Annotated in this window: 52 protein-coding genes, 2 tRNA genes and 1 pseudogene (1 of these 55 running past the window's edge); 27 read left to right on the top strand and 28 right to left on the bottom strand. The window is 30.0% G+C overall.

Features of this window, described 5'->3' with window-relative positions; all coding sequences use genetic code 11:
* From FIA58_RS19255 to FIA58_RS19240, 3 genes are all read left to right on the top strand, one after another.
* On the top strand, positions 1-25 hold the end of the coding sequence (locus FIA58_RS19255; protein ID WP_140964329.1) for a Gfo/Idh/MocA family protein. It extends 944 nt beyond the left edge of the window; 25 of the gene's 969 nt are visible here — the last part of the coding sequence; the start codon falls outside the window, past its left edge; it ends in the stop codon at positions 23-25.
* 396 nt (positions 26-421) lie between these two features.
* The gene (locus tag FIA58_RS19245; RefSeq protein WP_140964328.1) at positions 422-1312 is read left to right on the top strand and encodes a 3-hydroxyacyl-CoA dehydrogenase family protein; all 891 of its coding nucleotides are present in this window, start codon (positions 422-424) and stop codon (positions 1310-1312) included.
* 65 nt (positions 1313-1377) lie between these two features.
* Positions 1378-2607, top strand: coding sequence for a DUF1015 domain-containing protein (locus tag FIA58_RS19240; RefSeq protein WP_140964327.1), 1230 nt, complete (start codon positions 1378-1380; stop codon positions 2605-2607).
* On the opposite strand, the gene FIA58_RS19235 is transcribed toward FIA58_RS19240, so the two are convergent.
* Positions 2595-2891: a hypothetical protein gene (locus FIA58_RS19235; protein WP_140964326.1), complete on the bottom strand. Its 297-nt coding sequence runs from the start codon at positions 2889-2891 to the stop codon at positions 2595-2597. The two genes, FIA58_RS19240 and FIA58_RS19235, sit on opposite strands and share 13 nt — an antisense overlap.
* 78 nt (positions 2892-2969) lie before the next feature.
* Between FIA58_RS19235 and FIA58_RS19230 the strand changes: the two genes are divergently transcribed.
* From FIA58_RS19230 to FIA58_RS19200, 7 genes are all read left to right on the top strand, one after another.
* Positions 2970-3635 (top strand): YggS family pyridoxal phosphate-dependent enzyme, encoded by a 666-nt coding sequence (locus FIA58_RS19230; RefSeq protein ID WP_140964325.1) that lies wholly within the window; start codon positions 2970-2972, stop codon positions 3633-3635.
* A 65-nt stretch (positions 3636-3700) separates the two neighbouring features.
* A complete protein-coding gene (locus FIA58_RS19225) occupies positions 3701-5062 on the top strand; it encodes an exonuclease domain-containing protein (protein ID WP_140964324.1) in 1362 nt (453 codons plus the stop codon).
* Positions 5063-5078: 16 nt separating this feature from the next.
* Positions 5079-5921 carry an ion transporter gene (locus FIA58_RS19220; protein ID WP_140964323.1) on the top strand — a complete coding sequence of 281 codons (843 nt, stop codon included), beginning with the start codon at positions 5079-5081 and terminating at the stop codon, positions 5919-5921.
* Between the two features lie 152 nt (positions 5922-6073).
* Positions 6074-6994 (top strand): tRNA (adenosine(37)-N6)-dimethylallyltransferase MiaA, encoded by a 921-nt coding sequence (miaA, locus tag FIA58_RS19215; protein ID WP_140964322.1) that lies wholly within the window; start codon positions 6074-6076, stop codon positions 6992-6994.
* A gap of 1 nt (position 6995) precedes the next feature.
* Positions 6996-7733, top strand: a complete 738-nt coding sequence (locus FIA58_RS19210; RefSeq protein WP_140964321.1) for an acyl-[acyl-carrier-protein] thioesterase — start codon at positions 6996-6998, stop codon at positions 7731-7733.
* Between the two features lie 160 nt (positions 7734-7893).
* Positions 7894-9795 carry a sensor histidine kinase gene (locus FIA58_RS19205; RefSeq protein WP_140964320.1) on the top strand — a complete coding sequence of 634 codons (1902 nt, stop codon included), beginning with the start codon at positions 7894-7896 and terminating at the stop codon, positions 9793-9795.
* Positions 9767-10147, top strand: a complete 381-nt coding sequence (locus FIA58_RS19200; protein ID WP_140964319.1) for a response regulator — start codon at positions 9767-9769, stop codon at positions 10145-10147. The genes FIA58_RS19205 and FIA58_RS19200 overlap by 29 nt, the downstream gene beginning before the upstream one ends.
* 91 nt (positions 10148-10238) lie before the next feature.
* On the opposite strand, the gene FIA58_RS19195 is transcribed toward FIA58_RS19200, so the two are convergent.
* From FIA58_RS19195 to glmM, 5 genes are all read right to left on the bottom strand, one after another.
* Positions 10239-10937: a response regulator transcription factor gene (locus FIA58_RS19195; RefSeq protein WP_140964318.1), complete on the bottom strand. Its 699-nt coding sequence runs from the start codon at positions 10935-10937 to the stop codon at positions 10239-10241.
* A gap of 6 nt (positions 10938-10943) precedes the next feature.
* Positions 10944-12527 (bottom strand): sensor histidine kinase, encoded by a 1584-nt coding sequence (locus FIA58_RS19190; protein ID WP_140964317.1) that lies wholly within the window; start codon positions 12525-12527, stop codon positions 10944-10946.
* Positions 12528-12598: 71 nt separating this feature from the next.
* Positions 12599-13186, bottom strand: a complete 588-nt coding sequence (gene coaE / locus FIA58_RS19185; protein WP_140964316.1) for a dephospho-CoA kinase — start codon at positions 13184-13186, stop codon at positions 12599-12601.
* Between the two features lie 7 nt (positions 13187-13193).
* The gene (locus tag FIA58_RS19180) at positions 13194-14186 is read right to left on the bottom strand and encodes a glycosyltransferase (protein WP_140964315.1); all 993 of its coding nucleotides are present in this window, start codon (positions 14184-14186) and stop codon (positions 13194-13196) included.
* 48 nt (positions 14187-14234) lie between these two features.
* Complete coding sequence (glmM, locus tag FIA58_RS19175; protein WP_140964314.1) at positions 14235-15623, bottom strand: phosphoglucosamine mutase; 1389 nt, start codon at positions 15621-15623, stop codon at positions 14235-14237.
* Between the two features lie 132 nt (positions 15624-15755).
* On the opposite strand from glmM, the gene FIA58_RS19170 reads away from it, so the two are divergent.
* The 3 genes from FIA58_RS19170 to FIA58_RS19160 are packed head-to-tail and all read left to right on the top strand — an operon-like array spanning position 15756 to position 19255.
* Positions 15756-16340 carry an acyl carrier protein phosphodiesterase gene (locus FIA58_RS19170; RefSeq protein WP_140964313.1) on the top strand — a complete coding sequence of 195 codons (585 nt, stop codon included), beginning with the start codon at positions 15756-15758 and terminating at the stop codon, positions 16338-16340.
* A 48-nt stretch (positions 16341-16388) separates the two neighbouring features.
* Positions 16389-18215 carry a chloride channel protein gene (locus FIA58_RS19165; protein WP_140964312.1) on the top strand — a complete coding sequence of 609 codons (1827 nt, stop codon included), beginning with the start codon at positions 16389-16391 and terminating at the stop codon, positions 18213-18215.
* Between the two features lie 53 nt (positions 18216-18268).
* Positions 18269-19255, top strand: coding sequence for a tetratricopeptide repeat protein (locus FIA58_RS19160; protein WP_140964311.1), 987 nt, complete (start codon positions 18269-18271; stop codon positions 19253-19255).
* Between the two features lie 81 nt (positions 19256-19336).
* Here FIA58_RS19160 and FIA58_RS19155 read toward each other — a convergent pair whose 3' ends face one another.
* The 6 genes from FIA58_RS19155 to proS form a co-directional block, all read right to left on the bottom strand.
* On the bottom strand, positions 19337-19768 hold the full coding sequence (locus tag FIA58_RS19155) for a hypothetical protein (protein ID WP_140964310.1): 432 nt from the start codon (positions 19766-19768) through the stop codon (positions 19337-19339).
* A 49-nt stretch (positions 19769-19817) separates the two neighbouring features.
* Positions 19818-21614, bottom strand: coding sequence for a translational GTPase TypA (typA, locus tag FIA58_RS19150; protein WP_140964309.1), 1797 nt, complete (start codon positions 21612-21614; stop codon positions 19818-19820).
* Between the two features lie 128 nt (positions 21615-21742).
* Positions 21743-21994 carry a 30S ribosomal protein S20 gene (gene rpsT / locus FIA58_RS19145; RefSeq protein ID WP_140964308.1) on the bottom strand — a complete coding sequence of 84 codons (252 nt, stop codon included), beginning with the start codon at positions 21992-21994 and terminating at the stop codon, positions 21743-21745.
* Positions 21995-22149: 155 nt separating this feature from the next.
* A tRNA-Glu gene (locus FIA58_RS19140) sits at positions 22150-22221 on the bottom strand.
* Between the two features lie 13 nt (positions 22222-22234).
* Positions 22235-22306 (bottom strand) — tRNA-Glu (locus tag FIA58_RS19135).
* Positions 22307-22385: 79 nt separating this feature from the next.
* On the bottom strand, positions 22386-23864 hold the full coding sequence (gene proS, locus FIA58_RS19130; RefSeq protein ID WP_140964307.1) for a proline--tRNA ligase: 1479 nt from the start codon (positions 23862-23864) through the stop codon (positions 22386-22388).
* A 98-nt stretch (positions 23865-23962) separates the two neighbouring features.
* On the opposite strand from proS, the gene FIA58_RS19125 reads away from it, so the two are divergent.
* From FIA58_RS19125 to rimO, 3 genes are all read left to right on the top strand, one after another.
* Positions 23963-24979, top strand: a complete 1017-nt coding sequence (locus tag FIA58_RS19125; RefSeq protein WP_140964306.1) for a hypothetical protein — start codon at positions 23963-23965, stop codon at positions 24977-24979.
* Positions 24980-25027: 48 nt separating this feature from the next.
* Complete coding sequence (locus FIA58_RS19120; protein WP_140964305.1) at positions 25028-26572, top strand: OmpP1/FadL family transporter; 1545 nt, start codon at positions 25028-25030, stop codon at positions 26570-26572.
* A 243-nt stretch (positions 26573-26815) separates the two neighbouring features.
* Positions 26816-28126, top strand: a complete 1311-nt coding sequence (rimO, locus tag FIA58_RS19115) for a 30S ribosomal protein S12 methylthiotransferase RimO (RefSeq protein WP_140964304.1) — start codon at positions 26816-26818, stop codon at positions 28124-28126.
* Between the two features lie 68 nt (positions 28127-28194).
* Here rimO and FIA58_RS19110 read toward each other — a convergent pair whose 3' ends face one another.
* The 5 genes from FIA58_RS19110 to FIA58_RS19090 all read right to left on the bottom strand — a co-directional run bounded on the left by FIA58_RS19110 (position 28195) and on the right by FIA58_RS19090 (position 32908).
* Complete coding sequence (locus tag FIA58_RS19110) at positions 28195-30435, bottom strand: serine hydrolase (protein ID WP_140964303.1); 2241 nt, start codon at positions 30433-30435, stop codon at positions 28195-28197.
* Between the two features lie 88 nt (positions 30436-30523).
* Positions 30524-30856 carry a hypothetical protein gene (locus tag FIA58_RS19105; protein WP_140964302.1) on the bottom strand — a complete coding sequence of 111 codons (333 nt, stop codon included), beginning with the start codon at positions 30854-30856 and terminating at the stop codon, positions 30524-30526.
* Entirely contained in the window at positions 30853-31425 is a 573-nt protein-coding gene (locus tag FIA58_RS19100; RefSeq protein WP_140964301.1) for an RNA polymerase sigma factor, read from the bottom strand. The genes FIA58_RS19105 and FIA58_RS19100 overlap by 4 nt, the downstream gene beginning before the upstream one ends.
* The gene (locus FIA58_RS19095; RefSeq protein ID WP_140964300.1) at positions 31422-31748 is read right to left on the bottom strand and encodes a hypothetical protein; all 327 of its coding nucleotides are present in this window, start codon (positions 31746-31748) and stop codon (positions 31422-31424) included. Before FIA58_RS19095 ends, FIA58_RS19100 begins: the two co-directional genes overlap by 4 nt.
* Before the next feature lie 53 nt (positions 31749-31801).
* A complete protein-coding gene (locus FIA58_RS19090; RefSeq protein ID WP_208022833.1) occupies positions 31802-32908 on the bottom strand; it encodes a serine hydrolase domain-containing protein in 1107 nt (368 codons plus the stop codon).
* A gap of 150 nt (positions 32909-33058) precedes the next feature.
* Here FIA58_RS19090 and FIA58_RS19085 point away from each other — a divergent pair, with 150 nt between their 5' ends.
* The 5 genes from FIA58_RS19085 to FIA58_RS21530 all read left to right on the top strand — a co-directional run bounded on the left by FIA58_RS19085 (position 33059) and on the right by FIA58_RS21530 (position 36039).
* A complete protein-coding gene (locus tag FIA58_RS19085) occupies positions 33059-34048 on the top strand; it encodes a metal-dependent hydrolase (protein WP_140964299.1) in 990 nt (329 codons plus the stop codon).
* A gap of 113 nt (positions 34049-34161) precedes the next feature.
* Complete coding sequence (locus tag FIA58_RS19080) at positions 34162-34398, top strand: YdcH family protein (protein ID WP_140964298.1); 237 nt, start codon at positions 34162-34164, stop codon at positions 34396-34398.
* A 98-nt stretch (positions 34399-34496) separates the two neighbouring features.
* Positions 34497-35018 carry a TetR/AcrR family transcriptional regulator gene (locus tag FIA58_RS19075; protein ID WP_140964297.1) on the top strand — a complete coding sequence of 174 codons (522 nt, stop codon included), beginning with the start codon at positions 34497-34499 and terminating at the stop codon, positions 35016-35018.
* Between the two features lie 48 nt (positions 35019-35066).
* A complete protein-coding gene (locus FIA58_RS21535; protein ID WP_243754709.1) occupies positions 35067-35435 on the top strand; it encodes an MBL fold metallo-hydrolase in 369 nt (122 codons plus the stop codon).
* On the top strand, positions 35389-36039 hold the full coding sequence (locus tag FIA58_RS21530; RefSeq protein ID WP_317167934.1) for an MBL fold metallo-hydrolase: 651 nt from the start codon (positions 35389-35391) through the stop codon (positions 36037-36039). The genes FIA58_RS21535 and FIA58_RS21530 overlap by 47 nt, the downstream gene beginning before the upstream one ends.
* 247 nt (positions 36040-36286) lie before the next feature.
* On the opposite strand, the gene FIA58_RS19065 is transcribed toward FIA58_RS21530, so the two are convergent.
* From FIA58_RS19065 to FIA58_RS19040, 6 genes are all read right to left on the bottom strand, one after another.
* Positions 36287-37234, bottom strand: a complete 948-nt coding sequence (locus tag FIA58_RS19065; RefSeq protein WP_140964296.1) for a glycoside hydrolase family 5 protein — start codon at positions 37232-37234, stop codon at positions 36287-36289.
* Positions 37235-38440, bottom strand: coding sequence for a glycoside hydrolase family 27 protein (locus FIA58_RS19060; protein ID WP_140964295.1), 1206 nt, complete (start codon positions 38438-38440; stop codon positions 37235-37237).
* Between the two features lie 70 nt (positions 38441-38510).
* Positions 38511-39527 (bottom strand): IPT/TIG domain-containing protein, encoded by a 1017-nt coding sequence (locus FIA58_RS19055; RefSeq protein ID WP_140964294.1) that lies wholly within the window; start codon positions 39525-39527, stop codon positions 38511-38513.
* Positions 39528-39540: 13 nt separating this feature from the next.
* On the bottom strand, positions 39541-41160 hold the full coding sequence (locus FIA58_RS19050) for a RagB/SusD family nutrient uptake outer membrane protein (protein ID WP_140964293.1): 1620 nt from the start codon (positions 41158-41160) through the stop codon (positions 39541-39543).
* Positions 41161-41172: 12 nt separating this feature from the next.
* Positions 41173-44352 (bottom strand): SusC/RagA family TonB-linked outer membrane protein, encoded by a 3180-nt coding sequence (locus FIA58_RS19045; protein WP_140964292.1) that lies wholly within the window; start codon positions 44350-44352, stop codon positions 41173-41175.
* 219 nt (positions 44353-44571) lie between these two features.
* The gene (locus FIA58_RS19040) at positions 44572-45450 is read right to left on the bottom strand and encodes a helix-turn-helix domain-containing protein (RefSeq protein WP_140964291.1); all 879 of its coding nucleotides are present in this window, start codon (positions 45448-45450) and stop codon (positions 44572-44574) included.
* Positions 45451-45658: 208 nt separating this feature from the next.
* On the opposite strand from FIA58_RS19040, the gene FIA58_RS19035 reads away from it, so the two are divergent.
* From FIA58_RS19035 to FIA58_RS19015, 5 genes are read left to right on the top strand one after another with little or no spacing between them, the layout of a single operon-like run.
* Positions 45659-46801: a glycoside hydrolase family 26 protein gene (locus FIA58_RS19035; RefSeq protein WP_140964290.1), complete on the top strand. Its 1143-nt coding sequence runs from the start codon at positions 45659-45661 to the stop codon at positions 46799-46801.
* A gap of 20 nt (positions 46802-46821) precedes the next feature.
* Complete coding sequence (locus FIA58_RS19030) at positions 46822-48645, top strand: sodium:solute symporter family protein (protein ID WP_140964289.1); 1824 nt, start codon at positions 46822-46824, stop codon at positions 48643-48645.
* Positions 48646-48664: 19 nt separating this feature from the next.
* Entirely contained in the window at positions 48665-49855 is a 1191-nt protein-coding gene (locus FIA58_RS19025) for a glycoside hydrolase family 130 protein (RefSeq protein WP_140964288.1), read from the top strand.
* A 1-nt stretch (position 49856) separates the two neighbouring features.
* A complete protein-coding gene (locus tag FIA58_RS19020; RefSeq protein ID WP_140964287.1) occupies positions 49857-51041 on the top strand; it encodes an AGE family epimerase/isomerase in 1185 nt (394 codons plus the stop codon).
* An 11-nt stretch (positions 51042-51052) separates the two neighbouring features.
* Entirely contained in the window at positions 51053-52330 is a 1278-nt protein-coding gene (locus FIA58_RS19015) for a glycoside hydrolase 5 family protein (protein WP_140964286.1), read from the top strand.
* A gap of 36 nt (positions 52331-52366) precedes the next feature.
* Here FIA58_RS19015 and FIA58_RS19010 read toward each other — a convergent pair whose 3' ends face one another.
* The 5 genes from FIA58_RS19010 to FIA58_RS18990 all read right to left on the bottom strand — a co-directional run bounded on the left by FIA58_RS19010 (position 52367) and on the right by FIA58_RS18990 (position 56772).
* On the bottom strand, positions 52367-53089 hold the full coding sequence (locus FIA58_RS19010) for an alpha/beta fold hydrolase (RefSeq protein ID WP_140964285.1): 723 nt from the start codon (positions 53087-53089) through the stop codon (positions 52367-52369).
* Between the two features lie 70 nt (positions 53090-53159).
* The gene (locus FIA58_RS19005) at positions 53160-54008 is read right to left on the bottom strand and encodes a bifunctional helix-turn-helix domain-containing protein/methylated-DNA--[protein]-cysteine S-methyltransferase (RefSeq protein ID WP_140964284.1); all 849 of its coding nucleotides are present in this window, start codon (positions 54006-54008) and stop codon (positions 53160-53162) included.
* A 423-nt stretch (positions 54009-54431) separates the two neighbouring features.
* Positions 54432-54863 carry a hypothetical protein gene (locus FIA58_RS19000; RefSeq protein WP_140964283.1) on the bottom strand — a complete coding sequence of 144 codons (432 nt, stop codon included), beginning with the start codon at positions 54861-54863 and terminating at the stop codon, positions 54432-54434.
* An 89-nt stretch (positions 54864-54952) separates the two neighbouring features.
* Entirely contained in the window at positions 54953-55546 is a 594-nt protein-coding gene (locus FIA58_RS18995) for a hypothetical protein (RefSeq protein ID WP_140964282.1), read from the bottom strand.
* Between the two features lie 296 nt (positions 55547-55842).
* Positions 55843-56772: a hypothetical protein gene (locus FIA58_RS18990; RefSeq protein ID WP_140964281.1), complete on the bottom strand. Its 930-nt coding sequence runs from the start codon at positions 56770-56772 to the stop codon at positions 55843-55845.
* A gap of 719 nt (positions 56773-57491) precedes the next feature.
* Between FIA58_RS18990 and FIA58_RS21345 the strand changes: the two are divergent.
* A pseudogene (locus FIA58_RS21345) lies at positions 57492-57671 on the top strand (IS1182 family transposase); the annotation flags it as partial.

Genomic DNA, 57671 nt, shown 5'->3' with positions numbered 1-57671 from the left:
TATTGATTCAATGGAAATGAAATAGTAATAAATGACAAGAAAAGATTTTATAACTATTGCTTTAACCAAAAAGATAAAACCATTAGTGTATATTATTTTTCTATTATATGCTATTACCTTTTTGATACAAGCCTTGAGTAACAAAAATAGTATTGAAAGATTTCTTTTAATCTTTATAATTATCTCAATAGCCTTGTGTTTATTTCTTGGAATGATTTACCAGTTAATTATTTACTTTAATAGTAAATTATCTGAAAAAGTAAAATCATTTTTTAAGATAGTATCGACTATAACTGAAGTAATTAGTGGAATACTTCTAGTTAGCTTAGTAATAAACTCTTGGAAAGAAAATAATCGAATTTATATTAATGATAGGTATATTACTATTTATATTCTATACCAAAAAATCTAAAAAAATACAATGAAACAAATAGCTGTTATAGGATCTGGAACAATGGGGAACGGAATTGCTCATACCTTTGCTCAATCTGGATTTACTGTTAAACTTATTGACATCTCTGAACAAGCCATTGAAAGAGGCATGACAACCATTGCTAAAAACTTAGACAGAATGGTTACCAAAGGAAGTATCACAGAAGAGGATAAATTAAAAACTATCAGTAATATCATTACTTACACAGATACTAAAGATGGTGTTGTAGGTTGTGATTTAGTTGTAGAAGCTGCCACTGAAAATGTGGACTTGAAACTAAAAATATTCAAGCAATTAAGTGACATTTGCGATCATAATGTCATTTTGGCGACCAATACATCATCAATTTCAATCACTCAAATTGCTGCGCAAGTGGTTCATCCTGAAAGAGTAATTGGAATGCATTTTATGAATCCTGTCCCAATTATGAAGTTGGTTGAAATTATCCGTGGTTATTCAACATCAAATGAAGTAACCAAAATTATTATGGATTTATCTGTAAAATTAGGAAAAACCCCAACAGAAGTGAACGATTATCCTGGTTTTGTTGCCAATCGTATTTTAATGCCAATGATTAATGAAGCTATTGAAACTTTATTCAATGGTGTTGCAGGCGTAGCAGAAATTGACACTGTAATGAAACTTGGAATGGCGCACCCAATGGGACCTTTACAATTAGCGGATTTCATAGGTCTTGATGTATGTCTTTCTATCTTAAACGTAATGTATAATGGTTTTAAAAACCCAAAATATGCACCGTGTCCTTTATTAGTCAATATGGTAATGGCTGGAAAATTAGGAGTAAAATCTGGTGAAGGTTTTTATGATTATGCAGCAAGTAAAAAAGCAGAGAAAGTTTCTAAACAATTTAGCAAATAAAGTAATTAGTGATTAGTAATTAGTGAAAAGCTAGTTACTAATCACTAATTACTAATCACTCAAAAATGTCAAAAATAATCCCTTTTAAAGCAGTTCGTCCTGCTCCTGATAAAATTGGTTTAGTAACCTGTAGAAATTACGACGATTATAGTCAGGCTGAGCTTGCCGCTTGGTTGAACTTTAATCCGTATTCTTTTTTGCATGTTATTAATCCAGCTTATGCACATTCGCAGAAAATCAGTTGGGACAAACGTTTCAAAGGAGTAGCTTTAAAGTACAAAGATTTCAAAACAGATGGAATTTTTATCCAAGAAGAAAAAGCTGTTTTTTATGTTTACGAAATCCAAACAAAAAAACAGACTTTTACTGGTATTATTGCAGGAACTTCAGTAGAAGATTACCAAAATGACGTAATCAAAAAACACGAAGACACTTTACAATATCGCGTAGAATTGTTCAAAGATTATTTGCACCAAACTCAATTTAATACTGAACCTGTTTTAATAACTTATCCTGATAGTGTTGAAATTAATACTTGGTTACTATTAAAAAAACAAAGCGAACCCATTTATTCTTTTTCGACCACAACCAAAGAAAAACATACCCTTTGGAAAATTGATACACAAAGTGATATTGATTGGTTGCAAGAACATTTCGAAAACATTCCTAATTTATACATTGCAGATGGCCATCATCGTTCTGCTTCTGCCGAAGTTTTGTTCGAACAAGACAAACATTTAGGTAACTCCAATTTGAATTATTTCATGAGTTTTTTAATTGCTGAAAGTAATGTGAAAATTTATGAATTTAATAGAATGGTTCGCGATTTAAACCATCATTCCAAAGAAGCCTTTCTAGAAAAATTAGCCGACAATTTCATTATCAAATGTAAAGATCAAGAGTTATGGAAACCTGAAAACAAGTTTGAATTTGGGATGTATTTAGACGGTGTTTTTTATGCTTTATTTTACAAACACACAATTGAAGAAGTTTCAGGTACTTCATCTATTTTGAATAATTTAGATGCTCAAATTTTATATAACAAAGTATTATTTCCTATCTTAGGCATTGAAGATTTACGCAATGACGAACGTATCGATTATATTTCTGGAAAGCAATCTATCACCTCTATCAAACAAATTGTAGATGAAGGTGAATTTGAAGTAGGTTTTATGCTCTACCCTTCTGATATTTCAGAAATAAAAGCATTAGCCGATAACAATTTGATTATGCCTCCAAAAAGTACGTATATTGAACCTAAATTTAGAAGTGGATTGATTGTTTATGAATTGTAATTATAGTCAATTTGATAATAATCACCAAACTTGTCAAATATTGAACAAACATCACCAACAAGTTTATTATTGTAGAAAACAAACCATTTTTTTGTATTAACACTATAATTAATATTACCGTAAGTCATTTTTAAATTGAGTGATTCATGAACAAGTTCAATTTTAATATTATTGCTAAATAAATTTTCATAAAACCCTAAAACTAATTCAAATTTATTACTAAATTCATCAAATAAATTTTCACCATGTTTTTCAAATCCTCCGTATTTTGTAAAATCAGTCATAAATTATATTTTAAAATTCAAATATAGATAAATTTTTTCTATTAAAATATTTTTTAAAATAAACTTTAACTATATAAAATGTCAATAGCAAATAACCTTACCCAAATAAAATCATCACTTCCTGAACAAGTTACATTAGTAGCGGTTTCCAAAACAAAACCGGTGGCCAATTTAATGGAAGCTTATGATGCTGGTCAACGTATTTTTGGAGAAAATAAAATCCAAGAAATGACAGATAAGTATGAAGCCATGCCAAAAGATATTGAATGGCACATGATTGGTCATGTTCAAACCAATAAGGTGAAATACATGGCTCCTTATGTGAATTTAGTTCATGGTGTGGATAGTTTTAAATTGCTAAAAGAGATTAACAAGCAAGCTGCTAAAAACAACAGAGTAATCAATTGCTTGCTTCAAATGCATATTGCTGAAGAAGATACTAAATTCGGTTTAGATGAATCGGAACTAAATGAAATTTTGGATCACCTAAAACTAGACAAAAACGAATTAAAAAATATTAAAATTATTGGTTTGATGGGAATGGCAACCTTTACAGAAGACCAAAATCAAATAAAAAAAGAATTTCTACGTTTAAAATCTATTTTTGATAAACTAAACACTGAACACTCTCAAATGAATACACTATCTATGGGAATGTCTGGTGATTATGAATTAGCAATTTCATGCGGAAGTACAATGGTTCGAATTGGAAGTAGTATATTTGGAAACCGAAATTATCAATAAGTCAATAAGACGATATGTCAATTTTTAAATACTGAATACTAACAACTGAACACTAAATACTTAATTTGTACTGTATACTCGACATAGAAACCACTGGTGGTCAATACAATGAGGAAGGAATTACTGAAATTGCCGTTTATAAATACGATGGTCATGAAGTAATCGACCAATTTATTAGCCTTGTAAATCCAGAAAAACCAATACAACCTTTTGTAGTGAAACTAACAGGTATCAATAATGCGATGTTACGTTCTGCACCAAAGTTTTACGAAGTTGCTAAACGCATCATTGAAATAACTGAAGGTTGCATCATAGTTGCTCATAATGCCTCTTTCGATTATAGAATTTTAAGTACTGAATTTAGACGCTTAGGATATACTTTTAAAAAGCCTACACTCTGTACCGTTGAATTGTCCAAAAAACTAATTCCTGAGCAACCTTCCTATAGTTTAGGCAAACTGGTTCGTTCACTTGGAATCCCAATTGCAGACAGACATAGAGCAAGTGGTGATGCTATGGCTACTGTAAAATTGTTTAAACTATTACTTTCAAAAGATTCTGGAAAAGAAATTGTAAAAAGTTATATCAAAACGGAAATTAAAGCAGGAATGTCTCCAAAACTTTTAGATATCGTAGAATCTGTGCCTTCTAAAACAGGAATTTATTACATTCATAATGAAAAAGGAGACTTAATTTACATTGGCAAAAGTAAAAACATTAAAAAAAGAGTCAACCAACATTTTACTGGAACGAATCAGAAAAGTAAAAAAATACAGCGAGATGTATACACAGTAACTTATGAAGAAACTGGAAGTGAACTCATTGCACTTTTGAAAGAAAGTGAAGAAATTAAAATTAATAAACCTATATACAATAGAGCGCAGCGTAAAACCTTGTTTAATTGGGCTTTGTATGCTGAGAAAAATGAAAAAGGATATCTAAGTCTTAAAGTACAAAAAGCAGATGGTAGAAAAAAAGAAATCACTTCTTTTACTTCAGCTTTAGAAGGGAAAAACACCCTTTTTAAAATTACAGAAAAATACAATCTCTGTCAGAAAATAAACGGTTTATATGATACCAAAAAAAGCTGTTTTCAATATGATATTAAACAATGTTACGGAGCTTGCATAGACAAGGAGAATCCAGAAGAATACAACAAACGTATCAATCAATTTATAGATGAAAATACCTTTGCAAATAACAACATGATTGTTATAGATAGAGGAAGAACTCATGATGAAAGAAGTGCTATTTTAATTGAAAATGGTATTTATAAAGGATACTGTTTCTATGATTTAAATTATCAAATTACTAATTTAGATATTCTAAAAAAAATAATCATTCCAATGCAAAATAACCGAGATACTAAAAACATCATTCAAGGCTATTTGCGCAAACACAAAGTGATGAAAGTGATTCCTTTTTAATTTTTAAATTTGCATCATGAGTAAAGAAAAAAACGCTTTTCAAAAATTCAGAAAGAAAACCTACATTGTTATTTATGGCACAAATACCTTTGCAGGAAAAGCCTTTGATTTGGTCTTATTAGGAGTAATTGTTTTAAGCATTCTCTTAACCATGATGGAAACGGTTAAAAGTTTTGAGGAAAATACTACATTTCATGATATTAGAATAGGTTTAGAGTGGGGAATTACCATCTTCTTTACCATTGAGTATTTACTGCGAATTATTTCCATAAACAAACCTTTAAAATATATTTTTAGTTTTTATGGAATTATTGATTTAATTGCTACTTTACCCATGTATTTAGCACAGGTTTTTGCTGGTTCAGGAGTACTTTCAATTGTTAGATCATTACGTTTATTAAGACTTTTCAAAGTCTTAAATCATCCTAAATTTACAGGGCAATCCACTCAATTAAGAGATGCTATGATTGCTAGTAAAGGAAAAATTTTAGTCTTTATTTATTTTGTTTTAATTAGTACGGTTCTTATAGGCTCAATTATGTATGTTGTGGAAGGTAGAGAAAATGGTTTTACTAGTATTCCAACAAGTATTTATTGGACCATTGTAACTCTTACAACTGTAGGTTATGGAGATATTTCACCAGTAACACCTTTAGGACAGTTTTTAGCTTCTTTAGTTATGATTCTTGGTTATGGAGTAATTGCTGTACCAACAGGAATTGTTTCCGCTGAATTAGCAAAAGCAGATCAAAAATTAGCCATCATTGAAAAAAATCCATGTGCAGATTGTGGAGCAGAAGACCATCAAGAAAATGCTAAATTTTGTCACAATTGTGGAAATAATTTATTAGATGATTAATTTGGAGCTATTTCCTGCTGTCCACTATATCTTTTTTTGCGAAGAAAAAGACCAAAAGATTAAAAATCTATTACTCGCAAAAAAAGGATGTCATTCCCATCAGGGCTAAAAAATAAAATTAACCTTTTTAAACAAGATTAAACTAGAATACTTTGGAAAACTACCTCATCACCATAATAGGACCAACCGCAATTGGAAAAACTGCTTTAAGTATCAAACTAGCGCAACATTTCAATTGTGATATTATTTCATGCGATAGTCGTCAGTTTTTTAAAGAAATGAAAATTGGTACAGCCGTTCCAAATGAAGAGGAATTAGCAGCTGTAAAACATCATTTTATCCAAAATAAATCCATTTTTGAAAAGTATTCTGTTGGTGATTTTGAAGAAGAAGCATTAAAAACATTAGATACACTCTTCAAAGAAAATCCTCTCCAGATACTGGTGGGTGGTTCTGGTTTATATGTTGATGCTGTTTTGAAAGGCTTTGATGAGTTTCCTGATATTGATTCTTCTGTAAGAGAAGAGATAAATTCTGCATATGAAGATAAAGGAATACACTATTTACAAGAACAATTACAGGCTTTAGATTTTGACTATCATCAAAAATTAACTACTGAAAATCCGCAAACGCTTCAAAATCCACAACGCATGAAACGTTTTGTAGAAGTTTGTTTAGGAACAGGAAAACCGTATTCAAGTTTTATTGGCAAACGAAAAAACAAAAGAAACTTCACACCTATTATTATTGGACTAGAAGCCGATAGAGAAATAATGTACAATAGGATCAATCAAAGAGTGGACATCATGATGAATGAAGGTCTACTTGATGAAGTAAAATCCGTATTCAAAAATAAGGATTTAAATGCCCTGCAAACGGTTGGTTATCGCGAATTATTTGATTACCTTGAAGACAAAACAACTTTAGACTTTGCTATTGAAGAAATTAAGAAAAATACCAGACGTTTTTCAAAAAGACAAATTACTTGGTTTAAAAGAACAGAAAACACAAAATGGTTTGATTACCAAGAAAACACACAAGAAATAATTAACTATATAAAATCGAAATTATAAAATGCCAGTTGCTACCAACTTCACTTCCATTTATGAACATGAATATGAAATTAATTTTTTACATTGTTATCCAAATGGCTATTTAAAATACACCGATTTGTGCAATTTATTACAAATTACTGCTGGAAATCATGCCGATTTAGGAGGAATTAGTTTTACCGATATGCAAGAACACCATCAAGCTTGGGTAATGAGTAGAATGCGATTAGAAATTGATAAATTACCAAAATGGAGAGATACGGTTACTGTTAAAACTTGGGTAAAAACCTTAGAAAATTCGCGCTCGATTCGTTGCATGGAAATGCATTTAAAAGGAGAAAAAATAGTAGGATGCGAAACGTATTGGGCCGTTATCAATACAAAAACTAGGAGACCAGATGCATTAGCATTGCCGCACAATCATTTTGAAAAATTTCAAATTGATGCGACAATAAAGCCAACAAATAAAATTGACATTGATGATAATGCATCTATAATTGGTTCACAAAAAGTTGTTTTATCAGATTTAGATGTAGTAAATCATGTAAACAACGTAAAATATATGGAATGGTGCCTTGATTTAGAAGATACTAAAAAACTACTAAATCAAGAAGTTGACACATTAGACATCAACTTCATGAGAGAATTAAATTTAAACGACCAAGCAGACATTCACAAATTAGAAAATAACGAATATTCAATTTATAGTATCACCAAAGAACACAAAAATGCTTACGCTTTACAAATTAAGTGGAAGTAATATTTACTTTAAAATTAATTCAAACAAAAGCCATTACTAAGTGATTTCTTAAAAAATTAGCAATACTATTAAACATTTTTCATACTTTTATATGTAATTCCAATATTTTAGAAACACAATTCTTTAAATTGATTTTTAGAACTAATTTATCATTATAAATTTGAATAGAAAATTACAGATAGCTATCAAAAAAAAAACTAAAAATCTACATCTGGTTTTATGGTTTGCTTTTTTATTTTCGTGCTTTAGTATAAATGCTCAAATTTTTAAAGATAAAAAAGTACTTCTACTAAATTCTTATCATCCTCAATATGCTTGGACTGATAATTTTACTAATGCAGTTTCAGATGAATTAAATAAATTTCTTGAAGAGGAAGGTTTATATATTGAATATCTTGATGGAAGACATATGATTGATAATCAATTGTATTTTGAGTCATTAGTTACTTTTTACAAACAAAAATATGCAAACATAAAATTTGATCTTATTATCTCTTCAGACGATTATGCGTTAGAGTTTTTAATGAGCCAAAAGAACGTTATTTTTCAAAATAGTCCGGTTGTTTTTGGAGGTATAAATGACTTAGCAAAATTAGACCAATTAGACAATGAACAATTTACTGGGATTTTTGAAGGTTTACCAGTTTTAGAAAACCTCGATTTAATTGCTCAAACCTATCCAAAAGCAACAACAATTTATATCTTAAGTGATCAAACTACTCAAGGTAAAGAAATGTCTTTGCAAGCTAAAAAACAAATAAAAGAATGGTCAAATAAAGAGATTAAAATTAGTATTAAAGATAATTTCTCATATGATGAGCTACTGGATGAGTCTGAAAGTATTGAACCTAATTCTGCTTATTTTTTATTAGCAATTCATCAAGATAAAAATGGAAAATACTTTTCCTATCACAAAGATTTACCAAATTGGTCAAAAAAGTCTAAAATTCCTATTTATGGAATGTGGGGAACATTATTAATTGGCTATGGAGCAACAGGTGGTTATATAAATGATCCTTATACACATGGTATAGAAGTTTCAAAAATTGCTTTAGAAGTTCTTAGAGGGAAAAGAATTAATACAATAACTCCAAAACTGCAAACAGAGTATTTGCCTCGCTTTGACTTTAATCAACTTGAAAAATACAACATCAATAAAAAGGATTTACCAAAAGAGTCTATTTTGTATTTTAAACCAAAGTCCTTTTACAGTAAACATAAAGAAGTTATCAATACAGCATTATTTTTAATAACCTCTTTAATCCTTTTAATAATTTTTCTAATTTTTATTATTAGAAAGCAAAAAAAATACAATTTACTATTAAATTCATTATCTAAAGAGCTACAAAGAATTAATGAACATATGAGTAATTTTTCATATATGACTTCACATCAACTAAGAGCATCTTCCATAAATATGTCCATGTTGTTAGATTATTACCAAGACAATTCGTTAGATGAATCCCAAAAAAAATGGACATTTGAAAAACTAAAAAGTACTTCTTATAAAATTGAAAATACAGTAAACGATATTACTAAAATTTTAAACCATCAAGAAATAAAATATATTAGTGAGTATGAAAAAATTGAATTGACTAGTTTTTTTGAATCTGTTTTACTTCAGTTTAAAACCATTTTAGAAAAAAATGACATAACAGTTAACTTAAATTTTAAAAGCAAAGAGGAAATTTTCAGTCATAGAAGTGTTTTAAAAGAAATTATTAGTATATTAATTGAAAATTCTATTAAATATAGGCCTCAAGAACGTTTACTTATTATTGATATTGATTTAGATATACGAAACCATGAAACTTTAATTATTATAAAAGATAATGGTGATGGATTGCCAGAACATTATGAAAAAAGAATATTTAAACTATACCAAAGAGGTCATAAAAATATTGATGGAAACGGTGTAGGTTTATACATGGCTAAATTATTAGCTCATTCTATTCATGCCAACATAGAACATGTAAAAAAACAGAATGAAAATGGCACAACATTTTATATTATACTAACTAAAAGATTTCTATATGACCAAAAAAATACTATTAATAGATGATGACCAAGTAACTAACTTCTTTAATAGAAAACTAATTGAACAAAGCAATGCTCCCTTAGAAGTTAAAACTGTTAGTAGTGTTACTGATGCCATTACATTTTTAAGGGAAAACAAAAATTACTGGTTTCCTGATGTTATTTTTGTTGATATTTTTATGCCTATAAAAAGTGGTTGGGATTTTTTAGAAGAGTTTCAACAAGAATTTGAAAGTCATGCTACAACAATTAAGTTATATATGCTTTCCTCTTCTAATCATCATGATGATATTAATAAGGCTAAAGATCATTATTTAGTAAAAGATTATATTTCAAAACCTCTATCTTCTAATATGCTTGGAGATATATTGAGTTAATAAATGAGTACAAAAAAATAAAAAATAAAAAAGCTTCGAATTTCTCGAAGCTTTTTGGTAGTAACTATATTAATCTATTATATAAATAATATTATTTTTTAACTACTAATCTAAATCCTTCACCATGAATATTAAGTATTTCAACGTTTTCATCACGCTTCATGTACTTTCTTAATTTAGCAATATAAACATCCATACTTCTAGAAGTAAAGTAATTATCATCTCTCCAAATTTTTGTTAAAGCCAATTCACGTGGCATTAAATCATTTTCATGCAAAGCTAACATTTTCAAAAGTTCACATTCTTTAGGAGATAATTTAACTGGCTCTTCATTTTGAAAAGACAAAAAGCGTAGTTTTGAATTTAAATGAAATTTACCAATTTCAAATTCAAATTTAGTATTATCTGGTTTAACCTCAGAAGCTTTTCTCTGAATAATTGCTTTTATTTTCATTAATAAAACTTCAGAATCAAACGGCTTATTCAAATAATCATCTGCACCTACTTTATACCCTTTTAAAACATCTTCTTTCAACGTTTTTGCAGTCAAGAAAATAATAGGCACTTCTTGATTTTTCTCACGAATTTCTCTAGCTAAAGTATATCCATCTTTGTATGGCATCATAACATCTAAAATACATAAATCATAAATGTCTTTTTTAAATTTTTCAAAACCTTCCATACCATTTTTGGCCAAGGTTACATCAAAATCATTAATGATCAAATAATCTTTCAGTATTGCACCGAAATTTGGGTCATCTTCAACTAATAAAATTTTTCTTGCTTCCATATTTCTTTAATTTATTAAGGGCATTTTTAATATAAAAACACTACCCTTTCCTTTTTCACTCTCTACGAATATTTGTCCGTTATGGTCATCGACAATTTGCTTTACATAAGCCAAACCTAGACCATGACCTTTAACATTATGTAAATCTCCTGTATGCTCTCTATAAAATTTTTCAAATACTCTTTTTTGAGCTATTTTACTCATTCCAGCTCCTTGATCTTTTACTTTTATAATTATATAATCTTTAATATTCTCTACATAAATATCTATTACAGGAGCTCCTGAAGAATACTTAACAGCATTATCGAGTATATTAACTAAAACATTAGTAAAATGAACTTCATTTAATAAAATGGTAACTCTTTTAGCCTCTATATGCTTAGTTATTTTACCAGCTCTATCTTCTATTATTAAACTTATGTGCTCAATTGCATCATCAATAATATCTAAAACGTCTGTTGGTTCTTTTGATATATCTAATTCTTTCTTCTCTAATTTTGAAATACGCAATACATTTTCAACTTGTGCATGCATTCTCTTATTTTCATCTTTTATCATTTGAAGATAACGCTGTACCTTCTCTTTGTCGTCAATAATTTTTGGATTCTTAATTGCATCTAAAGCTAAATTAATTGTAGCAATAGGCGTCTTAAATTCATGAGTCATATTATTAATAAAATCGGTTTTTATCTCTGAAATTTGTTTCTGAGTAATCAACTGATTTAATGCACTTGAAAATGTTAATACTATAATTAAAGTAAATAAAATAGACAACATTGTAATTCCTAATATTGATGAAAAAAAGAATTTACTCTTTTGTGGAAATGTTACCAATAATTGATACTGACTCATTCCTTCATTATCCTGAAAAACAGGAATACCATAAGTTGCTTTTTTATCATATTTAAACCCTTCCGAACGAATTTTAGTAGCTAAACCGTTACTATAAATTGCATATTCATATGGTGTTTTTATTTGATATTTGTCTAACTCGTTCTTTAAATATTTATCTAATTCTTCTCTACTAATTCTATCTTGTATAGGCCTTTGAGAAACAATATCTCTAAATAACAGTTGATAATTAGCTTTATCTATTGAAGACAAACTACCCTTCTTCTCAATAGTTACATCTGGTTTTCTATTTAGCTCTACAGAACTATTATCTAATGCTGTACCTGCATAAATTTCTGTTTTTCTATTGGATAAAATATTACCCACTTTAATTGTATCTGCGTTTTTATCAAAGAACGAACCATTAATTCCATAATCTTGAGAAACTAATGAACTTGTATAAATAATGGTCTCATTCGTTTTCTTATTACGCTCCATGAAGAAAAACTCTTTTAAAGTTTTTGTTTCTGGTTCTTTACCAATACTATCCCTAATTTTATAGTATTTTTTGTAAAAAGAATAAAGTTCTTTATCATTAATATTCTCTGCAACATGACCAATAACTTGTTGAACATGAAGCTTAAACTCTTCCTCACTTTTCTTTAATGAAGTATTTATCCAGTATAATTGTACTAAAATTATCCCAATAAGAGATACACTCATTAAGAAAACCAATAATCGAAACCTCTTCTTATTCATCAATACAAAATTAGTATTTTAACATTTAGCCCATTAAAACATTAACCAAAGATTAACATTCGTGGCATTTTTTACGATATTTTTAAAAAATTAAGAATTTCATCAATTGCTATTAATGTGTCCTCTATTTTAACATTTGTTACAACAAAATCACTTTTCTTTGACTTTTCAGCATCAGAAAGTTGATTTTTCATTCTTTTTATTACTTCTTCCCTATTCACATTATCTCTCTGCATAACCCTATTAATCTTAATATCGTCAGGTGTTGTAACGAGAATAACTTTATCACAATCTAAATTTCCTCCAGTTTCAAATAAAATTGCTACTTCTTTTACTATAAATGGAGCATCTTTATGTTTTTTAAGCCATTCTTCAAAATGTTTTTTAACTTTTGGATGTACTACTTCATTAAGTTTCTTTAACAAACTAGGAGCCTGAAAAACTATAGAAGCTATTTTTTTTCTATCTAATTGACCATCTTCTAAGATTATATTTTCTTCGAAAAGGTTTTGAATTTCTTGAATGACACTTTTCTTAGTCATTATCTTTTTTGCTTCATCATCAGCTATATAAACTGGTATACCTTTAGAAGCAATATGTTTTGCAACAGTGCTTTTTCCACTACCAATTCCTCCTGTTAATCCAATAATTTTAGTCATATTCCTTTTAAAAAAATAGTTCAGGATGTGCTTTCTCTGGCTGTCTTTTTAATACAAACAAATTAATAAAAGACTTTAAAAACCCAATACCATATCCATAAAATTGAATACTAGTAGCTACTATAGAATAAAACGCTATTTCAACACTTTTATTTTGTAATAATGAACTTACAAAAATCATTCCAAAGTAGATTAAAAAAAAGAAAAACAGATAAGGAATTGAAAAAACAACTAAAAAACAACTAAAAATAAAACCTAATAGAAATAAAGATGGAAACCAAAACGTCATCTTAGCATATTTTGGGTACCATAAATTTAAAATAGGTCTTGCTTTACCAAATTTATTTACTTGAGTGTAAAATTTTTTCCAATCGATTCTTCTTTTATGATAAACATAACCTTCTTTTATAAGTTTTGTTGAAAAGCCTAATTCCCATAATCTAATTGACAAATCTGGATCTTCTCCTGGATGAATATTACCAAACCCTTTAGAAACTTCAAAAGCCTCCTTAGACAATCCCATATTAAAACTTCTAGGCTGAAACTTATCCACTTTTTCACTTCCTCCTCTTATTCCACCTGTAGTCAAAAAAGAAGTCATTGAAAAATTAATTGCTTTTTGAATAGTAGAAAAAGTATCCAAAGCTTTATCTGGTCCACCAAAACAGTCTACAAAATTGTTCTTTAAAGAATAGGAAATTACTTTTAAATATTCTTCAGGAAGTATACAATCAGAATCTAAAATTATAAAGTAATCTCCCTTTGCCTTTTGCATACCAAAATTACGAGAATTACCTGGTCCTGAATTAGGCTTAAAATAATAAGCTATATCTAATAATCCTATATATTTATCAATAATAGCATGACAAGGTATTGTAGAACCATCTTCAACAACTACTACTTCAAAGGAATCGTCAAAGTCAAAAAGAGTTAGACTTTGCAATAATTCGTCTATTTCATCTGGACGATTATAAACTGGTATTATAAAAGAAAAAAGCATCTCCGTTTTTTAACAAAGATACTCTTTATAAAATGTATTTAAAAAAATTTATATCCCTGCAATGTCTTTCAATTCATTGACAAATCGTTCTGCTAAAACATCAGCTCCTTTTTGAGTTGATGCTTCTGTATAAATACGAATAATTGGTTCTGTGTTTGATTTTCTTAAATGTACCCATTCAGTTGGAAAATCTATTTTAACTCCATCAATTGTTGATATATCCTCTTTTTCGTACTTTTCAGTCATTGCTTTCAATATTAAATCAACATCAATTTGAGGAGTCAGTTCAATTTTATTTTTACTCATGAAATATTGGGGATAACTCGCTCTTAATTGAGCAACAGTCATATCTAAATTAGCTAAATGTGTTAAAAACAAAGCTACTCCAACTAAACTATCTCTACCATAATGACTTTCAGGATAAATAATACCTCCATTACCCTCACCACCAATAACTGCATTCGTTTCTTTCATTAAAGTAACTACATTCACTTCACCCACAGCACTCGCTTGGTATGTTCCTCCATGCTTCACTGTAATATCTCTTAATGCTCTAGAAGAGGACATATTAGAAACCGTATTCCCTTTGGTTCTTCCTAAGACATAATCAGCTACCGCAACTAGTGTATATTCTTCTCCAAACATTTCACCATCATTCGATATAAAAGCCAATCGGTCCACATCGGGATCTACTACAATACCTAAATCAGCTTTCTCTTCAACCACCAATTTACAGATATCTCCTAAATGTTCTTTCAAAGGCTCTGGATTATGTGGAAAATGACCATTAGGTTCACAATATAATTTAACAACTTCAACTCCCATTTGTTCCAATAAATCAGGAATTACAATTCCACCAGAAGAGTTAACTCCATCTACTACAACTTTAAAATTTCTTGCTTTTACAGCATCAGCATTTACTAGAGATAAACCTAAAACCTCATCTATGTGAATATCCATATAAGAAGAATTATCAGTTACCTCTCCTAAACTATCCACATCAGAAAAATTAAAAGCTTCTGTTTCTGCAATTTCTAAAATTTTGGCTCCATCATTACCACTTAAAAATTCGCCTTTACTATTCAATAATTTTAACGCATTCCATTGTTTTGGATTATGAGAAGCAGTTAGTATAATTCCTCCATCAGCTTTTTCTAAGGGTACAGCAATCTCAACTGTTGGCGTAGTAGACAATCCTAAATCAATAATATCAATTCCTAAACCAATCAAAGTATTTTGAACTAAATTATGAATCATTGGTCCAGAAATTCGTGCATCTCTTCCTATTACAACTTTTAATTTTTCTTTTTCACTATTATTTTTTAGAAATGTTCCATAAGCCGAAGCAAATTTTACAGCATCAACTGGAGTAAGATTATCTCCCACTTTTCCTCCAATTGTACCACGAATTCCGGATATTGATTTTATTAAGGTCATATTATGTTATTATTTAGAAAAACAAAGATAGGAAGTTGTGAGTTAAAAAAAAACTTAACAAATTTTACTATATTTACGATACCTATTACAAATGGTATTTAACAACATACTACAAACTCTAATACTTACACAATGAATTTCCTTGCTCATATTTATCTTTCCGGTGACAATGACTATATAAAAATAGGGAATTTTATGGCCGATGGCATTAAAGGTGATAGTTATAATAATTTCCCAAAAGAGATAAAAAAAGGCATCCTACTTCACCGAGCAATTGATTCATTTACTGACATGCATCCTGTTTTCAGAAAAAGTAAGCATCGTCTTCATGAAAAATATGGTCATTATTCTGGTGTAATAATGGATATTTTTTATGACCATTTTTTAGCAAAAAACTGGAATACTTATTCTTCTGTACCACTAAACCAATATGTATCAAATTTTTATCATTTACTGGATACTAACTTTGATAAATTGACTTTAAAAATTCAAAAAATGTATCCCAATATGGTAAAACAAAATTGGTTACTAAGTTATGAAAGTATTGAAGGAATAGGAACCATTTTATATCAAATGGATTATCGCACTAAATTCAAATCAAAAATGCAATATGCAATTGAAGAATTACAATTGTTTTATGATGATTTTGAAAAAGAATTTATCTTATTTTTTGAAGATATTCAACAAATGGCATCAGAAAAAATAATGAATGATTAGCGTATTTTTTAATTAAACCCTAACTTCGCAGAAATTTTAAATTTTGTAATGTCTACGAAGAAGAAGAAATCAATTATTCAATTAGTAAGCAAAGGCTTTAAACGATTAGAACGATTAGTTTTTATTCTGAAATCTTTACTTACACCTAGGCAATTTATTTATTTTTCTTGTGTTTTAGTGAGTACATCCTCTGCTTTAGCAGTAATTTTATTAAAAGCATTTGCGCACTTAGTCTATAAATTTGCTCAAAATCTTAATAACTCGCTTCATTTACCTTACAGTAACAGTATATTACCAATAATTGGTATTCTTGTAACGGTTGTAATTGTTAAAAAACTATTAGACGGCTCAATACAAAAAGGAACCTCACACATCATGTATGCAGTTGCTAAAAAAGGAGGAATAATGCCTGTAAAACAAATGTACTCCCAAATACTAACTAGCTCTTTTACTGTAGGTTTAGGTGGAAGTGCAGGATTAGAATCACCTATTACAGTTACTGGTGCCGCTTTTGGAAGTAATTACGCTCAAAATTACAGATTAACCTATAAAGACAGATCCCTATTGTTAGCCTGTGGAGTCGCTTCAGGAATTGCTGCTGCATTTAATGCTCCTATAGCTGGAGTTCTTTTTGCTATAGAGGTAGTTTTAGCAGAAATAAGTATTACAGCATTTATTCCTATTATGATTAGTGCGGCAACTGGTGCACTAGTATCAACTATAATTTTAAACGAAGATATTTTATTAGTTTTTAAGCAAGGAGAAGCTTTTGATTATCATAATATACCTCAATATATTATCTTAGGACTTCTATCTGGTTTCATGTCTATTTATTATTCAAGAATTTTCAGAAAAGTAGAACATCATTTTGCTAATCTAAAAATGGGTAATTACAAAAGAGCTTTATATGGAGCTTCAATTCTAGCAATCTTGATTTTTTTGTTCCCATCTTTATTTGGTGAAGGATATGAAAGTATTAAAACTTTAGCTAACGCAAATCCTGAAAACATTTTAGAAAACACACTATTGAGTAATTATAAATCTAACAGTTGGATACTTCTCTTTTTTGTTGGAATTACTATGATGATTAAAGTTTACGCAACTGGTCTAACACTAGGTTCAGGCGGAAATGGTGGGAATTTTGCACCTTCTTTATTTGTAGGATCTTATTTGGGTTTTTTTATTGCAAAACTTTCTAATCTATTAGGAGTAACAAAACATCTATCGGTAAGTAATTTTACTTTAGTAGGAATGGCTGGTGTTTTAAGCGGTCTATTTCATGCGCCTTTAACTGCTATTTTCTTAATTGCAGAGATAACAAGTGGATATAATCTTATGGTTCCTCTAATGATTGTATCATCAGTTAGTTTCGCTATTTCAAAAAGATTCGAACCTTATTCTTTCGATATAAAACATTTAGCAGATAAAGGAGAAGTTTTTACAAATGATAAAGATAAAAACATTCTAACCTCATTACATATTACAAATTTCATTCTGACCAATTATAAGTCAATTCAAGAATCAAATTCTTTAGAAAATTTTGTTGAAACAATTAAATATTCCGATGACTTTGTATTTCCTGTTTTTAATGAAAAAAAGGATTTTTTAGGCTTGATTTATTTAGATGATACCAAAATTCGATCTATTATTTTTTCAGCTTTCAAAGTTAAATATACTTCCACACATGAAATCATGCAGGCTCCAAAGGAAATTATTTTACACAATGAAACAATAGAAAATGTTTTGGATAAATTTGAAAAAACTGACACTTCAGTATTACCTGTATTTAAAAATGGTTCTTTCATCGGATTCATCCATAAAACAATGATTCTTGAAAAATACAGAAGTCAATTAAAAGAAATGGTTATTGAATAATTTTTTTGTTTCATTTTTAAATTCTAAATTTATTTTCATTAATACTTTTTAATATGAAAACAAATCGATTCATCATTTTGGGACTTTTAATTGTCCAATCAATTTTTGGTCAAGAAAAAGAGAAGAAAAATACATTCAAATTTAACAAAGAAAATTTCTTAAAAGAGTTATCTCAAAACGCATGTAAATGTATTGATTCAATTGATACTTTTAATAAAATAAAAGACAGTTTAGCCTCTGAAATTAATAATTGTATAGACAAACAAGTCTCCGTATATCAGTTTGGAATTCAAATGGCTGATATTGAAATTGATTTAGATAAAAAGAAGAAAAAAGAAGAAAAAAAAGATATAAATATTTTAATCAATCCAGATCCTAACTCAAAAGAATACAAAGAAGCTTATTATGAGCTAGAAAGAGATATAGTCGACAACTGTACCTCTATTAAGTCTAAAATATCCATAAATGACAAAGTAAACCACAACTCTCTATCTTCAAACAACTTAGCATTAGAATACTATAATAAAGGATTAGATGCTACAAAAACAGAAGATTATAAAAGTGCAATTAACTACTACAAAAAAGCAGTTGCAGTAGATTCTGATTTTGCTTTTGCTTATGATAATATGGGAATTTGTTATAGGAAATTAAACAATTACGATGAAGCTATAAATGCTTATGAAAAATCATTAAAAATAGACCCTTACGGATTAATGCCTTTACAAAATATAGGTGTAGCATATATTTATAAAAAAGAATATAAGAAAGCAATTAAAGCTTATGAAAAACTAGGAGATATTCAACCCGATAATCCAGAAGTCTTTTACGGAATAGGTGTAATTTATTTTCAAAATTTAAATAATTTAGAAAAAGGATTAGATAATATGTGTAAAGCCTATTTACTCTATATTCAAAAAAAATCACCTTACAGGTCTGATGCTGAAAAAATAATTCAAATGATTTATACTGAATACAAGAAAAAGAATAATTTATCAGAGTTTAATAAAATTCTTGAAGAACACAACATTAGCCAAAACTAACAAATCATATTACATTAAAAAGCAAAGTCATATTTTAATTAAAATATGACTTTGCTTTTTATTCTTCTCCTTCTCCTTCTATCAAAATTTCCAATCAAACTCGTCTTGATTGTTAAAAACAGCCCCAAGTTCAATTTTGAATACTAAACCATAATCTACATTTACAAATAACCAATTATCTTCAAAAAAATAATTTTCAGTACCATCAACTATTTCAGTTTCAAAATTAGATAATTTATTTTGTACCAGTAAATTTTGTATTTCATCCCATGATTTACCTATCACTTTAGAGTCAAATAATTCCAATTGATCATTTGAAGAAGTAATATACCCCAATCTCAATTCTTCTTCTTCATAAAAAGTCAATCTCATTTTATGGTCGTTGTAAACATATACAACATTATCTTCCTCATCTTCATATTGCTTGCTAGGTTTACCATAAATTTCTTCTACCTCTTTTTGCTTCATTCCAAAAAGTAATTGACCAATGCCAAATTTTAATTTAACTTTCATAATCATTAATATAAAAAAACTGCCTTTCTCAAGGCAGTTTATAATTTAATTACATTTTAAAACGTTTTCTATCATTCTCATTTAAATAAATCTTACGTAAACGTAGCGATTTAGGTGTAACTTCAACATATTCATCTTTTTGAATATACTCTAAAGCTTCCTCCAAAGAGAACTTTATCGCAGGAATAATCCTTGCTTTATCATCAGCACCAGAAGAGCGTACGTTTGATAATTTTTTTGTCTTAGTAACATTAACAACCATATCATCACTACGTGTATTCTCTCCAATAACCTGACCTTCATATATATCTTCGTTAGGGTCAACAAAGAATTTTCCTCTATCTTGTAATTTATCAATTGAATAAGGAATTGCTTTTCCGTTTTCCATAGAGATTAAAGAACCACTATTTCTTCCAGGAATTTCACCTTTAAACGGTTCGTACCCAATAAAACGGTGTGCCATGATAGCTTCACCAGCTGTAGCAGTTAATAATTGATTACGTAAGCCTATAATCCCACGAGAAGGAATGTTGAATTTTACAATCATTCTTTCTCCTTTACCTTCCATACTTAACATTTCTCCTTTACGTATAGAAACAAATTCTACCGCTCTACCAGAAAGGTTTTCAGGTAAATCAATTGTTAGTTCTTCAATTGGCTCACATTTAACACCATCAATTTCTTTGATAATTACTTGTGGTTGACCAATTTGCAATTCATAGCCTTCTCTTCTCATTGTCTCAATAAGAACAGATAAGTGAAGAACTCCACGTCCAAAAACCATAAATTTATCAGCAGAATCAGTTTCACCAACTTTCATCGCAAGGTTTTTCTCTAATTCTTTAGTCAGTCTATCTCTAATGTGTCTTGAAGTAACAAATTTACCTTCTTTACCAAAGAAAGGAGAATCATTAATTGTAAACAACATGCTCATTGTAGGCTCATCAATAGCAATAGTTTGTAAAGCCTCAGGGTTTTCAAAATCAGCAATAGTATCACCAATTTCAAAACCTTCAACACCTACAATTGCACAGATATCTCCAGCAATAACTTCTTCAACTTTTCTACGTCCTAAACCTTCAAAAGTATGTAATTCTTTAATTCTTGATTTGATTACTTTACCATCTCTTTTAACCAAAGAGATTGGCATACCTTCTCTTAAAACACCTCTTTCTAAACGACCAATTGCGATACGTCCAGTAAAACTTGAAAAGTCTAATGATGTGATTAACATTTGAGGAGTTCCTTCTGATACTTTTGGTGCAGGCACATTAGCCAAAACCATATCTAATAAAGGCTCTATATTTTCAGTTTGATTTCTAAAATCATCTGACATCCAATTATTTTTTGCAGAACCATAAACCGTTGGAAAATCCAATTGTTCTTCGGTTGCACCTAATTCAAACATCAAATCGAAAACTTTTTCATGAACTTCTTCAGGTGTGCAATTCTCTTTATCTACTTTATTGATTACAACGCATGGTTTTAATCCTAAATCAATAGCTTTCTGTAACACAAATCTTGTTTGAGGCATAGGTCCTTCAAAAGCATCTACTAAAAGACAAACACCATCAGCCATATTTAATACACGTTCCACTTCTCCACCAAAATCCGCGTGACCAGGAGTATCAATAATATTGATTTTTGTACCCTTATACGTTACCGATACGTTTTTAGAGGTAATAGTAATTCCTCTTTCACGCTCTAGGTCGTTGTTATCCAGGATCAAATCACCTGTGTTTTCGTTTTCACGAAATAATTGGCAGTGATACATAATTTTGTCAACCAATGTAGTCTTACCGTGGTCAACGTGTGCAATAATTGCGATGTTTCTAATAGATGTCATTTAACTATTTTTTTGAAGGTGCAAAAGTAAGGTTTTTTTTTGGATAAAACACTATCCATAAATAATATGATATACAAAAAAGCCCTCAAATTGAGAGCTTTATATCTTTTTAGAATTATAATTGATAATTATAATGCCGCAACATGTTTAGTTAATTTAGATTTTAAATTAGAAGCTTTATTATTATGAATAATATTTTTCTTAGCTAATTTATCAATCATAGAAATTACAGTTGCTAATTTTGCAGAAGCTTCGGTCTTATCTGTAGCTAAACGAATAGCTTTGATAGCATTACGAGTCGTTTTGTGTTGGTATCTATTTAACACTCTTTTCTTCTCGTTACTTCTAATTCTTTTTAAAGCAGATTTATGATTTGCCATTTTGTTCTTTTTTTAATTGTAATAATCGTTATAAACTACTAGTTAAAAAAGAAAAACCTCCCACAATTAAAATAATCACTTTGGTTTTAACTAATAAAATAAAATCTCGAGACACTGAAATGTTATTTTATAAAACTATTTCACAACTAATTTTGTAGCCCGTAGGGGAATCGAACCCCTCTTACCAGGATGAAAACCTGGCGTCCTAACCGATAGACGAACGGGCCTTGAGATATTTTGTAGTCCGTACGGGAATCGAACCCGTGTTACCAGGATGAAAACCTGGCGTCCTAACCCCTAGACGAACGGACCGTTATTTCTCGAATGCGGATGCAAAACTACAACTTTTTTTTATTCTCGCAAGCATCTTTGAAAAAATTTTTATTTTTTTTTAATAAGCCTTAGCAAATAAGACCCTTCCTACAGAAGGCAAACCAGTAAACACACATTTCCCTACCTCCTCAACTTGATCCAAAGGAATACATCTTATTGTTGCTTTTGTCAAATCTTTAATCTTTTCTTCAGTTTCTGGTGTTCCATCCCAATGTGCAGACACAAAACCTCCTTTGTTCTCCAAAACTTCTTTAAACTCTTCAAAAGTGTTTACTTCAGTAGTATGAAGCTTTCTATAATCAATAGCACTATTAAACAAGTCACTTTGTATTGTCTTTAGTAAATTTTCAAGATAAATAACTATTCCATCTTTTTCTATAATTTCTTTTGTTAAAGTATCCCTTCTAGCCACTTCATAAGTACCATTTTCAATATCTTTTGGACCAACAGCTAAACGAACTGGTACTCCTTTTAACTCCCATTCTGCAAATTTAAATCCTGGCTTATGCGTGTCTCTATTGTCAAATTTAACCGAGATATTAAGCTCCCTTAATTCACCAACCAATTCATTTACTTGCCCTGTTATAGCATCTAACTGCTCATCTGTCTTATAAATTGGAACAATAACAACCTGAATAGGTGCTAAATTAGGAGGTAAAACCAAACCGTTATCATCTGAATGTGTCATTACTAAAGCACCCATCAAACGTGTCGAAACACCCCAAGAAGTTCCCCATACAAATTCTTGTTTTCCTTCTTTATTTGCAAATTTAACATCAAAAGCTTTAGCAAAATTTTGCCCTAAGAAATGAGAAGTACCAGCCTGAAGTGCTTTACCATCTTGCATTAAAGCTTCTATACAATAGGTTTCTTCAGCACCAGCAAAACGCTCTGATTCCGTTTTTAATCCTTTTACTACAGGTATAGCCATAAAGTTTTGAACAAAATCCGCGTACACATTCATCATTTTTTCAGATTCTTCAATTGCCTCTTGCCTAGTAGCATGCGCAGTATGTCCTTCTTGCCATAAAAATTCTGCAGTTCTTAAAAACAATCTTGTCCTCATCTCCCAACGCACTACATTTGCCCATTGATTAATCAACAAAGGTAAATCTCTATATGATTGCACCCATCCTTTATATGTACTCCAAATTATAGCTTCACTAGTAGGTCGAACAATTAATTCTTCTTCTAATTTAGCATTAGGATCAACTATTAACTTCCCTTTATTATCAGGATCATTTTTCAACCTGTAATGAGTTACTATAGCACATTCTTTCGCAAAGCCTTCAGCATTTTTCTCCTCTGCCTCAAACATACTTTTGGGAACAAAAAGAGGAAAATAAGCATTACTATGACCTGTCTCTTTAAATTTTCTATCTAACTCTGCTTGCATCTTTTCCCAAATTGCATAACCATATGGTTTAATTACCATACATCCTCTTACTCCTGAATTCTCGGCCAAATCAGCTTTTACAACTAATTCGTTATACCATTTTGAATAATCTTCTGCTCTTGTTGTTAAGTTTTTGCTCATTATCTTGGTTTTGGCACAAAATTTGTTTATATTTATTTTAACTAAAAGTTACGCAAAACTAACTATTTTTGTGATGTCCAACAATAAAAAAAAACTTTATGAAAACTAATTTACCAATTTTAAGAAAAATTCACTTGTTTTCCTTAATCGGAATTCTAAGCACATTGATCATATCTTGTGGTTCATACCAAAACTCATCATATTACGACAATGATGGTGTTTATGGCTCGAACCAAAGAAACGAAAGCAATGTTGAAAACAAATATTCAGAACAAAATATGGAGCAGTCCAATAAATATTCTGAACAATTTAGAGACATGCAAGATGACTACACTTATTTTACAGATGTAGAAGATTACTCTTCTGAATCAAATGACTCTACAGTTACTGCATATAGAAATTATGACAATTCTCAACAAAATGCAGGTTGGGGGAACAACTCTAGTAGTGTTACTATAAATTATTATGACACCATGGGTTTTAATAACTGGTACTCTCCTTACCAATATGGTGGGTGGAATAATTGGTATGGTTCAGGATGGGGATGGAGAAATCCTTTTTATGGTCCAGGATGGGCATGGAGTAATTCATATGGACCAGGATGGGGATGGAGTTCATGGAATGGACCTAGCTATTACAGTGGCTACTCATATGGTCCATTTTATAATAATTATTACTATGGCAGTGGTTGGATGTCAAACGGATATTATAGAGGATATGGAAGAAATATAGCCTATAACTCAGGCAGAAGAGGCGGAAGTTACTATTCTTCAAACTCAAGTAGATATAGCAACTACAACAGTCAAAGAAGAGATAACAATAATTCTACTAGAAGATATTCTTCAAGAAACTTAAATAGTAGAAATGTTTATAAAGAAAAAAGAAATACGTATTCAAATAACACAAGAAACAATTCAGGAACAAGAAACACATATTCGACTCCAACAAATAACCCTACAAGAACAAGTACATATTCAACTCCAAGAAGAAGTTCTTCGTCAACAAATAGCACTCCAACAAGAACCTATACTCCAACAAGAAGTTCTGGATCTTCTGGAGGAGGAAGATCATCTGGTGGTGGTCGTTCTGGTGGAGGAAGAGGAGGAAGAGGATAAAATCTTAAAAATCAATTAAAAAAAACAGATTTATAGAATAGAATTGCTATGAAAAAATTTTATATACTATCCTTGCTTTTATCCTTTTTTATTGGGATGAGTCAAGAAACAACAACTCAAGACGCATTACGATATGCAACTGAAAACTTAACAGGTACTGCCCGATTTAGAGCAATGAGTGGTGCCTTCGGATCTTTAGGTGGTGATTTATCAGCTATAAATGTTAACCCTGCCGGATCAGCTATTTTTAATCATAACATGGCAAGTATTACAGCTAGTAGTTTTAATACAAAAAACAAATCAAGCTATTTTGGTAGTAGTACTTCTGAAAATTATAGTATTCTTGATTTAAATCAATTAGGAGCTGTATTTGTTTTTATTGATACCAATAATGATTGGAAAAAGTTTTCAATTGCTGTAAATTATGAAAATACTAATAATTTTGATGACAGATTGTTTTCAGCTGGAACAAATCCTAATAACTCAGTAAGTAATTATTTTCTAAATTTTGCTCAAGGATTACCATTGGAATTTATGCAATTACAAAATAATGAAACCATTCCAAATTTATATAGTTATTTAGGTGAAACAGGAGGCTTAGGATTTCCTGCACAACAAGCTTTCTTAGGGTTTCAAGCTTATTTATTTGATCCTGTTGATGGGAATGATCTTGGCAATGTAAATTATACTTCGAATATTCCTTTCCCTGCAAGATATTATCAAGAAAACTCTATTACAAGTACTGGCTATAATGGAAAGTTAACTGGAAATTTTGCAACCTCATATAAAGACAAACTTTATTTGGGTTTAAGTCTAAATGCGCATTTTACCGATTATGTTAGAAACTCTAGCGTTTACGAATCAAATAATGATATCAGTAGTCCAAATCGATTAAACTCATTAAGGTTTAATAATGAACTCTACACTTATGGATCTGGTTTTTCGTTTAATTTAGGAGCTATTTTCCAAGCTACCGAAGAACTAAGAGTTGGACTAGCTTATGAATCTCCAACTTGGTTAAGATTAAATGACGAGTTAAGACAATCATTAGTAGGTATAAGTTATGAAAACGGAGTACCAGTTTCTACTGGAGCTGATATTGTTTCTCCTAACATTACCAATATATATCCAACATATCACTTACAAACTGCACAAAAGTTTACAGGAAGTGCTTCTTATGTATTTAACAAAAAAGGATTAATAAGTATTGATGCATCTATGAAAGATTATACTAATACAAAATTTTCTCCAAGCAATGACCCAGCCTATGTAGATGTTAATTCTAGTATGAGTGCAAACTTAAAAAATGCTTTAGAATTAAGAATTGGTGGTGAATATAGAATTAAACAATTTAGCTTGAGAGCTGGTTATCGTTTTGAAGAAAGTCCTTTTAAAGTTGATTATGCCATGGGAGACTTAACTGGTTATTCTGGTGGAATAGGTTTTAACTTTGGTGAAAGCAAACTAGATTTAGCATATTCAAACAGTCATAGAAATTACAATCAAAGTTTTGTTTCTTCAGGTATGAATGATACCTCAAGAATTAGAACGATACAGAATAATGTAACGCTTACCTACTCTATTAATTTTTAAAAAAAATAATACAGTGAGTATTTATTCGAAATCCTTCTTTACAGAAGGATTTTTTTTATACCCAAAACTTCCTCATAGCCCTGATTGCAGTGGCATCCTCTCTATTTATAGAGAGATAGAACGGAAAGCAGGTAGAAACTTAAAAAAACTCCCAAGCGTTAGTGCTTCTAATGAATAATTTTATGTAATTTTGCACCTCTCTAGAAACGTCTAGTACAGAAGAGTATAGCTAATTTTAAGTATATGAGAACCAAATCGTTAAAGAAAAATAAAATCAACGTAATTACACTAGGATGTTCAAAAAATGTCTATGATAGTGAAGTTTTAATGGGACAACTGAAAGCCAATGGCAAAGAAGTGACGCATGAAGCTACTAAAGATGAAGGCAATATCATTGTAATTAACACTTGTGGTTTTATTGACAATGCAAAAGAAGAATCGGTGAATATGATTTTAGAATATGCCGATAAAAAAGAACAAGGTTTGGTTGATAAAGTTTTTGTTACTGGATGTTTATCCGAAAGATACCGTCCTGATTTAGAGAAAGAAATTCCAAATGTAGATCAGTTTTTTGGTACTACTGAATTGCCTTTATTATTAAAAGCTTTAGGTGCAGATTATAAACACGAATTGATAGGAGAACGTCTAACCACTACTCCCAAAAATTATGCTTATTTAAAAATATCAGAAGGTTGTGATAGACCGTGTAGTTTCTGTGCAATTCCTTTGATGAGAGGCAAACACGTCTCTACTCCTATTGAAAAATTAGTAATTGAAGCTGAAAAATTAGCTAAAAACGGAGTTAAAGAGTTAATTTTAATTGCTCAAGATTTAACCTATTACGGTTTAGATATTTACAAAAAAAGAAACTTAGCTGAATTGTTAGAAAATTTAGTAAAAGTTGAAGGTATTGAATGGATTCGTTTGCATTATGCCTTTCCAACAGGTTTCCCAATGGAAGTATTGGACTTAATGAAAAAAGAACCAAAAATTTGTAATTATATTGATATTCCTCTTCAACATATTTCTGACAGTGTTTTGAAATCGATGCGAAGAGGAACCACATATGAAAAGACTACTAATCTTTTAAAGGACTTTAGAAAATCGGTTCCTGAAATGGCTATTCGTACCACTTTAATTGTTGGTTATCCTGGTGAAACAGAAGAAGATTTTGAGATTTTAAAAAATTGGGTTGAAGAAATGCGTTTTGAACGTTTGGGTTGTTTTGCTTATTCGCACGAAGAAAACACACATGCTTACAACTTAGTAGATGATGTTCCAGATGATGTAAAACAAGAACGAGCAAGAATTATAATGGATATTCAAGCACAAATTTCTTGGGATTTAAACCAAGAGAAAATTGGTCAAACTTTTAAATGTGTAATTGACAGAAAAGAAGGAGAATATTTTGTTGGAAGAACAGAATTTGATTCTCCTGATGTTGATAATGAAGTTTTGGTTGAGGCTTCTAAACATTATTTAAAAACAGGTGATTTTGTAATGCTGAAAATTACAGATGCTACTGAGTTTGATTTATATGCAGAACCAGTTTAAAAATTGATTCCAAATAAAAAAACCTCATAATCTATACATTATGAGGTTTTTTTATGTTTTTTTTAAAATTATTGTACTTCATTTAAAATTAGTTCTGTCATTTCAAACCTTGGAAATTCTCCTGTATTATTTAACAATATTACTGTTATTCCTCCATCAGGTTGTTTTAGAAACATGGAATAAAATCCTAAATCTGTTCCTGGATGATATATGATTTTATGCTTTTTTGATTCTGAAAACATATAGTTGTCTATCATCCATCCGTAACCATAATCTGCATCCCAATCCAAATATTTTGCTCTCGGTATAAATAACGTTTCTAATATTTGTTGAGATATTAATTCTCCATTTTCTAATGCCTTACTCCATTTATATAAATCTTGTGTGGTTGAAACAATTCCTCCAGCACCTCCAACATTTCCAAAATCATACTTGGGTTCTATTTCATCATATAGATAGCCTGTAACTATATTATCATTTTGCTTCGTTCCAAAATAAGTATCTTTCATATCCAAAGGTGTAAAAATTCTTTGTTGTAACACCTCTCCAAAATTTGCTTTGGTTATTTGCTCTACAATTAAACTTAAAAGGGTAAAATTTGAATTTGAATATTCAAATTTACTTCCTGGTTCAAAATCCAAAACATCACTACAAAATAAATTTACAACTTCTTCAATAGTATATGTATTAGACAAAATTTTTGTAGTGTATTCTTTATTATTAAAAAAATTTGGAATACCTGATTGGTGGCTTAATAATTGATCAATTGTTATCTTTTTATGCGGATAATTTGGAAGAAATTTACCTATGGTATCTGAAAATTGTAATTTATTTTCATTTACTAATTGCAAAATAAGCATTGCTGTAAAAGTCTTACTTGTAGAACCTATTCTAAATTGCGAATTTTTATTGTTTTGAGTAAAATCATTATTATAACTTTTTTCCAAAATAACTTTTCCCTCATAGGCTATTAGAGCATTACCATTGAATATTTTTCTCTTGTTATAAAAAGATAAAATAGAATCTATTCTTGCTACTTTATCTTTAGGCATCTTATTTAACGCATTTTGGATTTCATTCTTATAATCATTCGCTTTATTATTTGCTTCAAGTTGCTCGGCAATTGCATTAAAGTCAGTAGTAGGTAGAATAATGGTATAGTCTTTCCAAAAATTTACATCATAAATAGAATGCTGTCTTTCTACCAATTTCCTATCTGCTAGCGTCTCATTATCTACAAATGGCTGAGCATTATCAGTTTCAATCTTTGTTACCAAATAATCTACTCTAGTGTCTGTTTTAAAATTATAGTGTTGCCTTTCACTTTTAAATGTAAGGATTGCATCATTACCCACATTGTTCAAGTAAAAATGGTTTCCAACTTTAGTATAATAAATCTGAAAATCATTTTTTTGCATGGTTATACGAATCCCTAATACTTTCATTAAAGTTCTTTCTGCACCACTTCCATATTTATGAAAAGTCATGCCCTTTGGACTTAATCCAAAATTAAAATAGAGAAAGGCAAAAGTTTTTTTATCTAAAAGCATATATCCTTTATAACCAGATTCTTTAGTCTCTTTTTGATCAAAACTAATTTTATATGCTGGATTTCCATTTACTAATTCTGTTCCTACTAATTTAAAATTGTGCAACTTTAAGCCTTTCTTATTTAGCAAATCAATTGATTCTATATTGTGTACAATATCAAACTCATATATTCCATTTGGATTTAATCCTAAATCAATTCCTCTTGAAGCTCTTTCATCTTTAATGGCACGCATTTTCTCTAGCTTAAACTGCTGGTATGGTTTGCTTGTTTTAGATTGATAAATATCAAAAACGGCTTCCGATAAATGAATGTAACTCTTGTCTTTCTGTGAAGTCACTCTATAAAAGCCATTGCTTATATAGGGTTCCAAATTGTAATTCTTTGGAATGTTTTCTAAAGCTTTTTCTATGATTGAATCAGCTGTCAATGAACTTACTACTACTTCATTTAATATGGTTTCATTTTCTCTCAAATAAATAATAAGTGGATTTTTTACTTTGGAAACAGCTATTCTCTTTGTTTTATAACCGATGTAAGAAACCGTTAAGCTGTCATTTTCCATTACTTTTGGAATAATTATTTTAAATTCTCCTTTATTATTCGTTAGTGTTCCAATATTATTATTTGAAACAGAAATTGTAGCATACGATAACGTTTCTTTATTAGCTTCATTATAGACAAATCCTTCTATTATAATTTCCTGTCCATAAAATATTGTTGCATAAAAAAACAGGATACTAATAACTAATTTTCTCATTTAATTCACATAGTTTTTAATTAAAACTCAATATAAGAGTAATATTAAACATCTTTTAGAAAATAACTATTCTTTAACTTTATAAAGCCTAGGATAAATTAGTAATTGTAGTTTTAAGTTTAATCAAATGGTTAAATGAAATTAACAATAAGAAGGTAATAAAAGCAAAAATAATTGTTTTGAATGACTTATTCATTAACTCACTTTTCATAAAAACTGAAAAATTTAAATAATACAAAATTAATCCAACTATAAAAAAAAGTAGAGTGCATATTCCAATGATAAAACGAAATGATACAATAGAACTATTTATTTCTTTATTTTTTTCTACTTCAATCTGTAACATTATTTTATCAGTTAAATCATTTGAAGCAACTATTTCACTCTTTTTTAAAATATATTTTATTTGTTCTTCTTTCATAATAGATGTGTTATTTCATTTCCTAATATTTTTTTTAATTGTTGCTCCATATTTATCCTACCTCTATGCAGATCAACCTTTACTTTAGATTTACTAAAACCTGTTATCTCTTGAATTTCAGAAATAGAATGTTCGTATAAATAAAACAAACGTAGTACTAAAGCTTCATCAACTTTTATTGTCTTTAATGCCATTTGAATGTATTTCTTTTGATCTTCTTCTTCTAAATAAGTCCCTGACTTTTCATCAACTTCAATTGAATAAACAGCTGCTATATCAATATCTGAATGTCTTTTTTGTTTCTTAAGTTCGTTATAAGCTGTATTAACTACAATTCGATACAACCAAGTCGAGAATTTAGCATCTTTCTTAAAAGTATGCAGCTTTTGATATACTTTTATAAATGTTGTTTGAACGACATCTTCGGCAAGTAATTCATTTTTTACAATAGAAGAAGCTAAGGTTAGTGACACATTCTTATAAAAATCAATTAGATCTTTAAAAGCGAATGTATCACCCTCCATTATCTTATTTATTAATAGTTTATCTCGAGTTTCAATAGGATTCATTCCTTTCTTGTTCTCAACCAATGTGCAACTAGTAATCCAATTGCGCCAAAGATTAAAATTGTACCCCAAACAAATAAGTCCATTGTATCTTCAGATAAATCCATTGTAGTAAACATAGTTGATACAATAAGTCCTATTCCTAAAGATAAAACAATACAACCGATATCTTGATATAACATCTTTTTTGAATTCTCTGCAACTACTAATCCTTTTTCAATCATTGCTTTTTTTATGAGATAAGAATATTTTGCAATGATAAACACTATAACAACTATACCCATCATTAAAAACAAAGCACCTAATACTTCTTGTAAATTTTCCATATTTATTTTACTATTATTTATACTTTTTATTTTTCACTTTCAAAAATAAATTCTTAAAATTGATTTCCTAACGTATTTGAAATCGTTTTTAAAAACGCGGCCATATTACCACAATTCGTAAATATCACAATTCCATACTCCTGTTCTGGTACAAACATTGTATAAGCCTGAAAATCATGGTTATTACCTGTATGAAGATGCATAATTCCATTTTTTGTATGCTTTTGAGCAAATCCAAGTCCCCAACCAGTTTGATTTGTTTCCAATTTAATTGGGTTATTGTCTTTAAAGTGAGTTTGTTCATTAAGCATTTCTTCAAATGATTCGTCTTTTAAGCCTTCCCTTTTTAGCATTGCAATTATAAATTTAGCATATTCAAAAGCTTCACTGTGCACGCTTGAAAAAGCGTTAAATGTTTTTCCATTCCAACCTCCTCTTTCTGGTTTATTTTGTGTAGGATTACCTGCTTCATCATGACCAAAAACTTTATGATTGTCTAAATAATTACTCCAAACAAAAGTAGTATGCTCCATTTGTAAGGGCTGAGTAACTTCCTTTTGAAACAACTTATTCAAGTCTTCTTTAAATCCAATACCATTTTGCTTTCCAATGATAGCAGCCAAATACTGATAGGCTTCACCAGAATATGAAAAATCAGTACCAGGTTTAAAAGCTAGTGTAATTGGTTGATTATTGGCATGATTTGGAAATCCAGTTTGGTGCGCTAAAACCATTCTAGTCGTAATTAACTTATAATCCTCTTGCGATTCTGGAGCAATTCCCGGGTGTGGTAAGTATTGATAAAGTGGCTTATCTAAATCTATTATTCCGTTTTCTACCATTTTCATAACAAAATAAGCAAAAATGGGTTTAGAAAGAGAAGCTCCTTCAAAAAAATCTTGAGTAGTGACCTTTTGTTTGGTTTTAGAATTACTCACACCAAAAACGTTATGATAAACTACTCTATTTGCGTTAATAATTGCAATAGAAATACCTGGTAAATTATTAGATTTCATTGCTTTTAAAATAGCTTCATCTATTTTAGAACTAGATAACGTTCTCCCATCTATGCTTTTTATTTTTTGAGCAAATGAATTTGTAGCTATTAGCGCAAAAATAATGAGTGCTGTTTTTTTTATTCTATTTTTTAAAAAGTTCATTTTTATTAATTTAAATTTATTATATGTGTTTTTAGTGAATTCACAACCATTGGACAACAGCACTGATTAAAAGGTTACAAATACTATTTTTAATTCACAATCATTCCTATTGTTTACTTATTTTTGCCTATTGTAAAATTATTTTAATAAATGGATTCACTATCTCAAATCGTACTTGGAGCAGCTACTTTTGCCATCATAAAGGACAAAGAAATTGGTAAAAAAGCATTGCTTTATGGAGCCATTTTAGGGACTATTCCCGATTTAGACGTAGTGCTAAGTCCGTTTTTTAATCCCATTGAACAATTAGCTATTCATAGAGCTTTTTCACACTCAATATTTTTCTCTTTATTACTCAGCTTGTTGTTTGCAAAATGGTTTTCGCATAAATACAAAACGTCTTACATGTCATGGTTTTGGGCTAGTTTTATAGCTTTATTTACACATCCATTGTTAGATATTTGTACTACATACGGAACAAGAATATTGTATCCATTAAGTAAGTCTTTTTATAGTTTAGACAATGTTTTTGTAATAGATCCTTTATATACGATTTGGTTATTAATTGGTTGTATTATATTACTTTTCATGAAGAGAAATAATCCTAATCGACCAAAGGTCATTAAATGGTCATTATTTTTGTCAACTACCTATTTGATTTTTGGGTTAATTGTTCATTTTTATGTGATGAATAATTTTAAAAAAGAATTGAAAAGACAAAATATCGTCTATGAAAAAATTAAAGTAGTTCCAACACCTTTCAATACCATACTATGGCAAGGTATTGTAAAAACCAAAGAAGGTTTTTATTATGCTGATTATAGCTTATTGGATTCCAAAACAAATACTGACTTTCACTTTGAAAAGAACGATGTTGCCTTTATAGAAAGCAAAAAGAATATTGAGGCTTTAGAACCTTTTTTTAATTTTACAGAAGGATATGCTTTAGCAAGAGAAGAAAAAGGCAAAATGTATATTTACGGAACTAAATTTGGCCCCATTAACATTGAAAACGGTCAAGCCGAATTCTTTTTCCCAGTAGTCTTTAATTCTGATGGTACTTATGAAACCGTTCAAAGACAACCTGATAATTATAAAGAATTATTTGAAAGGCTTATTAGTAGATTGAAAGGAAATTAAAAGAGTAAAACGTTATAAAATAATACAAATCTTTTCATTTACAACTGATAAATATCATATTATATTGCACTATTTAATAATACATTTGAATAGATAATTAAAAGAGACAAAATATGATAACAAAACATCAATTAGCAGTAGATTTTCCAGAATTTGAAAAAAAGATGCATATACTAAAAGTAGAAGATAATCATTTTAAAAAAATGTTTGATGATTATGATGCTTTAGATCATCAAATATATAAAATAGAAACTGATGTTGAACCTACTTCAGATGATGTATTAAACAACTTAAGAATTGAAAGAGTCCATATAAAGGACGAAATCTACAAGTACTTAGAACAAAACTAATACTTTACCTATCTATTTAATCCTTTTCAACCCTTTTGAAAAGGATTTTTTTATTTCAAAACATTTCGTAAATTTGTAAGTGATTACTCACTATAGAAATGACAAAAAAACAAGAAAATATTATAAATGCAGCATTACAGCTTTTTGCACAGGAAGGCTATACAGCTACTTCAACTAACAAAGTAGCTAAGTTAGCTGGTGTTTCAGAAGGGTTAATATTTCGTCATTTTACAAATAAAGAAGGCTTATTAAAAGCCATTATAGAAGAAGGTGAACGAAAAGTTTTAACTCTTTTTGAAACTATATTTAAAGAAACAGAACCTAAAAAAATTATTCAAAAAACGATAACTCTTCCTTTTTTAATACCAAATGAGGAATTAGAATTTTGGAAATTACAATTCAAATTAAAATGGGAATTGAATCATAATAACTCCAATAAATTAAAACCTTTGCAAGAAAAACTAATACATTCCTTTAAAACGTTAAACTATCAGAATCCAGAATTAGAAGCTGCTTATGTGTTAACCTTTTTAGAAGGTCTATCAACTGCAATCATTAAAGGAACTCTAACAAATAGAACCGAATTTCAAGATTTCTTAATTTATAAATATCAATTATAAAAAATTTAAATAAAAAATAAGTAAGTACTCACTATTAAAACGTTAAAAATGAATAAACACTTTGGTGCAAAACCAACAAAAATAGATCTGAAAAAGTATCAGGAATCTAAAAATTGGAAAACTAATAAATTTGAGAATCTAGAGGAAACTTCAATGTCAATAAGCCTTAAAAAAATACCAAAAATACTCTACAAACAATTTTTTGAAAAAAAAGATAGAAAACCCAATAAAAAACTTTCAACTATACCTTTTGATAAATCTTATTTTTTAGCAACATCAAATAAAGCTAAGTTTATTTGGTATGGCCATTCAGCAATATTAATGCGAATGAATAATAAAAATATTCTTATTGATCCTATGTTTGGGAATAATGCTGCACCAATTTCTCCCTATAGATTTAGTTATGCTTTCTCATGACCATTATGATCATTTAGATTATGATAGCATTCAAAGATTAAAATCAAAAGTGAAAAAATATTTTGTTGCTTTAGGTGTTGGAAGACATTTGGAAAAATGGGGTATAGCCAAAAAAGACATTACCGAATTTGATTGGTGGGATGAAGCATTTTATGATGATATAAAAATCAACTTTACTCCTACTCGTCATTTTTCTGGAAGAGGTATTACAGATAGAGCAAAATCAATTTGGAGTGGTTGGACTTTTAAAACAGAAACGGAAAATATTTGGTTTAGTGGTGATAGTGGCTATGGAGACCATTTTAAAGAAATTGGAAAATATTTAGATCCGTTTGATTTTGCCTTTATGGAATGTGGTCAATACAATGAAAATTGGCACCAAATACACATGTATCCTGAAGAGAGTATACAAGCTTCCATTGATGCAAAAGTAAAAAATAGAATGCCAGTTCATTGGTCAGGTTTCGCATTATCACAACACAGTTGGACTGACCCTGTAGAACGTTTTAGTCAAAAAGCTACAGAAGAAAAACTGAAATATTGTGTACCAAAACTAGGTGAAATAAGATTAATTGATATGACAGATTATGAAAAATGGTGGTAATTGATAAGAAAAGTAACCTATAATTACAGATATAAAACATTAATGAATACGATTTCATTTATATAATTAACAGACAAACTTCATACATGAACAAGTATAAGTTTGCCTGTTATTTTTTTTTATATTTTATATTTGGATTAGATTATACTTTTATTATAAAAATAGATATAAACTCCCAAACATAACAAAGGAAATATGGCTACTGAAAAAGTCAGAAACATAGCAATATCAACTATAACTCCCCTAATTAATTATTCAAATCTCTTAAATAAGCTCTAGTTTTTCTTCCAGACTCTTTTAAATCCTTGTCTTTCCAGTTTCCTGTGGAAGAAGCAGTTTTTTTCAACATAGAACAGGTTTCATCTTTATCAGATATGGACCAAGTAATCCAACTTAACTTTTTGGATTCCATCCAATCTACATATTCTTGCCAAGCTTTGTAATCCATTGGCCCATCACCTGTCGCTTCCATTCCTGCACTCTCTGAAATAAAAATAGGAAGTCCGTCTTTAATAGCGTTATCTACTCTATCTCTTAGCCATTTTTCATGGGTAGCTGCATAAAAATGCATGGTATACATTAGATTATCGTAACCTACAATAGGATCAGCTGCTGGTAATTGCACTTCTTGATCCCATTTGGGTGAACCTACTAAAATAATATTATTGGGATCGTTAGCACGAATGATACTAATTACTTCCTCAGAATAAGCTTTTATCTCTTCCCATGTTTCCTGATCAGGTTCATTAAAAACTTCATAGATTATATTAGGATAATTGCCATATCGTTTTGAAATTTCATCAAAAAACACTTTAGCTTCTGCCAAATTTATATTGTGACTGTGCCAATCGACAATAACATAAATATTTTCTTTTATGGCTCCTTCAATAATAGCTTCTACCTTTTTTTTAGAAGAAGAAGGGTTTTCTAAATAATTGTTATCCCCGTGTTCCACACCCATAGCCGCTCGTACTACATTGCAATGCCAATCTTTTTTAAGCCATTTTACTACTTTTTTATTATAAAATCTGGGCCATAAACTATGCCAACCAAGGCTAACACCTCTTAAAACAATTGGATCTCCATCTTGATTAACTAATTGTGTTCCCTCCACTTTTAACTTCCCATTTTTTTTGACAAATTGTGCTTGAGAACTGAATGTAATAACTAATAAAAATAGAACTATTTTTTTCATTTATCTTCTTTTTAAAATTAACGTTACAACGTCGTGTGATGCTAAAGTAGACTTAAAAGGCGTTTTTGTAGATTTTAAATCTTTATGTTGCCAAATATCTCTAATATCATATTGAAAATTTTCAAATGAAGTCTTTAAATGATTTACTTCATCTACTACATTGTGCTTCATCCAATCAAAATTAACATTTATTTCTTTATCATTCTTATTAAAGAAAGAAACTGCCCAATTTCCATTTTGAAGGGGTTTAAACCAAATTGACAATCCATTTTCGTCTGCGTACTTGAATCCTTGAATTCCTAAAGCATCTTGATTGATTGCTATTAACTCCTTGTTAGTTAAAATAGTTAGTGTTTCTTTTGTCATTTTTCTAAAATCATTACCCGCTATTAATGGAGAAGCTAACATACACCATAAAGCAAAATGAGATTTATCTTCTTCAAAAGTCATACCATTGCCAACTTCCATCATATCAAAATCATTCCAATGATCTGGACCAGAAAATTGTCGAATATTTTTATGCATTTCAGCTATTTTGAAAAATCCCCAAGACGACCAAGTATCATGTTTAAATTCACAATCATAACAAGGATAAATATCTCCAGAAATCCTCCATAAATTACCTATAGGTTCACCCCAATTCCAAGGCTGATTATCACCCCATTCACATAGACTAAAAACGATGGGTCTTCCAGCTTTTTTGAGTGCTTTACTCATTGTTGAATAAGCTTCTTTTGCAGTAATTCCCTCAGTATTGCACCAGTCGTATTTTAAAAAATCAATTTCTAATCGAGCATAAAAACGAGCATCCTGATATTCGTATCCTCTAGTTCCAGGGTAACCTGCACAAGTTTCAGTTCCTGCGCAATTATATAATCCAAATTTTAAACCTTTAGAATGCACATAATCAATTACTGCCTTGATTCCATTAGGAAACTTTTTAGGATCAGGCACTAAATCTCCATTATTGTCTCTTTCCATCGTCATCCACCCATCATCTAAGACTATATATGTATAACCAGCATCTTTCATCCCAGAAGACACCATTATATCAGCTGTTTCTTTAACTAATTCTTCATCAATATGTGTTTCAAAAGTATTCCATGAGTTCCATCCCATTGGTGGAGTAATAGCTAAGTCACTATATTTTTGTGAAAAAGAATTAAGGAACAGTAAGCAAAAAAAAATATTTATTTTTACATTCATAATAATTATTTAAAAAAAGCATCTCAAAAAAAGATGAGATGCTTTTAAAAACTAACTCAGTTAATCAAATTTAATCTATTGTATAAGTAATATTATCAAAATAATAATTGATTGTACTACCAGTAAACTCCTGAAAAGAAATATTCTGAACAGCAGCAGGATTACTCAACTGATCCCATGTAAATTTAAATTCGGTCCATTCATCTGTTGTTTCAACAGCAAAATCAGTATTTCCCCAATTGCTTCCATTAAAAATAAAAATTAATTTACCTGGTGTATCAGAACGAACTGCAAACTTAATACCTGTATATTCAGATATTTGATCATCATATTCCCAGTTTCCTTGAATATTATCATAGCCAGCAATCTCCTTTTTAATAAAAGTAGTTCCTTGAAAAGCTGCTGACAAATCTGTAACATATTCATGATTATTCCATGGTTCAATAGTCCAAGGTGCATAAAAACTATCATCGTAAATTGCTGTTCCAACAGCTGTTCCCCATGAAGTAGTACCTGAAATAGTTTCAACTTCAACATATTTATGTTGTGAATTAGCAGGCATTACCACTACAATCTCAGTCAAAGAACTAGACACGATTGTTGCTGGATTACCATCAAAAGTTATTATTGGATCAAGAAAATAATTACCATAAATTGTAACCTCTTCACCTTCTAAAGCATTAACTGGTTGAAAACCTTGAACAATTGGTGCTGGAGGAGCCACTATAAAATCATATTCTACACTCCCATTTTTAGTAACTACAATTAATTTATTTGAACCACCTTCATAAGGAGTATTCACATCAATTGTTACAAAAATCGAACTATCAGTAACTAGTGTTGGGTTAAAATAAGTGTCTACATCATTAAAGTATATCTTTTGAGTAGAACTAAATCCAGATCCTTGAATAACATACATATTGTTTGCATAACCTTGAGTAATTGGTTGTAAATCTGGATCATCAGCTTGACTGACATTATTAATTATTGGGGGATTTTTTCCATTATTAGTATCATCATTAGAACAAGATGTTATAACTGTTAAAGAAAAAACCAATATTAATAGCTTAAATTTAAAGTTTTTCATATTTCATATATTTTTAGTTAAATACGTAAGGAACCGCTTCCTCATTTAGTTTTGGATTTTTTGACAAATCATTATCTGGATAAGGTAACAAGAAATCATTTCCATTATTATCAGGGCTATTACCAGTTGTAGGTGTAAAATAATTAGGAACATCCATATTTCCTCTATCTTGAGCTGACATAATTGCAATAGCATCTGCTCTAGGAATTCTTCCTAAATCAAACCAATAATCTCCTTCAAAAGCAAGTTCTTTTCTTCTTTCTGTGAAAATATCATCAAAAGTTATTGAAGTTAAAGGAGCTAAACCTGCTCTTTCTCTAACTGCATTAAATGAACTAAGAGCATTTGCATCTGAAGTACTTGCTCCACCAGCTAAAGTAGCTTCAGCATGGATTAATAGTAATTCAGCATAGCGCATTATATAAGTATTATTTTCCATCATGGCAAAACCATCTACTTTTCCAGTTGCGTTTCCGTTAACTATTCCAATACAATATTTTTTTATAGCAGCACCTGCACCTTGACCTCCAATTTCATTAGCTGGTGGCACAACTAACTGTCCAAAGTCTGTTCCAAATTTTGCTAAAACTTCTGGATACACATCACCTGGCAACATTATAGTTTCTTTTCTTCTCAAATCATTGGTTTCATATAAATCTAAAATATCTTGAGAAGGAGCAAAAACACCACCATAAGTTGCATTTGAAGTGGACACATTAGAAGTACTTATTCCAAATTGTGTATTACAATTATTACCAGAACCATAAACTCCATCTATTTTCCATTGTAAGGCAAAAATTGATTCTTGGTTATTATTATATTCATATTTAAATAAATCTGAGAAAGAATCACTTGGTAAAGAAGTTCCTCCTAATAATTTAAATTCACCCGAATTAATCACTTCTTCTGCCATTAATTTTGCATTAGAATAATCTTGTAAATACAAATACACTTTTGCTAGCATTGCTTTAGCAGATCCTTTAGAAACATGTGCATTATCATTATAATTTGAACCTCTATTCTTTTCAAACAATAATTCAGAAGCTTGCATGTAGTCTCTTCTAATTAATTCATAAACATCTTCCACTCTATTCTTCGCAATTAATGGATTATCTTGAAAATCAAGATTGTTCTCAATAATAGGAACAGCTCCCCATAATCGCACTAAGTAAAAATAAGCAGTTGCACGTATAAAATAAGCTTCTCCAATTGTATTATTCAGCACGTTACTACTAACTGCTGGACCAACTCTGTCTGGTAAAAAATTAATAATAGCGTTAGCCTGAGCAATATTCGCCCATAAAGATTTCCAACCATTATAAAGTTCTGGATCACTTCCTAAAATGGAGAAATTTCTCATAGCATTAACATCACTAGAATTGGTATACATATTTCCAGAACCTACTTCTGCAATGGCATAAAAAAATTTATTATTAAAATTAAACCAAGTTCTATTATACATTGCATTAGTTGCTGTAGCTACTTGATTATTTGAACTATAATAAGCATCTAAACTAACCTGATCTTCTGAAGGTCTATCTGTAAACTCTTCTGAACATGAACTTGGCACAAGTAATATAAATGTTATTATTAAGAGTAAATTTGCCTTTTTAAAAATATTTTTTGTTTTCATTTTGCTTTTTTTTTAGAATTCTAGATTAAGCCCAAAAGAATAGGATCTTGGTGATGGAAATCTTCCGTTATCAATTCCCGATAATAAAACATTTTGATTAAAGGAACCTACCTCCGGATCATAACCTGAGTAATTAGTGAATGTAGCCAAATTTTGAGCAGTTGCATACAATCTTATTCTTGAAATTTTATATTTACTTAAAAAATTTGAAGGAAGATTATAACCTAAAGTAACATTTTGAAGTCTTATATAAGAACCATCTTCTACATAACGATCGGACATAACTGTATTTTGATTTGCATCACTACCAATTGGTCTAGGTATATCAGTATCTGTATTAGTTGGTGTCCAGTAATTTAATGCTTCAACCAGCTGATTTTTATATAAGCCATCATTTGCGATTCCTGCTCTTCTTGTCAAGTTCAAAATATCATTCCCATAAGAACCCTGAAAGAAAATAGATAAATCAAAATTCTTATATCTAAAATTATTGGTAAAACCAAAAGTAAAATCTGGATGTGGATTACCAATTATAGTTTTATCCTTTGTATCTACAACACCATCTCCATTAACATCTACATATTTGACATCTCCTAAATAAGTTTGTCCAGGTGCTGTGCCTACTGTTTGACCAAATTGTAAAGGAGCGCTATTTAAAGCATCCATATCTGTAAACAAACCATCTGTTTGATATCCATAAAACAAACCTATTGGTTGACCTACCAATGTATTAGTAACAGTTGTTTGTTGATACCCATTTAAATTTACATCTTGCGTCAAAGAAAGACCATCTTGAATACTCACTAAATTATTTTTATAGTGTGAAAATACTAATGTAGAATTCCAAGAAAAACTATCACTTTTTATTGTCTTATAATTCACTGTAATATCATACCCCTTATTCTCCATTTCACCAATATTTGAATAAGGTGCTTCTATTCCTCCAAGAAAAGAATCTCCACCTGTTAAATATACTGGCCAAGGTATTTGGAAAAGAAAATCTTTAGAAGTCTTATTATAAAAATCTAAACTTGCAGACAATCTTGTTTCAAGTATAGTAAAATCTAAACCAAAATTAGTTTGTTGCATAGATTCCCATTTTAAATCAGGATTTGGAAAATTAGATGGTAGAAAACTATTCCCTTGAACTCCTAAAATAGCTGAATATCTATTATTTGGTATCTGCTGATTTCCAGTTTCTCCATACCCCACTTTAAATTTAATATTATCAATGTACTTTTTTGTTCCTTCCATAAAAGATTCGCTAGATAATTTCCAACCAAGAGCTACAGCAGGGAAATAACCCGTTTGATTTTTTGTGGTTGGATCAAATTTTGAAGAAGTATCTTGACGAATGGAAGCTGATAAACTATAACGATTATCATAATCATATAGTAAACGACCAAAAAGAGACCATAAAGAACTACTTCCTTTGTAACTATTAACATATCTTTGATTAGGGTCAGATAAACTCAAACCATGAATATCATTTGTTTTAAAATCATGAGCATCTGCTGTAACTCCCTCCCAATGACTATCTAAAGCCTCTTGACCTGCTAATACAGTAAATCTATGTTTATTGATACTAAAATCGTAAGTAATTAAATTCTTTAAGATAGTGGAATACCAATTTTGTCTTCTTTCATACAAATCTGCTGTTAAATTAGATTGACTTCCTCTATCATATGATGGCTCAAACAAAGTATGTTCTGAAAACTCTGTGTTTCCTGATAATTCAATTCTATATTTTAATCCTTTCAAAATAGATGCTTCAGCATATAAATTTCCAAGAAAATTTTTTCTTACTAAATGATTCTCTTTTGTAAGAGCTTCTGCTACTGGATTAAAATAAGCTACATTTTGACCCGATGGTGGAGATCCATAAGTTCCATCTGGATTAGTTACAGGTGTATCAGGAGCTTGTAATAAAGCATTAGCAATTAAACCTGTAAAGCTTTGATTAATTGTCAATTTTTCATTAGTAATACCTGCTGTAATATTAGTACCAACTTTCAACCAATCTTTTACTTTAGAATCTAGATTTAAACGTATCGTATATCGTTTCAATCCCGAATTAATGATATTAGCTTCTTGATTTAAGAAACTTCCAGATATATAATAATTCGTATTCTCTTTAGAACCTGAAAAAGAAAGTTGATGATTATGAGATATAGCTGTTTGATAAATTTCATCTTGCCAATTTGTTCCAGCACCTAATAATTCTGGATGAGAAAACTCTACTCTTGGTGTAGAACCAAAAATAACTGCTAGTTCATTTTGGTGCTGTGCATATTGTCTTAAATCCATAACATCCAATTTTTTATATATCTGTGTTACAGTTGAAGAACCATTATAAGTTATCTTTCCATTACCATTTTTCTTACCTGATTTAGTAGTAATAATAATAACTCCATTTGCTCCTCTAGAACCATAAATAGCGGTTGCAGAAGCATCTTTTAAGATATCAACTGATTCAATATCATTAGGATTTAACATGGAGAGAGGACTTACTGCATTATTACCACTTCCACCGCTTGTTGAAAAATCATTAGCTGCTAACGGTCGACCACTAGTTGATTTCCCTGTAGCATCTCCAGAAATCTGAACACCATCAATCACATATAATGGTTCGTTTGTACCGCTAATTGAAGTAGTTCCTCTAATACGAACCGAAACCGCAGCACCTGGTTGTCCTGAACCATTTGTTACAGTAACTCCAGAAAGTTTACCTTGCAACATTTGATCCACATTAACTTGCTTTAAGTTATCGATATCATCAGCTTTTATTGAAGATACTGCACCATTAACGTCATTTTTCTTTTGTGTGCCATATCCTATAACTACTACTTCATCTAAACCACTTACATTTTCTAATAAGATTACATCAATTTTATTCTTCCCATTAATAGAGACTTCTTGTGTTTGAAAACCAATATAAGTAAAAACTAGAACTCCATTCGATGGAACATTCTCAATTTTATAATTCCCTTCAAAATCAGTAACTGCACCAATTTTTGAATTTTTTAAAATCACATTAACACCTGGAAGTGTAAATCCATTAGTATCAGTTACAATACCCGAAATATTTGCTACTTGTGCATTTAAGACGCTGAAAGAAGTAAAGATAAAGAAGAAAAAGAAATACTTTTTCTTACTCCAAAATTGCTTTAAATAGTAAAGTGAATCCGTCATAATTTGTTAGTTAGTTAAATTAGTAAAATCGAAATAAATAATCTTAAATTTTAAATTATACATAATTTTAATCATTATTTATTATCAATAAACAAATTTATACTACTTGTTAACAAAATCTTAATATTATTTTATCATTTAATACTATTATTTTCTCATTAATAAATATCTATTTTTTCAAAAAAATTGACAAATTAATATATATCTATAATTAATTTATTACAAAAAACGTTTCATTCCATTAAACTCATCTCTATATTGACTCGGAGTTGAGTTTTTCTTATTTTTAAAAATCCTATTAAAGTTAGCAATATTATTAAACCCTGCTTTAAAAGCTATTTCAGAAATACTAAGATCTTTTTCTATCAACCATCTTGCTGCATACCCTACTCTAATATCATTTAAATAATTAACGAATGTTTTATTTGTTCTTTTTTTGATAAACCTATTAAATGAAACTACTCCCATAGAAACAACATCAGCAACTTCATTTAAGGTAATCTTTTCTGCAAAGTTTTTTTGTATATAATCATATATAACCTTCATCTTATCATCTTCTTCAAACTTATCAAAGTCTATAGTATAAGAAGACAACAGTCTCTGATTTCTTGAGTTAGCCATATCTTGAAGTATAGAGATGATTTGTAAAAAATAATCCATACCTTCTAACCTAGGCAATTGCATTAACTGTTCCTTTAAATCTAAAGCCGTTTTTTTTGAAAATAAAATCCCATGAATCGACCGATTAAACATTTCTTTTATATCCGACATTATCCTCCTTTCCAGCAAAGAATCTTCAAATAAATCATTATGAAACTGAATGGTTATTTCATGAATTTTACCACCTTTATAATTATACTGTTCCCATCCATGATATAAATTTGGACCAATTAAAACCAATTCAATATCATCAATTTCTTCAATATGATCACCAATAACCCTTCTCACTCCTTTACCATTTTGAATAAAATTTATCTCAAATTCCGGATGATAATGTATAGGAAAATCGAATTTATCTTTAACTCTATCAAATATTATAAAGCTATCATTTTTTGACAATGGTGTTATTTCTCTATAAAAATGATTTTTATTTTTCATGGATCTATTTTTAAATTGAATTTATTTGATATAAAAATGATAAAATAATATCATTGAGAACAATTTTACAAAATTATCTTTGAATAATGATAAATATTTCAAATCTTTTTTTGTTTATTTAGAAAATTTGAGGTGTTTATTTTGAATTATTCTTAAATATTTTAAATATAAAAAACCATATTACCAACAAAATAAGTTTAAAAAAACGATGACTAAATTTAAAACGTATTACTTCTTACTTCTAATTCCTTTACTTATCTCTTGTTCTATTCTAAAAAAGAGCAATTCTTATATTACTGATAAGAAAGCAACAAGAAAAACAAGAATTTTATATGACAATTTATTTAAATCGTTAGATAAAGGAATACTGTTTGGTCACCAAGATGACTTAGCATATGGTGTAGAATGGAAGTATGAAAAAGACAGAAGTGACATAAAAGATGTTACAGGTGATTATCCTGCTGTTTATGGTTGGGACATTGGTGGTTTAGAAAAAGATTCTCCAAATAATATAGACGGAGTTCCATTTGATAAAATGAAAAAATGGATAACAGAAGTTTATAATCGTGGTGGTGTGAACACCATAAGTTGGCACATGGACAATCCTTACACTGGAAAAAATTCTTGGGACACAACTCCTAATTCACTAATATCTATTTTACCTAATGGAGAAAAACACCAACTGTACATTTCTTGGTTAGATAAAGCTGCCGACTTTTTTAATTCCTTAAAAGGAAAAAGAGGAAGAAAAATACCTATTCTTTATCGTCCTTTTCATGAATTGACAGGTAATTGGTTTTGGTGGTGTAAAAACAACGCTACACCTGAAGAATTTAAACAACTTTGGGAATTTACCATTAACTATTGGAGAAACACTAAAAAAGTACACAACCTAATTATTGTTTACAATACTTCTTCCTTTATGACCAAAGAAGACTTTATGGAATATTATCCTGGTAACAATTTGGTAGATATGCTTAGTTTTGACAATTATATTTACAAAAACCCTACTGAGGATTCTACTTTTATAAAAAACTGTCAAAGACAATTTCAAATCATGGACGAAATAGCAAAAGACAACCATAAGATTCCTGCCTTTGCTGAAACTGGTTATGAAGGAATTCCTTATGAAAAATTTTGGACTGAAACTTTATTAGATGCTATTGGTAGTTATAAAATTTCTTATGTTTTAGTTTGGAGAAATCACGGTTGGCAAGAAAAAGAAAAAAAAATGCATTATTATGCTCCTTATAAAGGACAAGTAAATGAGAAAGATTTTGTTGATTTTTATAATTTAGACAAAATACTTTTTCAAAAAGAGGTTTCAAAAATAAACCTATATAAAAAATAATTATTCACTAAAAGAAAGATATGAAATTACATTCGATAGATATTCTTATTGTTTCTCTTTATTTAATCACCATCATTATTATTGGTCTTGTCCTTAGAAAGCGAGCCCAAAAAAGTAAAGATGATTATCTATTAGGAGGAAAATCGATTCCATGGTACATGCTAGGTTTGTCTAATGCATCTGGAATGTTTGATATTTCAGGAACAATCTGGTTAGTAACCTTAATGTTTGTTTATGGGATTAAAAGTGCTTGGATTCCTTGGTTATGGCCTGTTTTCAATCAAATATTCCTGATGGTTTATTTATCAAAATGGTTAAGACGATCAAACGCTACAACTGGGGCTGAATGGATAGGAACTCGATTTGGTTTTGGAAAAGGAGCTAAATTATCACATATCATTGTAGTCGTTTTTGCATTAGTAGTTTGCTTAGGGTATTTAGCCTATGGTTTCATCGGATTAGGTAAATTCGTTGAAGTCTTTGTACCATGGGAAATGGTAAGTAACTACGTTCCATTTACCGTACCTCCAGAATATGTCCCTCATTTTTATGGTACTATTTTTACACTTTTTGCTGTTTTTTATTCACTTTTAGGTGGTATGTCTGGAATTGTTTGGGCAGATGTGGTTCAATTTGCTATCATGACAGTTGCTGCACTAGTAATAGGGTATTTAGGTTGGCAAGCTGTTGGAACTGGAACTTTAGCCGTTCCAGAAGGTTGGATGAATCCTTTTATAGGTGAATTAAGCATGGATTGGTCTAGTATTATTCCACAAGTAAATGAAAAAATAAAAAGTGACGGTTTTGGTATTTTCTCTATTTTCCTATTTATGATGCTTTTTAAAGGGGTATTAGTCAGTGTGGCTGGTCCTGCACCAACATATGATATGCAAAAGATTTTATCCACTAAATCACCTGCAGAAGCTTCAAAAATGAGTGGTTTTGTTTCAGTTATCCTAATGCCTATTCGTTACTTAATGATTGCTGGTTTTGCAGCATTAGCATTAGTATACTATGAAAAACTAGATTTATTAAATGCTGCAGGAGATATCGATTTTGAATTACTATTACCCACAGCCATTAATCAATTTGTACCTGTAGGTTTACTAGGTTTACTTTTAGCAGGTTTAATTGCAGCTTTCATGTCTACATTTGCTGGAACATTAAATGCCGCTCAAGCTTATTTGGTAAATGACATTTATCTTAAATACAAAAATCCAGAAGCTAGTTCAAGCCAAATAAAGAACATGAATTACATTACTGGAATAGTTGTAGTTATAATCAGTATTATTTTAGGCTTTTTTGCAGAAGATGTTAATTCAGTTTTAAACATAATTGTATCTGTACTTTATGGAAGTTATGTAGGTGCTAATATTCTAAAATGGCACTGGTGGCGATTTAATGGAGAAGGCTTCTTTTGGGGAATGGTTGCTGGTTTAGTAGCAGCATATTTTGTTCCAATGCTATTTCCAGATGTAAATGCCTTGTATTTATTTCCTTTATTATTAGTTATATCATTAGCAGGAAGTATTATAGGAACCTTCTCCGCTCCTCCTACTGAAGATAAAATTTTAATCGAATTTTATAAAAATGTAAAACCATGGGGATTTTGGAAACCTATACAGGATAAAATTCTTTTAGAAGAACCAAACTTTAAAAATAATGACTCTTTTGGTTTAGATATGTTCAATGTAGTTACTGGAATAATTGCCCAAACTTCTTTAGTAATCTTACCTATGTATCTCATCTTTCGTCAAAGTACACCTATATATATTACACTAATAGTTTTAATAGTTTGCATTTTATTATTAAAAAAATATTGGTGGAACAAATTAGATCAATAACATAAAAATTAAACACGATATGATAAAGACAAATCAGTTAGAAAATAAAATAAATATAGAACAACAAGTTACTGCTTTTCAATACTTAATTAACCTAAAAAATATTCCCACAGAAAATACAAATGGTATTTTTCAAAGATATACTTATCCTATTGTAACAGCTGCACACGTTCCTTTAGAATGGCGTTTTGATTTTAATCCTGAAACCAATCCTTATAATTTAGAAAGAATTGGCTTTAATGCTACTTTCAATGCTGGTGCTATAAAATGGAAAGACAAATATGTTCTTTGCGTTCGTGTTGAAGGAAATGATAGAAAATCATTCTTTGCAATTGCAGAAAGCCCTAACGGAATTGATCGATTTCAATTTTGGGATAAACCATGTGTAATACCTCAAATTGAAGGCAATCCTGATACAAATGTATATGATATGCGTTTGACACAACATGAAGATGGTTGGATTTATGGTGTTTTTTGTACAGAACGTAAAGACCCAAATGCTCCAAAAACAGATACAAGTTCAGCTATAGCTAATGCTGGAATTGTGCGTACTAAAGATTTAGTAAATTGGGAAAGACTCCCAGATTTAATTTCAAATTCTGGTCAACAACGCAATGTTGTATTACATCCTGAATTTGTAAACGGAAAATATGCGGTTTATACTCGTCCACAAGATGGTTTTATCGATGTAGGTAATGGTGGAGGAATAGGATTAGGGTATATTGATGCTATGGAAAATCCTGTAGTAACTGATGAAAAAATAATTTTTGGAAAAGTTTACCACACTATTTACGAATTAAAAAACGGTTTAGGACCTGCACCAATTAGAACAGATAAAGGTTGGTTACATTTAGCTCATGGAGTGAGAAATACTGCTGCTGGTCTTCGTTATACCTTATATCTTTTCATGACAGATCTACATGATCTTTCTAAAGTAACTCATGTACCTGGTGGTCATTTCATGGGTCCAGAAAATGAAGAGCGTGTGGGAGATGTTTCTAATGTGTTATTTGCTAATGGATGGATTGCTGATACCGATGGAACCGTTTATATTTATTATGCCTCATCTGATACACGTATGCATGTAGCCGTTTCAACAATTGACAAATTAGTAGATTATGTAATGCATACTCCTGAGGATAAATTTACCTCTTCTGCTTCAGTACAAACTATCATTGCTCAAATAGAAAACAATACTAAATTACTATAAAGTGCTTCCTACTCTATCTACATTAAAATCAGCTGTTCAAGAAGAATTAAATTCCATTTTACACTATTGGGTAAACCACAGTGTAGATGATAAAAATGGAGGTTTTATTGGTCAAATTGATTGTAATGAAACTAAACAATTTGAAACAGAAAAAGGAGCCGTTTTAAATGCTAGAATTTTATGGACTTTTTCTGCTGCTTATCCGTTTACGAATAATCCAGCTCATTTAGATCTTGCCGATAGAGCCTTTCAATTTATTGATAGTTATTTTTATGATAGTTTATTTGGTGGTATCTTTTGGAGTATTCACCCAGACGGAAGTCCAAAAGATACTAAAAACCAAATTTATGCTTTGGCATTTACCATTTACGGTTTAACCGAATATTACAAGATATCTAAAAAAGAAGAAGCCTTACAATTAGCTATTAATCTTTATCATAAAATAGAGAAGCACAGTTATGATAAAGAAAAAAATGGTTATTTTGAGGCTTTTACTAGAGAATGGCAACCTATTGAAGATTTGCGCTTGAGTGAAAAAGATGCCAATGAAAAGAAAACCATGAATACGCATTTACACATTGTAGAAGCTTATGCTAATTTATATGAAGTTTGGCCAGACAAAGTACTAAAAAGTAAAATAACAAACTTACTAATAGTTATCGACATTTATTTTATTGATTCTCAAAATTTCCATTTAAAACTCTTTTTCGATGAAAATTGGATTGAAAAAGAGGATGTTATTTCTTACGGACATGATATTGAAGCCGCTTGGCTGTTACAATGGTGCGCTGAAACAATTGATGATATAACTCTAATTAACACATATCAAACATATGCAGTTGCTATTGCTAACGCTACTAAAGAAGGATTAGATTCCGATGGTGGCTTATGGTATGAATATGATCCTAAAAAAAAGGAATTAATTGCTGAAAAACATTGGTGGCCACAAGCCGAACTTTGGATTGGAATGGTAAATGCTTGGCAACTTACCCAAGATGAAACCTATCTAAATCTAGTGGAAGAGAATTTTATTTTTGTTCAAAATCATCTTATTGATAAAAAAAATGGAGAATGGTTTTGGGGAGTTTATTCCGATTATTCTAAAATAGAAAAAGACAAAGCTGGTTTTTGGAAATGTCCCTATCATAATGGAAGAGCTTGTTTGGAATTACTAAAACGCTTATAAAATTAAACTTCATGAAACAATATACTTATACTTTTATTATTACTTTATTCACCGTTTTTATCACTTTTGGACAAGAGTTCGTTCACATAAAAGACAATAATTTTATTAAAGACGGAAAACCATATCATTTTATTGGAACCAATTATTGGTACGGTGCAATGATAGGAGCAAAAAATGGAGATAGAGCACGCTTACTAAAAGAACTAGATGAATTAAAAGCTCATGGTATTTCTAATTTAAGAGTCTTAGTAGGTGCTGAAGGTGGTGACCAAGATTACACCGTTACTCCTGCACTACAAACAGAAAAAGGAAAATATGATGAAGTATTATTAGATGGATTAGATTTTCTTTTAGCAGAAATGAAAAAAAGAGATTTAACTGCTATTTTGTTCCTTAACAACAATTGGGAATGGTCTGGTGGCATGGCTAAATATTTAGAATGGAATGGTTATGGAGTTGTTCCTAATCCTAATATTGAACCAAATACTTGGCCTCAATTTATGAATTATACCAAACAATTTCATTCTTGCAAACCTTGTCAGGAAGATTTTGAGAAGCACATGCAGTTTATTATTGGTCGAACCAACCCTTATACCAATTTAAAATATACGGATGATCCTACGATTATGTCTTGGGAAGTGGCTAATGAACCTAGAGTGTTTACCAAAGACAATGAGGAAGCGTTTACTTTATGGATTAATTCGGTTGTAAACCAAATCAAAAAGCTCGATCCAAATCATCTTGTAACTACAGGCTCTGAAGGAAAAGCAGGTTCTAATGATGATATTGCTACTTTTGAAAGAACACACAAAAATCCCAATATTGATTATTTAACGATGCATATTTGGCCGAAAAATTGGAGTTGGTACAACGTTGAAGACGAAAGAAAAACTACGAAAACGTCCATTAAAAAAACATTGGATTATATTGACGAACACATCCAAGTTGCAAAAAACCTCAACAAAATAATTGTTTTAGAAGAATTTGGTTTTCCTAGAGATCAAGTGAGTTTTGATAGAAAAGATCCTATTAGCTATCGAAACAAATATTACAAAGCTGTTTTTAAAAGAATGAAAAAAGCAATTAAAAATAACGAACCCTTTGTAGCTTTAAACTTTTGGGGATATTCAGGAATAGGAAAAAATACTCCTAGTGATGGAAAGTGGAGAAAAGGTGATGATTTTAATACTGATCCTCCTCAAGAACCACAAGGTTTGTACTCCGTCTTTACTACAGATAAATCGACTTTAGATTTAATAAAGAAATACAATTTAAAAATTAACAAATAATAAAAAGGAGATAGTACTATATCTCCTTTTTTTATTCTAACTTAAAGCTATTTCTAAAAAAATAGCACACAATTCATTGGGTTTGCTAAAAAATGGAGAGTGACTGGTTTCCATCTTGTAGACTTTTTCGCAAGGCATTTCTGTATACATTTTTTGTTGGATAAAAGGTGTTACTGCCTTATCTTCTGTACATTCGATATAAAACCTTCTAATGCTACCAAATTTTTCTTCTGTCAATACCAAAGGGGTTACACCTGATTCTATAGGTTCATGACTTAACAGTAGTTTTGCCATTTCTGTAATACTATCTTCACAATCGGCATACAAACCTTCTTTATAAATTTCTGGTTGCAAGATGTGGGCTTTTAGTTCTGGAAATCTGGTTACATAAGGTTTTAAAACACTATTTGTATCTTGAGCCGAATAGTCAAATTGGGTTTTACCATCTGGAATTAAATAAGCTGCTAGATAAATTAATTTTTCAATCTTTTCCGCACGGTATTCAGCTACTTGTGAAATTACTATTCCGTTTTTACTATGACCTACAAGGATTACTTTCCCTTCGATAGTATCTATTAAATCACAGACTTTTTCTACTGTATTTGGCAATCGAACTTCATTAATTGGAGTTTTGTCTCTTCCCATTCCTGGTAAATCAATAGCTAGCACTTGATGCCCTTGTTTTTCTAAGATGGGAATTACTTGGTGCCAATTCCAAGCGTTGTGCCATGAACCGTGAATTAAAATAAATGTTTTCATTTGTATTGGATTAAATTATAGGACAAAGATTCCGTTTCTTCTTTCCTAATCCAACCCGAAACTTGCTATCTTATTTCGTCCTTTCTTTTTTTGCTCCTTCCCAACCAATGATAGCTGTTTTTCTAACATTGCCCCACATGTAACCGCCAACAAGTCCAGTGGCTTGTATAACACGGTGACAAGGAATTAAAAATGCTACTGGATTGTTTCCTATGGCTGTACCTACTGCTCTTGAAGCATTTGGGTTTTCCAATGTATGTGCAATGGTACCGTAAGTTGTTAATTGTCCAAAAGGAATTCTTAAAAGAGTTTGCCAAACTTTCAATTGAAAATCGGTTCCTTTTAAATGAAGTTTAATTTGATTGAGTTTGGACCAATCCTGTGAAAAGATATGCAATGCGTTTTGTTGCATTTCATCAACAAGAAATTGAAATTGAGCCTTTGGAAACTGATTTTGCAAAAGTGTAAAAGCATCGGAATCTTCTGTTACAAATGCCATATAACAAATTCCTTTATCAGTAGACGCTACTAGTATGGTACCAAAAGGGCTTTCCTGAAAGCTATAGTTGATTACTAATTCTTTACCTCCATTTTTATAGGTAGCAGGTGTCATTCCTTCTATATTTACAAATAAATCGTGCAGTCTTCCTGTTCCGGAAAGTCCAGTTTCGTATGCGGTTTCAAATAAAGTGGCTTGATTGTCTTTTAAAAGTTTTTTGGCATATTCTACTGTTGTGTATTGCAAAAACTTCTTCGGACTAGTGCCTACCCATTCACTAAATAAGCGTTGAAAATGAAACGGGCTCAAGTTAATTTTCTGAGCTACATCTTCTAAATTAGGTTGCTGTTGAAAATTATCTTTTATATATCCTATTGCTTCTGCAATTCGGTGGTAATTGCTTTGTTGTTGTTCCGTCATCTTACTTCCCTTTAGAGTTACAAATATCGACAGAAGGTAGTGGTAATAAAACCCAAAACTTGCTATTTTGAGGTTTTTTTTCCAACAAGTTATTCTATAATATTAAAAATAGTTTGTAAACAATTTATTTATAAAAAACTCTTAATTACCACAACAGCTCCATCCTCTTTATTGGTAATTCACGATACAAACATTACTTCTAAGTAAAAAGATAATAGGTACTCGTTACAAAAAAGAAGTGAACAGGTTATCAAAAAATACTTTTTCAGACAACCTTTTAATGTCAACGCAATCTTTATTTTATTATTCTAGTCTGTTTTGGTTACGTCAAAATGATACTCAACCTATTTATTTGAAAAGTTATTTGTTTACTGACTTACTCTAAAAATTAAATTAAGTAATTTATATCCAGTTTTAGAGCTTTTAATCTATTTTTTTATATTTCAATCCAGGACCGTCACAAGCATTCCAAGAACTTAAAAAAATGGTTTCAGATTGAAGGTTCATAATTTCTTTATTGTTTGAGGTACAAGATCCTACAATTTCACTTTCACTAGTAAAGTTTAATTCTAGTAAAGATTCATTAGAATTATTAATCAAATTATAAGTTCCTGAAACTTCTGTTATAACTCCATCTCTATTTCTTGATTTTTGAAACGTTCCATCACCATTTAATCGATAGCTTTCTTGCCATTCCATTTCTGCACCTGTTGTTTCAGAATTTATTAAACTACCTGTCATTTGTATCAGTTTCCAATTCCCAATAATTCCGCTTTCTAAGTTAGTTTCATCATCATTTTTATTACAAGAGCATAAAATTCCGATTATCATTAAAAATAAAATTTGTTTTTTCATAATACATTTGTTTTTATAGTATGGATGAATTTTATTTCATTCGGTTGCGTTATCTTAATTATAACATTTATATTTTCATATAGTTACCTTTATTTTAATTTACCAAACATGGTTCCTATTCCTATTCCGAAGTAGGTCCTGTCTTTATTAAGTTGAATCATTGGGGAAACCGAAAATCCAAAAAACCTTGTTAACGGAAACTCTATTTTTGGATTTATAGTAAGGCTCATTGTACTGTATGAATAATAGGTATAGGTATAGTTCTCTGCAAGATTAACCCATGAGTCACTCTCTACAGATTGCCAATTAGTAGGTTCTTTTATTACTGTATAACCTAAACCAAAAGCTATATTAGCTCTTATAGTTCCCTTTTTATTAAGAGCATAGATTCTTCCAAAATCAATTTTATAATTTAAAAAATGGTCGTAAGGATTTGCTGTAGTAAAACTAAATAATCCATTTAAACCACTGCTGTAATTATCGGGTTGCGATTTAGGTTTTCTAATATTTCCTGAAAAGCCAACTTTTAGTGCATATTTATTTTTAAAAACATAATTTAAGTTTAAGTCAACACCTAAATAATTTCCAATGTTATACTCACTTGTTAAATAGTAGGTGTTTTCTTGTGCCGTTATTAACTGACTGGTAAGCAATAATAAAGCCATTACAAAAATATTCTTCATTGTTTTCAAAATGTATTTCTTTAAAGATACTAAATTAAGTACTTGGTTGCGTTTTTTTTATTACCTCAGCATCATATTACTGTTATGAATCGGCTGCATATCATTATAAAATAAGCTTTCCTTTTGTTCTAAAATGACAAAATCTGAAACTCATTGTTTTTTAAAACACACTAAGTAAAGTATTTATAGTTCTTCTAGGGTAAAACATTAAAAAAGATTTTCCTAAATTAATCCAACTCTTACTTTTTCTTGATAGGTCAAATTAAAATGGAAAAATCTATCTTTAAGATATGGAGCTATTTCTCAATAGGTGAAATTGGTGAAATTGGTGAAATTGGCTCTTTACAACCACACGACAATTCGCTACTATACTCACAGTACAAATGAATTTGCATCGTTGTATCCTTTTTGTGTTTGTTGTAATAGTCTTTTAAATTAATAGTCTCTCTTTTTTCATCATCAATTATAAAATATATTTTGTGATGCAAAAGAATATCATTTAAAATGGTTACTTCAAAATCTAAAAAATATTTGTCTTGATTGGGAGACACTTCTTCCGCATAATAAGGCAAAAACAACTTGGTTAAAGCTGGTTTTGTTCTATCTAAGTATCCAATACCAGATGCTCCTTTGGCATTGTTGTATCGTTTTTTATTCAACCAAGAAAAATCCTTGCTTTCTACTTTAAAAGGAACGATATTCACCTTTAAGCTATCAAAAGCCGTATCAAAAAGCACTTGAATATAGTCTATTTTCGTAAGTTCTAAAATATCATAATCCATATAAACTTGTTGTACTGGTTTTTCGCCTTTTAAACCAAATTCGTCAGGTGTTACGATACCAATATCATAAGCAGTGTTTTGAGCAGGCTTACCGTTTTTATCACTGTTAAATACTGGTGGAGAAGCAATATAGTATTTAGCCACATAATACGATTTATTTGTTTTTGAATCAATTTGATACCCATAAGGAATATTGGTAAACACTTGGTTTTTAGTATGCCATTGCAAACCATTTGGTGCACTACTCCAATTTTTACTATTCTGATTAGAAATAATTGTATTGCATCCTAGTAGTGTTACTCCATGTGTTTGGTCTGTTTTTATGGTGGATGCTCCTAAATTGAAATTTACATAGCCTGAAGTAGAGGAAGGAAGTATATTTTGGGCTAATAAAGTTGATGAGCATAACACTAAAATAAAAGTGTAGCGTATAAAATAGTTCATAGGTATCGATTTATAGTTTATACTTATTTTTTAGTTTGTTTTATTCAAAGTAAAGCTACAGTATTACAAACACTTTTTTACCCGTAAAATTACCTGATTTTCACCTATTATTTTGGCTATTTTAATGAGCCTGAAGTGTAAACAAGTCTGAAAATGAGTTTATTGTTACCAATGCATGAAATCAATAAGCTAAAAATTAGCCTAAAAAACACGAAATAACCTAAAAGTTTAGGTCTCTGACGTAAAAGTTTAAGTCCTTGACATAAAATTTTAGGTCTACCAACGTAAAATTTTAAGTTCCTGACATAAAATTTTAGGTCCACCAACGTAAAATTTTAGGTCCTTGACATAAAATTTTGGGTTCCTGACATAAAATTTTAGGGTATTGGGTTAAAAAATGGCAGACTTTATAGGCTTATATGACAAAGTTGAAGGAAATGGTTTTGAGGAAATAGTTTTGTAGAACAGATTTGGGTGATATCTTGGGTTGTAAAAGATATATTTGTAGTGTAAAAAGGGATTTAGATACTCGTTTCAAACGAGCACTAGTTTGAGGTTGTTTTAAATCATTTTAAAAATTTAGCCTTAAAAAAAGTTTGTGCAACAGCCACCGCTGTGCTTGTTGCACAACTACATCAAAGATAACAAAAAGGCAACATTTAAAAGAGTACTTTTTTGTAAATTTAGTCAGGCAAGGAAGAAAAGAACTCAACCCCAAAATGCTCTATCAAGTTCATTTGACCGACTTGATTCCAGAGCATAATTTTTACCGAATGCTTGATAAAGCCATTGATTTTCGGTTTCTATATAAATCCACTAAGAAGTATTATGGACAAGAAGGACAGGAGAGTATTGATCCTGTTGTCTTCTTCAAAATATGCTTAGTAGGCTATTTGAAT

Source organism: Flavobacterium jejuense (assembly GCF_006491595.2).
Classification (GTDB): domain Bacteria; phylum Bacteroidota; class Bacteroidia; order Flavobacteriales; family Flavobacteriaceae; genus Flavobacterium; species Flavobacterium jejuense.
The sequence above is the reverse complement of the archived record's forward strand: the minus strand, read 5'-3'. Positions and strand labels throughout refer to the sequence as shown.

Coding starts and splice junctions, on each gene's coding strand:
- FIA58_RS19245 (WP_140964328.1), top strand. CDS start 422: ATGAAACAAATAGCTGTTATAGGATCTGGAACAATGGGGAACGGAATT.
- FIA58_RS19240 (WP_140964327.1), top strand. CDS start 1,378: ATGTCAAAAATAATCCCTTTTAAAGCAGTTCGTCCTGCTCCTGATAAA.
- FIA58_RS19235 (WP_140964326.1), bottom strand. CDS start 2,891: ATGACTGATTTTACAAAATACGGAGGATTTGAAAAACATGGTGAAAAT.
- FIA58_RS19230 (WP_140964325.1), top strand. CDS start 2,970: ATGTCAATAGCAAATAACCTTACCCAAATAAAATCATCACTTCCTGAA.
- FIA58_RS19220 (WP_140964323.1), top strand. CDS start 5,079: ATGAGTAAAGAAAAAAACGCTTTTCAAAAATTCAGAAAGAAAACCTAC.
- FIA58_RS19210 (WP_140964321.1), top strand. CDS start 6,996: ATGCCAGTTGCTACCAACTTCACTTCCATTTATGAACATGAATATGAA.
- FIA58_RS19200 (WP_140964319.1), top strand. CDS start 9,767: ATGACCAAAAAAATACTATTAATAGATGATGACCAAGTAACTAACTTC.
- FIA58_RS19195 (WP_140964318.1), bottom strand. CDS start 10,937: ATGGAAGCAAGAAAAATTTTATTAGTTGAAGATGACCCAAATTTCGGT.
- FIA58_RS19190 (WP_140964317.1), bottom strand. CDS start 12,527: ATGAATAAGAAGAGGTTTCGATTATTGGTTTTCTTAATGAGTGTATCT.
- coaE (WP_140964316.1), bottom strand. CDS start 13,186: ATGACTAAAATTATTGGATTAACAGGAGGAATTGGTAGTGGAAAAAGC.
- FIA58_RS19180 (WP_140964315.1), bottom strand. CDS start 14,186: ATGCTTTTTTCTTTTATAATACCAGTTTATAATCGTCCAGATGAAATA.
- glmM (WP_140964314.1), bottom strand. CDS start 15,623: ATGACCTTAATAAAATCAATATCCGGAATTCGTGGTACAATTGGAGGA.
- FIA58_RS19170 (WP_140964313.1), top strand. CDS start 15,756: ATGAATTTCCTTGCTCATATTTATCTTTCCGGTGACAATGACTATATA.
- FIA58_RS19165 (WP_140964312.1), top strand. CDS start 16,389: ATGTCTACGAAGAAGAAGAAATCAATTATTCAATTAGTAAGCAAAGGC.
- FIA58_RS19160 (WP_140964311.1), top strand. CDS start 18,269: ATGAAAACAAATCGATTCATCATTTTGGGACTTTTAATTGTCCAATCA.
- FIA58_RS19155 (WP_140964310.1), bottom strand. CDS start 19,768: ATGAAAGTTAAATTAAAATTTGGCATTGGTCAATTACTTTTTGGAATG.
- typA (WP_140964309.1), bottom strand. CDS start 21,614: ATGACATCTATTAGAAACATCGCAATTATTGCACACGTTGACCACGGT.
- rpsT (WP_140964308.1), bottom strand. CDS start 21,994: ATGGCAAATCATAAATCTGCTTTAAAAAGAATTAGAAGTAACGAGAAG.
- proS (WP_140964307.1), bottom strand. CDS start 23,864: ATGAGCAAAAACTTAACAACAAGAGCAGAAGATTATTCAAAATGGTAT.
- FIA58_RS19125 (WP_140964306.1), top strand. CDS start 23,963: ATGAAAACTAATTTACCAATTTTAAGAAAAATTCACTTGTTTTCCTTA.
- FIA58_RS19120 (WP_140964305.1), top strand. CDS start 25,028: ATGAAAAAATTTTATATACTATCCTTGCTTTTATCCTTTTTTATTGGG.
- rimO (WP_140964304.1), top strand. CDS start 26,816: ATGAGAACCAAATCGTTAAAGAAAAATAAAATCAACGTAATTACACTA.
- FIA58_RS19110 (WP_140964303.1), bottom strand. CDS start 30,435: ATGAGAAAATTAGTTATTAGTATCCTGTTTTTTTATGCAACAATATTT.
- FIA58_RS19105 (WP_140964302.1), bottom strand. CDS start 30,856: ATGAAAGAAGAACAAATAAAATATATTTTAAAAAAGAGTGAAATAGTT.
- FIA58_RS19100 (WP_140964301.1), bottom strand. CDS start 31,425: ATGAATCCTATTGAAACTCGAGATAAACTATTAATAAATAAGATAATG.
- FIA58_RS19095 (WP_140964300.1), bottom strand. CDS start 31,748: ATGGAAAATTTACAAGAAGTATTAGGTGCTTTGTTTTTAATGATGGGT.
- FIA58_RS19090 (WP_208022833.1), bottom strand. CDS start 32,908: ATGAACTTTTTAAAAAATAGAATAAAAAAAACAGCACTCATTATTTTT.
- FIA58_RS19085 (WP_140964299.1), top strand. CDS start 33,059: ATGGATTCACTATCTCAAATCGTACTTGGAGCAGCTACTTTTGCCATC.
- FIA58_RS19080 (WP_140964298.1), top strand. CDS start 34,162: ATGATAACAAAACATCAATTAGCAGTAGATTTTCCAGAATTTGAAAAA.
- FIA58_RS19075 (WP_140964297.1), top strand. CDS start 34,497: ATGACAAAAAAACAAGAAAATATTATAAATGCAGCATTACAGCTTTTT.
- FIA58_RS21535 (WP_243754709.1), top strand. CDS start 35,067: ATGAATAAACACTTTGGTGCAAAACCAACAAAAATAGATCTGAAAAAG.
- FIA58_RS21530 (WP_317167934.1), top strand. CDS start 35,389: ATGCTGCACCAATTTCTCCCTATAGATTTAGTTATGCTTTCTCATGAC.
- FIA58_RS19065 (WP_140964296.1), bottom strand. CDS start 37,234: ATGAAAAAAATAGTTCTATTTTTATTAGTTATTACATTCAGTTCTCAA.
- FIA58_RS19060 (WP_140964295.1), bottom strand. CDS start 38,440: ATGAATGTAAAAATAAATATTTTTTTTTGCTTACTGTTCCTTAATTCT.
- FIA58_RS19055 (WP_140964294.1), bottom strand. CDS start 39,527: ATGAAAAACTTTAAATTTAAGCTATTAATATTGGTTTTTTCTTTAACA.
- FIA58_RS19050 (WP_140964293.1), bottom strand. CDS start 41,160: ATGAAAACAAAAAATATTTTTAAAAAGGCAAATTTACTCTTAATAATA.
- FIA58_RS19045 (WP_140964292.1), bottom strand. CDS start 44,352: ATGACGGATTCACTTTACTATTTAAAGCAATTTTGGAGTAAGAAAAAG.
- FIA58_RS19040 (WP_140964291.1), bottom strand. CDS start 45,450: ATGAAAAATAAAAATCATTTTTATAGAGAAATAACACCATTGTCAAAA.
- FIA58_RS19035 (WP_140964290.1), top strand. CDS start 45,659: ATGACTAAATTTAAAACGTATTACTTCTTACTTCTAATTCCTTTACTT.
- FIA58_RS19030 (WP_140964289.1), top strand. CDS start 46,822: ATGAAATTACATTCGATAGATATTCTTATTGTTTCTCTTTATTTAATC.
- FIA58_RS19025 (WP_140964288.1), top strand. CDS start 48,665: ATGATAAAGACAAATCAGTTAGAAAATAAAATAAATATAGAACAACAA.
- FIA58_RS19015 (WP_140964286.1), top strand. CDS start 51,053: ATGAAACAATATACTTATACTTTTATTATTACTTTATTCACCGTTTTT.
- FIA58_RS19010 (WP_140964285.1), bottom strand. CDS start 53,089: ATGAAAACATTTATTTTAATTCACGGTTCATGGCACAACGCTTGGAAT.
- FIA58_RS19005 (WP_140964284.1), bottom strand. CDS start 54,008: ATGACGGAACAACAACAAAGCAATTACCACCGAATTGCAGAAGCAATA.
- FIA58_RS19000 (WP_140964283.1), bottom strand. CDS start 54,863: ATGAAAAAACAAATTTTATTTTTAATGATAATCGGAATTTTATGCTCT.
- FIA58_RS18995 (WP_140964282.1), bottom strand. CDS start 55,546: ATGAAGAATATTTTTGTAATGGCTTTATTATTGCTTACCAGTCAGTTA.
- FIA58_RS18990 (WP_140964281.1), bottom strand. CDS start 56,772: ATGAACTATTTTATACGCTACACTTTTATTTTAGTGTTATGCTCATCA.